The 56,778-nt window shown below is 75.9% G+C and carries 49 protein-coding genes (1 of these 49 cut by a window edge); 24 read left to right on the top strand and 25 right to left on the bottom strand.

Annotation, left to right across the window (positions count from 1 at the left end):
• The 3 genes from GYH36_RS01375 to GYH36_RS01385 all read right to left on the bottom strand — a co-directional run.
• Positions 1 to 176, bottom strand: the beginning of a protein-coding gene (locus GYH36_RS01375; RefSeq protein ID WP_162288891.1) for an NRAMP family divalent metal transporter. It extends 1,054 nt beyond the left edge of the window; the window shows 176 of its 1,230 coding nt (coding positions 1-176); the start codon lies at positions 174 to 176; the stop codon falls past the left edge of the window.
• Positions 173 to 676 carry a hypothetical protein gene (locus GYH36_RS01380; RefSeq protein ID WP_162288892.1) on the bottom strand — a complete coding sequence of 168 codons (504 nt, stop codon included), beginning with the start codon at positions 674 to 676 and terminating at the stop codon, positions 173 to 175. Before GYH36_RS01380 ends, GYH36_RS01375 begins: the two co-directional genes overlap by 4 nt.
• Before the next feature lie 100 nt (positions 677 to 776).
• Complete coding sequence (locus GYH36_RS01385; RefSeq protein WP_162288893.1) at positions 777 to 1,793, bottom strand: zinc-binding dehydrogenase; 1,017 nt, start codon at positions 1,791 to 1,793, stop codon at positions 777 to 779.
• A 188-nt stretch (positions 1,794 to 1,981) separates the two neighbouring features.
• Here GYH36_RS01385 and GYH36_RS01390 point away from each other — a divergent pair, with 188 nt between their 5' ends.
• Positions 1,982 to 2,626, top strand: a complete 645-nt coding sequence (locus tag GYH36_RS01390; protein ID WP_162288894.1) for a PAS and ANTAR domain-containing protein — start codon at positions 1,982 to 1,984, stop codon at positions 2,624 to 2,626.
• A 27-nt stretch (positions 2,627 to 2,653) separates the two neighbouring features.
• Here GYH36_RS01390 and pdxR read toward each other — a convergent pair whose 3' ends face one another.
• Positions 2,654 to 4,135 carry a MocR-like pyridoxine biosynthesis transcription factor PdxR gene (gene pdxR, locus GYH36_RS01395; protein ID WP_162288895.1) on the bottom strand — a complete coding sequence of 494 codons (1,482 nt, stop codon included), beginning with the start codon at positions 4,133 to 4,135 and terminating at the stop codon, positions 2,654 to 2,656.
• Between the two features lie 45 nt (positions 4,136 to 4,180).
• Here pdxR and GYH36_RS01400 point away from each other — a divergent pair, with 45 nt between their 5' ends.
• Positions 4,181 to 4,705 (top strand): carboxymuconolactone decarboxylase family protein, encoded by a 525-nt coding sequence (locus GYH36_RS01400; protein WP_024840927.1) that lies wholly within the window; start codon positions 4,181 to 4,183, stop codon positions 4,703 to 4,705.
• Positions 4,706 to 4,745: 40 nt separating this feature from the next.
• On the opposite strand, the gene GYH36_RS01405 is transcribed toward GYH36_RS01400, so the two are convergent.
• Positions 4,746 to 5,618 carry an alpha/beta hydrolase gene (locus GYH36_RS01405; RefSeq protein ID WP_162288896.1) on the bottom strand — a complete coding sequence of 291 codons (873 nt, stop codon included), beginning with the start codon at positions 5,616 to 5,618 and terminating at the stop codon, positions 4,746 to 4,748.
• Between the two features lie 180 nt (positions 5,619 to 5,798).
• Here GYH36_RS01405 and GYH36_RS01410 point away from each other — a divergent pair, with 180 nt between their 5' ends.
• Positions 5,799 to 7,745: an AfsR/SARP family transcriptional regulator gene (locus GYH36_RS01410; protein ID WP_312028454.1), complete on the top strand. Its 1,947-nt coding sequence runs from the start codon at positions 5,799 to 5,801 to the stop codon at positions 7,743 to 7,745.
• A 115-nt stretch (positions 7,746 to 7,860) separates the two neighbouring features.
• Entirely contained in the window at positions 7,861 to 10,542 is a 2,682-nt protein-coding gene (locus GYH36_RS01415) for a CLIPPER-2 domain-containing protein (RefSeq protein WP_162288897.1), read from the top strand.
• On the opposite strand, the gene GYH36_RS01420 is transcribed toward GYH36_RS01415, so the two are convergent.
• The 4 genes from GYH36_RS01420 to GYH36_RS01435 all read right to left on the bottom strand — a co-directional run bounded on the left by GYH36_RS01420 (position 10,539) and on the right by GYH36_RS01435 (position 13,685).
• Complete coding sequence (locus GYH36_RS01420) at positions 10,539 to 11,405, bottom strand: anti-sigma factor (RefSeq protein ID WP_312028455.1); 867 nt, start codon at positions 11,403 to 11,405, stop codon at positions 10,539 to 10,541. The two genes, GYH36_RS01415 and GYH36_RS01420, sit on opposite strands and share 4 nt — an antisense overlap.
• Positions 11,389 to 12,099, bottom strand: coding sequence for an RNA polymerase sigma factor (locus GYH36_RS01425; protein WP_155098162.1), 711 nt, complete (start codon positions 12,097 to 12,099; stop codon positions 11,389 to 11,391). The genes GYH36_RS01420 and GYH36_RS01425 overlap by 17 nt, the downstream gene beginning before the upstream one ends.
• Entirely contained in the window at positions 12,096 to 12,557 is a 462-nt protein-coding gene (locus GYH36_RS01430) for a class F sortase (protein WP_162288898.1), read from the bottom strand. The genes GYH36_RS01425 and GYH36_RS01430 overlap by 4 nt, the downstream gene beginning before the upstream one ends.
• 252 nt (positions 12,558 to 12,809) lie before the next feature.
• Complete coding sequence (locus GYH36_RS01435) at positions 12,810 to 13,685, bottom strand: DUF4397 domain-containing protein (RefSeq protein WP_115941482.1); 876 nt, start codon at positions 13,683 to 13,685, stop codon at positions 12,810 to 12,812.
• Between the two features lie 223 nt (positions 13,686 to 13,908).
• Here GYH36_RS01435 and GYH36_RS01440 point away from each other — a divergent pair, with 223 nt between their 5' ends.
• Positions 13,909 to 19,020 carry a glycoside hydrolase domain-containing protein gene (locus GYH36_RS01440; protein ID WP_162288899.1) on the top strand — a complete coding sequence of 1,704 codons (5,112 nt, stop codon included), beginning with the start codon at positions 13,909 to 13,911 and terminating at the stop codon, positions 19,018 to 19,020.
• A 69-nt stretch (positions 19,021 to 19,089) separates the two neighbouring features.
• On the opposite strand, the gene GYH36_RS01445 is transcribed toward GYH36_RS01440, so the two are convergent.
• Complete coding sequence (locus GYH36_RS01445) at positions 19,090 to 20,715, bottom strand: ATP-dependent DNA ligase (RefSeq protein WP_162288900.1); 1,626 nt, start codon at positions 20,713 to 20,715, stop codon at positions 19,090 to 19,092.
• An 89-nt stretch (positions 20,716 to 20,804) separates the two neighbouring features.
• Positions 20,805 to 21,860, bottom strand: coding sequence for an aldo/keto reductase (locus GYH36_RS01450; protein WP_115941479.1), 1,056 nt, complete (start codon positions 21,858 to 21,860; stop codon positions 20,805 to 20,807).
• Between the two features lie 82 nt (positions 21,861 to 21,942).
• On the opposite strand from GYH36_RS01450, the gene GYH36_RS01455 reads away from it, so the two are divergent.
• On the top strand, positions 21,943 to 22,914 hold the full coding sequence (locus tag GYH36_RS01455; RefSeq protein WP_203231472.1) for an AraC family transcriptional regulator: 972 nt from the start codon (positions 21,943 to 21,945) through the stop codon (positions 22,912 to 22,914).
• Positions 22,915 to 22,939: 25 nt separating this feature from the next.
• Here the strand turns inward: GYH36_RS01455 and GYH36_RS01460 are convergent, their stop codons facing one another.
• Complete coding sequence (locus GYH36_RS01460; RefSeq protein ID WP_162288901.1) at positions 22,940 to 23,647, bottom strand: SDR family NAD(P)-dependent oxidoreductase; 708 nt, start codon at positions 23,645 to 23,647, stop codon at positions 22,940 to 22,942.
• A gap of 102 nt (positions 23,648 to 23,749) precedes the next feature.
• Here GYH36_RS01460 and GYH36_RS01465 point away from each other — a divergent pair, with 102 nt between their 5' ends.
• Together GYH36_RS01465 and GYH36_RS01470 are read left to right on the top strand one after the other, a co-directional pair.
• Positions 23,750 to 24,616: a helix-turn-helix transcriptional regulator gene (locus GYH36_RS01465; RefSeq protein ID WP_024840940.1), complete on the top strand. Its 867-nt coding sequence runs from the start codon at positions 23,750 to 23,752 to the stop codon at positions 24,614 to 24,616.
• A 165-nt stretch (positions 24,617 to 24,781) separates the two neighbouring features.
• A complete protein-coding gene (locus tag GYH36_RS01470) occupies positions 24,782 to 25,960 on the top strand; it encodes an SLC13 family permease (RefSeq protein ID WP_051471700.1) in 1,179 nt (392 codons plus the stop codon).
• A 161-nt stretch (positions 25,961 to 26,121) separates the two neighbouring features.
• Here the strand turns inward: GYH36_RS01470 and GYH36_RS01475 are convergent, their stop codons facing one another.
• Positions 26,122 to 27,369 (bottom strand): MFS transporter, encoded by a 1,248-nt coding sequence (locus GYH36_RS01475; protein WP_162288902.1) that lies wholly within the window; start codon positions 27,367 to 27,369, stop codon positions 26,122 to 26,124.
• Positions 27,370 to 27,444: 75 nt separating this feature from the next.
• Here GYH36_RS01475 and GYH36_RS01480 point away from each other — a divergent pair, with 75 nt between their 5' ends.
• A complete protein-coding gene (locus GYH36_RS01480; RefSeq protein WP_024840943.1) occupies positions 27,445 to 28,092 on the top strand; it encodes a FadR/GntR family transcriptional regulator in 648 nt (215 codons plus the stop codon).
• A gap of 48 nt (positions 28,093 to 28,140) precedes the next feature.
• Here GYH36_RS01480 and GYH36_RS01485 read toward each other — a convergent pair whose 3' ends face one another.
• Genes GYH36_RS01485 through GYH36_RS01495 form a run of 3 tightly spaced genes read right to left on the bottom strand, consistent with a single transcriptional unit; the run spans position 28,141 to position 29,575 of the window.
• Entirely contained in the window at positions 28,141 to 28,575 is a 435-nt protein-coding gene (locus GYH36_RS01485) for a VOC family protein (RefSeq protein ID WP_024840944.1), read from the bottom strand.
• Positions 28,572 to 29,126, bottom strand: a complete 555-nt coding sequence (locus tag GYH36_RS01490) for a nitroreductase/quinone reductase family protein (RefSeq protein WP_051471714.1) — start codon at positions 29,124 to 29,126, stop codon at positions 28,572 to 28,574. Before GYH36_RS01490 ends, GYH36_RS01485 begins: the two co-directional genes overlap by 4 nt.
• Positions 29,123 to 29,575, bottom strand: coding sequence for a hypothetical protein (locus tag GYH36_RS01495; protein ID WP_024840946.1), 453 nt, complete (start codon positions 29,573 to 29,575; stop codon positions 29,123 to 29,125). Before GYH36_RS01495 ends, GYH36_RS01490 begins: the two co-directional genes overlap by 4 nt.
• Before the next feature lie 79 nt (positions 29,576 to 29,654).
• Between GYH36_RS01495 and GYH36_RS01500 the strand changes: the two genes are divergently transcribed.
• Complete coding sequence (locus tag GYH36_RS01500; protein ID WP_162288903.1) at positions 29,655 to 30,251, top strand: TetR/AcrR family transcriptional regulator; 597 nt, start codon at positions 29,655 to 29,657, stop codon at positions 30,249 to 30,251.
• 153 nt (positions 30,252 to 30,404) lie between these two features.
• Entirely contained in the window at positions 30,405 to 31,241 is an 837-nt protein-coding gene (locus GYH36_RS01505; protein WP_162288904.1) for an MBL fold metallo-hydrolase, read from the top strand.
• A 54-nt stretch (positions 31,242 to 31,295) separates the two neighbouring features.
• On the opposite strand, the gene GYH36_RS01510 is transcribed toward GYH36_RS01505, so the two are convergent.
• On the bottom strand, positions 31,296 to 31,766 hold the full coding sequence (locus tag GYH36_RS01510) for an arsenate reductase ArsC (protein WP_024840949.1): 471 nt from the start codon (positions 31,764 to 31,766) through the stop codon (positions 31,296 to 31,298).
• On the bottom strand, positions 31,763 to 32,137 hold the full coding sequence (locus tag GYH36_RS01515; RefSeq protein WP_024840950.1) for an ArsR/SmtB family transcription factor: 375 nt from the start codon (positions 32,135 to 32,137) through the stop codon (positions 31,763 to 31,765). Before GYH36_RS01515 ends, GYH36_RS01510 begins: the two co-directional genes overlap by 4 nt.
• 89 nt (positions 32,138 to 32,226) lie before the next feature.
• On the opposite strand from GYH36_RS01515, the gene arsM reads away from it, so the two are divergent.
• On the top strand, positions 32,227 to 33,012 hold the full coding sequence (gene arsM, locus GYH36_RS01520; protein ID WP_162288905.1) for an arsenite methyltransferase: 786 nt from the start codon (positions 32,227 to 32,229) through the stop codon (positions 33,010 to 33,012).
• A gap of 555 nt (positions 33,013 to 33,567) precedes the next feature.
• On the top strand, positions 33,568 to 34,209 hold the full coding sequence (locus GYH36_RS01525) for a nucleoside/nucleotide kinase family protein (RefSeq protein WP_162288906.1): 642 nt from the start codon (positions 33,568 to 33,570) through the stop codon (positions 34,207 to 34,209).
• Between the two features lie 8 nt (positions 34,210 to 34,217).
• Here GYH36_RS01525 and GYH36_RS01530 read toward each other — a convergent pair whose 3' ends face one another.
• Complete coding sequence (locus GYH36_RS01530) at positions 34,218 to 34,700, bottom strand: glutathione peroxidase (protein WP_162288907.1); 483 nt, start codon at positions 34,698 to 34,700, stop codon at positions 34,218 to 34,220.
• Between the two features lie 170 nt (positions 34,701 to 34,870).
• On the opposite strand from GYH36_RS01530, the gene GYH36_RS01535 reads away from it, so the two are divergent.
• From GYH36_RS01535 to GYH36_RS01550, 4 genes are all read left to right on the top strand, one after another.
• Entirely contained in the window at positions 34,871 to 35,047 is a 177-nt protein-coding gene (locus GYH36_RS01535) for a hypothetical protein (protein ID WP_155858603.1), read from the top strand.
• Between the two features lie 38 nt (positions 35,048 to 35,085).
• A complete protein-coding gene (locus GYH36_RS01540; RefSeq protein ID WP_024840954.1) occupies positions 35,086 to 35,658 on the top strand; it encodes a DUF6993 domain-containing protein in 573 nt (190 codons plus the stop codon).
• Between the two features lie 134 nt (positions 35,659 to 35,792).
• Positions 35,793 to 36,578, top strand: coding sequence for a 3-hydroxyacyl-CoA dehydrogenase (locus tag GYH36_RS01545; RefSeq protein WP_024840955.1), 786 nt, complete (start codon positions 35,793 to 35,795; stop codon positions 36,576 to 36,578).
• Positions 36,579 to 36,655: 77 nt separating this feature from the next.
• Positions 36,656 to 37,351 carry a DNA alkylation repair protein gene (locus tag GYH36_RS01550; protein WP_024840956.1) on the top strand — a complete coding sequence of 232 codons (696 nt, stop codon included), beginning with the start codon at positions 36,656 to 36,658 and terminating at the stop codon, positions 37,349 to 37,351.
• Positions 37,352 to 37,370: 19 nt separating this feature from the next.
• On the opposite strand, the gene GYH36_RS01555 is transcribed toward GYH36_RS01550, so the two are convergent.
• A complete protein-coding gene (locus GYH36_RS01555) occupies positions 37,371 to 39,098 on the bottom strand; it encodes an outer membrane protein assembly factor BamB family protein (protein ID WP_162288908.1) in 1,728 nt (575 codons plus the stop codon).
• A 146-nt stretch (positions 39,099 to 39,244) separates the two neighbouring features.
• Between GYH36_RS01555 and GYH36_RS01560 the strand changes: the two genes are divergently transcribed.
• From GYH36_RS01560 to GYH36_RS01575, 4 genes are all read left to right on the top strand, one after another.
• Positions 39,245 to 40,441, top strand: a complete 1,197-nt coding sequence (locus GYH36_RS01560; RefSeq protein ID WP_312028456.1) for an N-acetylglucosamine kinase — start codon at positions 39,245 to 39,247, stop codon at positions 40,439 to 40,441.
• Positions 40,442 to 41,329: a MurR/RpiR family transcriptional regulator gene (locus tag GYH36_RS01565; protein WP_024840959.1), complete on the top strand. Its 888-nt coding sequence runs from the start codon at positions 40,442 to 40,444 to the stop codon at positions 41,327 to 41,329.
• Complete coding sequence (locus GYH36_RS01570) at positions 41,326 to 44,268, top strand: FAD-binding and (Fe-S)-binding domain-containing protein (protein WP_312028457.1); 2,943 nt, start codon at positions 41,326 to 41,328, stop codon at positions 44,266 to 44,268. The genes GYH36_RS01565 and GYH36_RS01570 overlap by 4 nt, the downstream gene beginning before the upstream one ends.
• 336 nt (positions 44,269 to 44,604) lie before the next feature.
• The gene (locus GYH36_RS01575) at positions 44,605 to 45,594 is read left to right on the top strand and encodes a sugar phosphate isomerase/epimerase family protein (RefSeq protein ID WP_024840961.1); all 990 of its coding nucleotides are present in this window, start codon (positions 44,605 to 44,607) and stop codon (positions 45,592 to 45,594) included.
• A gap of 58 nt (positions 45,595 to 45,652) precedes the next feature.
• On the opposite strand, the gene GYH36_RS01580 is transcribed toward GYH36_RS01575, so the two are convergent.
• Genes GYH36_RS01580 through GYH36_RS01590 form a run of 3 tightly spaced genes read right to left on the bottom strand, consistent with a single transcriptional unit; the run spans position 45,653 to position 48,794 of the window.
• Positions 45,653 to 46,477 carry an alpha/beta hydrolase gene (locus GYH36_RS01580; protein WP_024840962.1) on the bottom strand — a complete coding sequence of 275 codons (825 nt, stop codon included), beginning with the start codon at positions 46,475 to 46,477 and terminating at the stop codon, positions 45,653 to 45,655.
• A 4-nt stretch (positions 46,478 to 46,481) separates the two neighbouring features.
• Positions 46,482 to 47,795 carry an MFS transporter gene (locus tag GYH36_RS01585; protein ID WP_151192031.1) on the bottom strand — a complete coding sequence of 438 codons (1,314 nt, stop codon included), beginning with the start codon at positions 47,793 to 47,795 and terminating at the stop codon, positions 46,482 to 46,484.
• 57 nt (positions 47,796 to 47,852) lie between these two features.
• Positions 47,853 to 48,794 carry a PhzF family protein gene (locus GYH36_RS01590; protein ID WP_162288909.1) on the bottom strand — a complete coding sequence of 314 codons (942 nt, stop codon included), beginning with the start codon at positions 48,792 to 48,794 and terminating at the stop codon, positions 47,853 to 47,855.
• A 187-nt stretch (positions 48,795 to 48,981) separates the two neighbouring features.
• Here GYH36_RS01590 and GYH36_RS01595 point away from each other — a divergent pair, with 187 nt between their 5' ends.
• Positions 48,982 to 52,305, top strand: a complete 3,324-nt coding sequence (locus tag GYH36_RS01595) for a 3-keto-alpha-glucoside-1,2-lyase-like domain-containing protein (protein WP_162288910.1) — start codon at positions 48,982 to 48,984, stop codon at positions 52,303 to 52,305.
• A 242-nt stretch (positions 52,306 to 52,547) separates the two neighbouring features.
• Positions 52,548 to 54,890 carry an MMPL family transporter gene (locus GYH36_RS01600; protein WP_162288911.1) on the top strand — a complete coding sequence of 781 codons (2,343 nt, stop codon included), beginning with the start codon at positions 52,548 to 52,550 and terminating at the stop codon, positions 54,888 to 54,890.
• Between the two features lie 19 nt (positions 54,891 to 54,909).
• Here the strand turns inward: GYH36_RS01600 and GYH36_RS01605 are convergent, their stop codons facing one another.
• Complete coding sequence (locus GYH36_RS01605; RefSeq protein WP_024840967.1) at positions 54,910 to 55,416, bottom strand: FBP domain-containing protein; 507 nt, start codon at positions 55,414 to 55,416, stop codon at positions 54,910 to 54,912.
• A 580-nt stretch (positions 55,417 to 55,996) separates the two neighbouring features.
• Here GYH36_RS01605 and atpC point away from each other — a divergent pair.
• Entirely contained in the window at positions 55,997 to 56,317 is a 321-nt protein-coding gene (gene atpC / locus GYH36_RS01610) for an ATP synthase F1 subunit epsilon (protein WP_051471702.1), read from the top strand.
• 4 nt (positions 56,318 to 56,321) lie between these two features.
• Here the strand turns inward: atpC and GYH36_RS01615 are convergent, their stop codons facing one another.
• Positions 56,322 to 56,717 (bottom strand): VOC family protein, encoded by a 396-nt coding sequence (locus GYH36_RS01615; RefSeq protein ID WP_024840969.1) that lies wholly within the window; start codon positions 56,715 to 56,717, stop codon positions 56,322 to 56,324.
• Positions 56,718 to 56,778 lie beyond the last annotated feature (61 nt).

Raw genomic sequence — 56,778 nt, forward strand, 5'->3', positions numbered from 1 at the left:
ACGCGCCCGGACATCGACGCGAAGAGGCAGATGCCGACCACGCCGACGACCACGACCCACACGAGCGACAGCCCGAACCGTGACCCGACGACGGCGTTGGTCACGAGGTCGCCGATGTCGACGAACCCGCCGATCGCGGTGAGGATGCCGAGCGCGACGCCGAGGAGCTTCTTCACGCGCCACCCGCCAGGGCGAGCACGGCGTCGAGGTCGTCGGCCGCGCGCGCGAGGTCGGCCTCGAGCTCGGACGCCGTGAGCGGCACGGCACCGGACGCGGACAGGTCGCCGCCGGCCTCGCGCGCGACCCAGGCGCGTGCCGTGACGACCTCGGCCGTCGCGTCGGCGACGGCCGCGAGGCCCGCGTCGCGCTGCGCCGAGGAGACGTCGTCGGGCGGGACGAGGGTGGTCAAGGCCGTCGTGGATTCCTCGAGCACGCGCACCTGGTCGAGCACGGCGGCGTCCGCGACGGGCGTCGTCACCCGGTCGGCGTCGAGCAGGCTCACCGTGAGCCGCGTCGTCGCGACCGCGGACCCGGCCCGGGCCACCGCGTCGGCGACGGCGGCGGTCGCCTGCCCTGGCTCCTGGTGGCTCGCGACGGTGCAGCCCGCCGCCGAGGCGAGCGCGACCGCGAGGCTCAGCACGGCCCCGGCGCGGGTGATGCGCGCGCGACGTCCCACGCCAGCGATCGTGCCGCGCCGGGCGGGTGCGCGCACGCGGGCGTCGTCGTAGAAGCCGGGCTCGGCCCCGTAGGGAGACGGCGCGTGCCCTCGGGCGCCGTCAGGGGCGCAGCAAGGACTTGATCGCGCGGCGCTCGTCCATCGCGGCGTAGCCCTCCGCGGCGTCGTCCAGCGAGAGCTCGAGGTCGAACACGCGCGCCGGGTCGATGCGGCGCTCGAGCACGAGGTCGACGAGCTCCGGCAGGTACTGGCGCACGGGCGCTGGGCCGCCGCTCCAGTGGACGTGGCGGTAGAACATGTCGACCGCGGGCAGGTCGACGCCGTGCGGCAGCCCGACGACGCCGACGTGCCCGCCCGGCCGGACCGCGCCGAGGGCCTGCGTCATCGAGTCCTGCGTGCCGACGGCCTCGACGACGCTGTGCGCGCCGAGCCCGTCGGTGAGCTCGCGGACGCGCTCGACGCCCTCCTCGCCGCGCTCCGCGACGACCGCCGTCGCACCGAAGGCGCGCGCGAGCTCCTGGCGCGGCGCGTGCCGGCTCATCGCGATCACCTGCCCGGCGCCGAGCTGCGCGGCCGCGAGCACGGCGAGCAGCCCGACGGCGCCGTCGCCCACGACGACGACCGCCTTGCCCGGCCCGGCCTCGGCCGCACGCGCCCCGAACCACCCGGTCCCGAGCACGTCGGACGCGGTGAGCAGACCGGGCAGCAGGTCGGCGTCGGGGCGCTCGGGCGTCGCGACGAGCGTGCCGTCGGCGAGCGGCACGCGCAGGAGCTCGGCCTGGGCGCCGCGCACGGGCTCGCGGTGCACGCACGACGTCTGATACCCGGCGCGGCAGATCGGGCACGTGTTGTCCGACGCGAAGAACGAGCCGACGACGAGCTGCCCGGGCCGCACGGTCCGGACGTCGGCGCCGACCTCCTCGACGGTGCCGACGTACTCGTGGCCCATCGCGACGGGTCGCTCGATCGGGTTGAGGCCGCGGTACGTCCACAGGTCCGACCCGCACACGCACGCGAGCTCGACGCGCACGATCGCGTCCGTCGGGGCGAGGAGGCGCGGGTCGTCGCGCTGCTCGACGCGCACGTCGTACGGGGCGTGGATGACGGTCGCGCGCACGGGGGCTCCCTCGCGGTCGGGGGGCGTCGTCGGGCCGACGACGAGGACGGTCCGTCCACGGTACGACGCACGGCGCTCCCGTCGCCCGGCGTGCCGGGGCCGTCGTCCTCGCGTCCGGTTGCAGGACGTGGGGGCCGGACTAGGCTCCCCTGAGCCACATCAGGACCTGGCACACGACCCGCTGAACGATGACGGAGACGACCATGTCCCTCGACGACCGCGTGACGCTGGACCCCCTGTCCCTGGGCGACACCACGACCCTCGGGCAGTTCCGCGTGGACCTCGCCACCGACACCTGGTGGTGGTCCCCGGAGACGTACGAGATGCACGGGTTCGAGCCCGGGGAGGTCGTTCCGACGACGTCGCTCGTGCTCGCGCACAAGCACCCGGAGGAGCGGGACCGGGTGAGCGACCTGCTGGGGAAGGCGCGCCGCGACGGCGAGCCGTTCTCGAGCATGCACCGGATCATGGACGCGCGTGGCCGTGAGCGGGTGCTCGTGATCGTCGGCCAGGGCCGGGTGGAACCCGGCACGGGCCGGGTCGTCGAGCTCCACGGCTACTTCGTGGACGTGACGCGGCCCCTGCGGGAGCAGGCCGAGCACCAGGCCCGGCAGGACATCGCGGCGGCGGCCCGCAGCCGCGGCCCGATCGAGCAGGCCAAGGGGATCGTGGGCGCGTCGCTCGGCGTGGGCACCGAGCAGGCGTTCGCGCTGCTGCGCCGCGTGTCCAACGACCGCAACGTCCGGCTCCGCGAGCTCGCGCTGCGCGTCGTCGACGAGGGGACGCGCCCGCACGCCGACCGCATCCGCCGCGTCGTCTCGCTCCTGCGGTAGGCCCGGACCTCCGCGGACCGGCGTCGGTCAGGTGCCGCGCGCCCGCGCCGCGACCGGCCGGACCGCGCGCACGAGCGCGTCGAAGGCCCGCTCGACCTGGTGGTCGCGCGGCGCGCCGTACCCGACGACGACGGCCGGGGCGCGCGCGTCCCGTGCGGTCCGGCCCGTGCTGCGTCCGGAACCCCGCGGCGACGGGTCGGCCATGGAGGCGTCGACCGCGTAGGCGCCGAGCGGCAGCAGGTCGAGCCCGTCGCGCGCCGCCCGGGCGACCACCGCGTCCTCGTCGGCACCGGCCGGGAGCTCCAGCACCGCCTGGAGCCCCGCCGGCAGGCCGCGCAGGCGGCACCCGGGCAGGTGCTCGGCGACGACGGCGGCGAGGCGCTCGCGGCGCGTGCGGTACCGGGCGCGCGCCCGGCGCACCGCGCGGTCGTACTCGTGGTCGGCGAGGAACCGGGCGAGGGTGAGCTGGCCGACGCCGTCCGGCGACCCGCCGAGCACGCGCCGCTGCGCGACCACGTCGTCGAGCAGTCCGGCCGGCACCGCGCCCCACGCGAGCCCGACGCCGGGCGCGAGCGCCTTGCTCGCCGTCCCCGCGTAGACGACGTGGTCGGGCGCGAGCGCCTGGAGCGCACCGACGGCCCGGCGGTCGTACCGCAGCTCGCCGTCGTAGTCGTCCTCGACGACGGTCGCGCCCGTGCGTGCCGCCCAGGCGACGAGCGCGCCGCGGCGCGCGGGGGACAGGGGCACCCCGGTGGGGAACTGGTGGGCGGGTGTGAGCAGCACGGCGTCGACGCGCGCGACGTCGAGCGCGGCGACGTCCGCCCCGCCGTCGTCGACGGGCAGCGCCACGACGTCGAGGCCCGCGGCCCGCAGGACGGCCCGGTGGGCCCCGTGCCCGTACTGCTCGACGGCGACGCGCCGCGCACCGCGCGCGGCGAGGGCCCGGGCGACGAGCGCGAGCAGGTCGGCGAACCCGTGCGTCACGACGGTCCGGTCCGCGTCGGTGCGCACCCCGCGGGCCCGCCCGAGGTACGCGGCGAGCGCCGCCCGCAGGGGGAGGACACCCCGCGGGTCGAGGTAGCCGAGTCCCGCGTCCGGTGCGTCCGCGAGCGCGCGGCGCGCGGCGGCGAGCCACGGCCCGCGCGGGAACCCGGTCGGGTCGGGGATGCCCGCGCGCAGGTCCAGCGGGAGGCGGCGGGGCGCGGCCGGGGCGGGGGCCGCCGTCGGCCCGACGACGCGGTGCGCGACCCAGGTCCCGGCGCCGACGCGCGACTCGAGCCAGCCCTCGGCGGCGAGCTGCGCGTACGCGTCGGCGACGGTCCCGCGCGCGACACCGAGGTCCGCGGCGAGCGCTCGCCCCGCGGGCAGGCGCGTGCCGGGGGCGAGGCGGCCGTCGAGCACGGCGTCGCGCAGCGCGTCCTGGAGCGAGCGCGCGGGCCGCGTGGGCGAGAGCGCGACGTGCAGGTCGAGGGCGCCCGCGTGCGACGGATTGGCCTGGGTTTCTCCCATGCGATTGCACTGTAGCCCTGGGCCGCTCGCTCGTAGCGTCGAGGCATGACGACCACGACCGACACCGCCCACGCCACCGCGACCGCCGCCGACGCGCCCGTCGCCGTCCCCGCCCGCTTCGACGTCGAGGCGCAAACGCCCGACCTCTACGCCGCCGTCGTGGCGGTCGACAAGGCCGCCGCCGCGGAGGCGGAGCGCGCGGGGATCTCCCCCGTCCTCGCCGACCTCGTCCGCCTGCGCGCGTCGCAGCTCAACGGCTGCGCGTACTGCGTCGACCTGCACACGCGCACGGCGCGCCGCGCGGGCGCGGACGAGCAGCTCCTCCAGGCCGTCGCCGTGTGGCGCGAGTCGGGCTTCTTCACGGCCCGCGAGCGTGCGGCGCTCGACCTCACCGAGTCCGTCACGCGCCTGTCGGAGACGCACGTGCCGGACGACGTCGCGCGCGCCGCGCTGGACGCGCTCGGCGAGCAGGGCACGGCCGCGGTGCTCGCCGTGCTGGTCTCTATCAACGCGTGGAACGCGCTCGCCGTGACCTCCCGCGCGTGGGCCCCGGAGCGCCGCCCGCGCTGACGGCGCGCCCGCCCACGGCCCGGTGCTCGCCGTCGTGCGCTCAGCGGGCGGCGAGCGCCCGGACGACCGCGGCGACGTCGTCGGGCGCCTCCTCGGCCATGAAGTGCCCGGCCGTCGTGGTGAGGTGCTCCAGGTCGGGGGCCCAGCGGCGCCAGACGCCCGCGGCGTCGTACCCGAGCTGCGCGCCCCAGTCCTGCTGCACCACGGTGACGGGCATCGCGAGCCGGTCGCCGGCGTCGAGCGACGCCTGGTCGTGCTCGACGTCGACCGTCGCGGTCGCCCGGTAGTCGGCCGCGATCGAGTCGACCGCGCCGCGGCTCGCTGCGAGGTAGTGCGCGCGGACGTCGGCGGGGATCGCGGCCGGGTCCTGGGTCCACGCGTCGAGGAAGTGCCCGAAGAACGCGTCGGCGCTCGCCCGGATCATCGTCTCCGGCAGGCCCGGGGGCTGCGCCATGAGATAGAGGTGGAACGCCACGGCCGCGTCCACGCCGTGCAGCACGCCCCACGTGTCGAGCGTGGGGACGACGTCCAGGACGCCGAGGTGGCTCACGCGGTCCGGGTGGTCGAGCGCGGCGCGGAACGCGACGAGCGCGCCGCGGTCGTGGCCGACGAGCACGAACCGGTCGATCCCCAGGGCGTCGGCGAGCGCGACGACGTCGGCGCCCATCGTGCGCTTGGCGTACACGTCGGGCGTGGTCGCGGCCGGCTTGCCGCTGTCGCCGTAGCCGCGCAGGTCCGGCACGACGACACGGTGGTCCCGCGCGAGGTCGGTCGCGACGTGCCGCCACATGTGGCGGGTCTGGGGGAACCCGTGGAGCAGGACCACGGGCGTGCCGGCGCCCGCGGTCTCGGCGTGCAGCGCGACGCCGGGGGCCACCTCGACGGTGCGGGTCTCGAAGCCGGGGATGTGCATGGGGAAGTCCTCTCTCGGGCGGTTCTCAGGCGTGCCGGGCGCGCCCGGCGGCGCGTCGCCCGGGTGTGCCCGGCCGGCGCGTCGCCATCCTCCGCGTGGCGGATCAGCGTCCGATCAGTGCCGCGGGCCGACCGGCCCGCGGTCGCGCCGTGCGGGTGCGGGTGCGGCGAGAATGGCGGGGTGGAGCTGCGCGTCGAGGTGCTCGGGCCCGTCCGCGTGCTGCGCGACGGCGCGGAGGTCGACCCGGGCGGGCCGCGCCAGCGCGAGCTCCTCGCGCGCCTGGCCGCCGCCCGAGGGCGCCCCGTGCCGTTCGACCGGCTCGCCGACGACCTGTGGGACCAGCCCGGCGCGGGGACCGGCGACCGGCGCGGCGCGCTCGCGACGTTCGTCGGCGACCTGCGTCGCCGCCTGGAGCCCGACCGCGCCCCGCGCACGCCCCCGCGGGTCCTCGTCACCGTGCACGGCGGCTACGCGCTGCGGCTCCCGGACGACGCGCTCGACGCCGCGCGCCTGGAGGAGGCCGTCGCCCGGGCGTCGTCGCCGCCCGCGGCCGACGCGGCGTCGGGCACGACGCGCGCGCTGGAGGACGCCGTCGCGGCGTGGCGCGGGGAGCCGTACGGCGACCTGCCGGACCGGGCGTGGGTGCTCGCCGAGCGTCGGCACCTCGCGCAGGTGCACGCACGCGCGGTCGAGGCGCTCGCGGAGGGCCTGCTCGCCGAGGGCCGCACGGCACGGGCCGTCGCCACGCTCGACGCGCACGCCGCCGCGCACCCGTGGCGCGAGCGGGCCTGGGCCCTGCTCGCCCTCGCCCTGTACCGCGAGGGTCGGCAGGCCGACGCGCTCGACGTGCTGCGCCGCGCGCGCCGCCGTCTCGCCGACGACCTCGGCCTCGACCCCGGGCCCGAGCTCGCGCGCCTCGAGCGCGACGTGCTCGACCACGCGCCCGCGCTCGACGGCCCGACGCCGGGGCCGCGCCTCGCCGTCACCGCGCCCACCGGGTCGCGCACCCACCTGCGCTCCACGGTCGACGTCGCGCGGACGCTCGCGATCGCCGGGGGAGACCACCTCGCGACCGCGCAGCAGCAGCGGGTCGCGGCGGCGCTCGCGGCCGAGGCGAGCGGCGACCCGGTGCTCACCGCGCGCATCGTCACCGCGTACGACGTCCCGGCGGTGTGGACCCGCAGCGACGACCCCGCCGCGGCGGACGCGCTCGTCGGCGTCGCGCGTCGGACGCTGCGCCGCCTCGGCCCGGACGCGAGCGCCGCGCTGCGCGCGCGCCTGCTCGCCGTCGTCGGGATCGAGCACCGGGGCACGCGCGACGCGTGGGCGTGGGCCGCGGCCGAGGAGGCCGTGGGCCTCGCGCGCGACCTCGGCGACCCGGGCACGCTCGCGCTCGCCCTCAACGCGCGGTTCCTCCAGTCGTTCCAGCGGCCCGGCGCGGGCGCCGAGCGCGAGCGCGTCGGGGCCGAGCTCGTCGGGCTCGCGGACGCGCACGACCTGCCGACGTTCGCGATCCTCGGGCACCTCGTCCGGATGCAGGCCGCCGCCGGGGCCGGGCGCTTCGCCGACGCCGACGCGCACGCCGCGGCCGCCGAGGACGTCGCCGCGGGCTACGAGTCGCCCGTCGTGCCCATGCTCACCGCGTGGTACCGGGCGATGCGCGACGCCGAGACCGCCCCGCCCGACGCCGCGGCGCGCGCGTACCGCGCGGCCGACGACCTCCTCGCCGGGGTGCGCATGCCGGGCGTGCGCGACGGTCTCCTGCCGCTCGCGCTGCTCACCGTCCGGCTGCGGCACGGGCGCACGCTCACGGGGATCGCCGCCGACGGCCCGTACGCGCCGTGGGTCGAGCCGCTGCTCGCGCTCGACGCGGGCGACCGCGACGCCGCCGCGGACCTCGCGCGCGCGGCGCCCGAGCCGCCCGCCGACCACCTGCGCGAGCTGCGGTGGGCGCTCGCCGCCGAGACCGCCGCGCGGCTCGGCGACGCCGACCTCGCGCGGCGCGCCCGCCGCGCCCTCGCGCGCACACCCGACGAGCTCGCCGGCGCGGGCTCCGGGCTCGTGTCCCTCGGGCCGGTCCGGCTCTGGCTCGATCGCCTCGACGGCCTCGGCAGCCGCCCGGCGTGAGCCGCCGTCGGCAGCGAGCACCTCGGCCCGCTCTTGGCGATCCGCCGCCGCTGCGCCACTCTGGTAGACGAGGGGTTCGCCGCGGGTGGCCCCCGTCGGCGAGGAGGCCGATCGGATGTTCCGCAACCGGTCGTTGCGCGGGGTCGTGCTCGGCACGGTCGCGCTCGCCCTCGCCGCCGTCCTGGTCCCGGCGCCCACCGCCGTCGCCATCCCGCCCTTCCCGATCGCCGACGACACCACCGGGACGCCGGGCGAGCTGAACGAGGCGTGGGACCGCGCGGTCAGCGGGGTCGACAACCCGGGTGGCACGTACACCGGGGACGGGTGGATGCGGCTGACCGACAACCGCGGCAACCTGGCGACGAGCCTGCTGTGGGACGTGCCGTTCCCCGCCACGACCGGCTTCACGATCGACGTCGACTACCGCCAGGCCGGCGGCAACCAGCACTGCCAGGGCGCCGCCGGGTGCCGGACCGGGGACGGGATGTCGGTGTACCTGGTCGACGGCGCGGTGGACGTCAGCCCCGGCGCGTTCGGGGGCGGGCTCGGGTACGCGGGCAACGAGGTCACGTGCGGCGTCGTGGGCGGGTACATGGGCATCGGGCTCGACGTGTACGGCAACTACGCCCGCCCCACGGCCTTCGCGGACGGCGGTCCCGGCGTGAGCCCGTCGACGCTCGGCATCCGCGGCTCCGGGACGCAGCCCTGCGACGCGGAGGCGAGCTACCCGTGGATCGACGGGGCGCCCGTGCCCGGCCTGTGGACCGGGGTCACCGGCTCGACGGCGGACCCGGCGGACGTCGACGGCTCGCACTACCGGCACCTGCGCGTCGTCGTGCTGCCGCAGGGCGACTCGCGCGTCGTCACGGTCTACCTCAGCGCCCCCACGCCCAAGGAGCAGCCCTACGGCGCGCTCACCGAGGTCCTGCAGACGGACATCGCGTCCGTCCCGGGCCAGGTCGACCCGGCACCGACGCTGAAGCTCGGCTTCGGGGCGTCGACCGGCGGGGCGACGAACTTCCACGACATCCGCGACATCCGCGTGACCGCCCTCGCCGACGCGAGCATCACCACGTCGCTCGCGCCCGGGACGCCCGGGCGCCCGGACCTGCCGCCCGGGACGTTCCTGCCCGGGGACCCGGTCTCGTTCGTCGTGACCGCGACGAACGAGGGGCCCACGGCGATCGGCGACCCGCCCGACGGCGTCGCCCGCGTGCTCGACGACCTCTCGGACCTCCCGATCGCGGACGTCGCCTGGACCTGCACCCCGGTGGGCGACGCCGAGTGCGGGACGCCGGGCGGCACGGGGCCCGTGGTGCAGGCCGACTGGGTCGCCGCGGCGGGCAGCGGCGTGCAGCTCCTCGTCACCGGCACCGTCGCCCCGGACGCCCCGCCCGCGGACTACGCCAACGAGGCCGTCGTCCCCACGGACCTCGACGCCGGGACCGTGGGGCAGGACGGCACGCCCGTCCAGCTCGACGGGGGCGCGACCGACCCGGACACGAGCAACAACACCGCGACCCTGCCGTTCGCCGTCGCCGGCCCGCTCTTCGCGCAGACGAAGACGGCCGCGCCGGCGCAGGTCGCCGTCGGCCAGCCCGTGACCTACACCGTCACGGTCCGCAACGACGGCCTCGCGCCCGGGACGGCGACCCTGCTCGACACGCCACCCGGCACCGTCGCGGTCACCGAGGCGACGTGCTCCGCGAGCGCCGACGGCGTGTGCACCGTCGCCGTCGCCGACGGCACCGTGACGGGCACGCTCGGCCTCGACCCGGGGCAGGAGGCCACGTTCGTCCTCACCGGCACCGCACAGGCCGTCGGCGACGCCACGAACGCGGCCACCGTCACGCCGACCACGCCGGGCTGTGCCACGGGATGCGGCGGGGGGACCGCGACCGCCGTCGCGGACGTGCTCCCCACGTCGCTGGCCCTGACGAAGTCGGCGACGGCCGACGGGCTGCCGGTCGTCGTCCTGGGCGCCGGGTCGCAGGTCGACTACACGTACGAGGTCGTCAACACCGGGCAGCTCCCGCTCGAGGGCCTGACGGTCGTCGAGACGGACTTCACGGGGGCGGGGACGCTCGCGCCCCCCACGTGCGCGCTGACGCGGCTCGAGCCCGGGGAGGGCACCACGTGCACGACCACCTACGTCGTGCAGCAGGAGGACGTCGACGCCGGGGGCTTCGTCAACGCCGCCGTCGCCGAGGCGACGGCGCCGGCCTCCACCGTGGTCACGCGGTCGGCCGAGGCGCGCCTGGCGCTGCCCGTACCCTCGCGGCCGGCGCTCGCCCTGACGAAGACCGCCACCGTGGTCGACGCCGACGCGGACGGCCGGGTCTCGGTGGGCGACACGGTCGAGTGGCGGTTCGTCGTGGCCAACACGGGGAACGCGACGCTCGCCGACGCCGCCGTCGCGGACGCGACGGCGGGGCCCGTCACGTGCGCGAGCACGACGCTGCTGCCCGCCGCGACCACCACCTGCACCGCACCCGGCCACGTGGTCACCGCCGCCGACGCGGCGCGCGGCCACGTCCGCAACACCGCCACCGCGAGCGCGACCGACCCCCTCGGGACGGTCGTCGAGTCCGCGCCGTCGACCGTGACCGTCCCCGTCGCGGCGCCGAGCGGCCCGCCGTCACCCGGGCCTGCCCCGGGTCCGGGATCGTCGTCGGGCCCGCTACCCAGGACGGGTGCCGACCTCGCCGCCGTGGCGGGTCTCGGCGCGGCGTTCGTCGTCGCGGGGGTCCTGCTCGTGCTCCGTCGCCGCTCCGGCGGGACGGCCGGGACGGGTTAGACGTCGAGCGGCCCCCGGACCACGGAGTCGCCCGAGTGCGACGGGTCGCCGTCGAAGTGCTCCTCGGAGACGTCGACCACGGGGAACTGCGCGAGGTCGAGGCCGTCGGGCACGTCGAAGCGGCCCTCCGTGCCGTCGAGCACGCCGAGGCTCACGAGGCCGCTGAGGTCCTCGGCGAGCAGCCACACCTCGCGGTAGGTGCCGTCGGGCGCGGGGGCGTCGAGGGTGACGACGACCTGCCGCCGACCGTCGGGCCGCTCCTCGACGCGCGCGTCGCCGCTCGCACCCTGCCAGTCGGGCAGCGCGTCGAGCGTCGCGCTCGCGACGGTCGTCTCGGGTGGCTCGGCCTCGCGACGCTCCCACAGGACGCCGCCGGCCACGCCGACGAGGAGCGCGGCGCACGCCGCGGCGGTGGCGGGCACCCAGCGGCGCCGGCGCCGCGGCTCGAACGGGACGACGACGCCCGTCGTGCCCGCGTCCGCGGTGCCCCGCCCGCGGGACTCGCCCCGTCCGGGGACGGGTCCGCCCGGCCGGTCGGGGCCGTCGCCGGGCGTGCGCCCGGGAGCGGCGAACGCCGGGGCGGCGGGCGCCGAGGCCGGAGCCGGGCCGGGCGGCGGGGCGTCGAGGTCGGCGCCCACCGCGGTCAGGCCGAGCTCGGCGTGCACGCGGGACCACACGGCGGGGGAGGGCGCGTCGAGGGCGTCGGGCGCGTCCGCGCCGTCGAACGTGCTTGCCACGCGCGTGAACCCGGCGACCGTCTCGGCGCACCGCGCGCAGGCGGACAGGTGGGCGCGCGCGTCGTCGTCGAGCACGTCCTCGCCGAGCGCGAGGAGCGCGAGGGTCTCGTCATCGATGTGCTGCACCGTCCACCTCCAATCGGTCGCGCAGCCGGATCAGGCTTCGTCGCACGTGACTCTTGACCGTACCGAGCGGGAGCCCCAGCTCCTCGGCGATCTGCACGTGGGTGAGGTCGCGGAAGAACGCCAGCTCCAGGATCGTCCGTCCCGGGTCGCCGAGCCGCCGCAGCTCGTCGGACAGCACGACCCGGTCCGCGACGCGGCCGACGTCGGTGTCCTCGGCCACGGTGGGACGCGGGTCCGTCGTCGCCGCGACGGCCTCCTGGGACCGGCGGACCCGGGTGCGGGACTCGTGCGCGTCGGCCACGGTGTGGCGCGTGATCCCGACGAGCCACGCGGGCAGTCGCGCCGTGTCCGGGTCGAACCGGGCCCGCCCGCGCCACGCCGCGACGAACACCTGCTGCGTCACGTCCTCGGCGTCGGCGCGCGAGCCGAGCGAGCGCAGGGCGATCGTGTGGACGAGCGCGGACCACCGCCGGTAGGCCTCGGCGAGCGCCTGCTCGTCGCCGTCCGCGAAGGCGCGCCCGAGGCGCCACAGGTCCGGGTCGGACGGCCCGGTGTCGGTCGGGTTCAGGACGGGTCCTCGGGGGTCGGCGCCGGCCGCCTGGGCGGGTGCGGCAAGCGGTGTCCAGCGATCGTAGCCCCGTGCTGCCCGCGCGCTCGTCGAACGCTCGGCGACGGGCAGCCGGGGCGCGGTCATTGTTCGGGCGTCGCGGTGACCACGACGTTGTCCGAGTAGGACCGGCGGTCCGGGTCCCACCGGCCCCCGCAGGTCACGAGCACGAGGCGGCGCTCGCCGTCGCGGTCGAAGAGCTCGTCGAGGGGCACCTCGGGCTTCGCGATGCTCCGCACGTCCGTCACCGTGTAGGTGAAGGAGGTGCCCGTCGCGTCCACGACCTCGACGCTCGTGCCCTCCGCGGCCTCCGCGAGCCGGGCGAACGGCCCCACGCCGTCCGGGTCGTCCACGTGGGCGGCGACGACCGTCGCGCCGGCGGGGCTCGCGGGTGCCGGGCCGAACCGGTACCAGGCCGCGACGTCGCCGCTCCCCGGGAGCGCCATCCGCCCGTCGGGGTCGACGCCCGCCGGCTCGACGGGCAGGTCGATCCCGAGGTCGGCGACGACGACGCGCGTGGGCGCGGGCGGCGCGGGCTCGGGCACGTCGCGGGCCGGTCGCACCGGGACTGACGTGGCGGGCGAGGGCGACGCGGCCCCCGCCCCGCCCCGGAGGGGGGGGCGGGGCGGGCGGGGTGGCGGCCGACGGGCTCGCTGGCGCGTCGGCCGCCTCGTCGCCGGACGGCGGGGAGCATCCGGCGACGACCGCTGCGGTGACGAGCACCGCCCCCAGGAAGGTGCGGAGGCCGGCCCGCGCACCCCGGGCGGGGTGCGCGGGACCGGCGTGCGTGCGCAGGGTCATGCGGAGCGGTTGTCGCGGCCCGCGTGCGCGTGCTGCTCGCGCCACGAGCGCGCCGCCATGACGGACGCGGCGACGACGAGGAGCGCGACGAGCGACGCGCCGACGGTGATCGCGACGCCCGTGGCGGTGCTGCTCGGCGACTCGGCCGCGAGGCCCGAGAGGCCCGCCGGGACGCCCGACGGCGCGGAGTGCAGGCCCTCGACGGTCTGCGTCGCGAGCGCGAGCGTGCCGTCCTCGAGGCTGCCCCACGCGTAGGCGATCGTGTTGACGCCCTCGGCGACCGTGACGTCGGCCGGACCGAGCACCGGCTCGGTCGTGCCCGCGGCGGCGACCGACGCGGAGACGGTCCCGGCCGGGAGGTCGAGCACGGCCTCCTTCGGGTTCTCGAGGCTCGTGACCACGGCCTCGCCGCCCGCGAGCACGTCGACCGCGGGGGCGGCCGCGACGTGGCGCACGGTCAGCCGGCCCGCGCCGGCCGCCGTCGGCTCGGTCGAGTTGGTGAAGAGCGTCGCGGTCGGCGCGCCGGCCGCGTCGAGGTGGGCGACGGCCGTGTAGCTCGTGCCGCCCTCGAGCCGGAGGTCGACCGGGCCGATGACGGGCTCGCTCGCGTCCGCGGCGTCGGGCGCCGTGATCGCGACGCTGTAGGAGCCGGCGGGCAGGTCGAGCGGGCCGGCGAGGTCGCCGGGCTGGAAGTCGTCGAGCGTGAGCTCGCCGTCCACCCACACGTCCACGGGGGTGTCGGGCACGCCGTGCAGGACGGACAGGGAGGCGCCGTCGTCGGTGGCGGCCTGGGCGGGGAGCGCGAGGGCCCCGAGTGCGACGAGGCTGGTCGCCCCTGCGATCGCGACGCTGCGTCGTGCGGTGCGGTGCATGGTGTCCTCCGGTGTGCGGGCCCGGGCCGGTGCCGGGCGGTCGAGCTGTTGACACCCCCTCTTCCGGCGGGGACGCCGGTTCGGATGCACCCGCGACGGACTTCTTTCCGGCGCTCTCGACCGGGTGAGGAACGCGGGCGCGTCTTGAGGTCGTGACGCGCGCCACGTACGGTGTGCTTTCGAGGCGAAGCAGCCTCGGCACGACCCCCCAAGGAGAGTCCACGTGGCCAGAACACCCGCCGCGCGTCTTGACAGCGCTGTCAGATCCCGTGGGGACCACCCCGCACCCCTCCGTCGTCGGCCCGGCCTGCTGAGCAGCGCCGTCGCCGGCGCGCTCGCCGCGACGCTCGCCGTCGGTGTGCTTCCCGGCACGGCCTCGGCAGCCCCCGCCACGACCGCCACGACGGACGACCTCGCGTCGCTCGTCGACGTCTTCGTCGGCACCGAGGGCGACTTCGGCAACGACATGCCCGCGGCCCAGGCGCCGAACGGCCTCGCCAAGGTCAACCCGCGCACCACGCCGGGCCGCAACAACACCGGCTACGACTACGCACAGTCGAAGATCTCCGGCTTCACGCACACCAACCTCGACGGCGTCGGCGGCTCGGGGGGCGGCGGCGACATCCTCGTGGTCCCGACCTCGGGCACGTACACCGCCCGGCCCGGCACCGGCACGTACGCGCACCCGTTCTCGCACGACGACGAGGAGGCCGGCCCGGGCTACTACTCGGTCGGGCTCGGGAACGTCGCAGGCACGGACGGCGCGATCACCACCGCGCCCGGGACCATCGAGGCCGAGGTCGCGGCGACGACGCGCTCCGGCGTCCACCGCTACGCGTTCCCCGAGGGCGTCACGCCGAGCCTCGTCGTGGACCTCGAGACCAACAACACGAGCCGCACCACGTCGTCCGTCGAGGTCGAGACGCTCGACGACGGCACCGCCGCGCTGAGCGGTCACGTCACCGGCTACTTCTACAACGCGTCGTACACGCTGTACTACTACGCGCGCACGCTCCAGCCCGTCGCGGGGGTCACGACGTGGGGCGACGACGACAAGCTGGTGGACGCGACGTCGCAGGACGGCCGCGACACCGGCGCGATCCTCACGTTCGACCCGTCCGACGCGGGCGAGGTGGGGCTCCAGGTCACGCTGTCGCCGGTGAGCGTCGAGCAGGCGCGGACCGACCAGCAGGTCGAGCTCGGCGACCTGTCGTTCGACGAGGTCCGTGACCGCACGCGCGCCGAGTGGAACGCGACGCTGGGGCGCGTCGCGATCGACGCGTCGACCGCGACCGACCCGACGGGCGAGCTGCAGAAGCTCTTCTACACGCACCTGTACCGGATGTTCGCGATGCCGATGAACGCGACGAGCACGTCCGGCACGTACCGCGGCGTGGACGGCGCGGTGCACACCGCGCAGGGCTTCACGTACTACGACTCGTGGGCCACGTGGGACGACTTCCGCAAGTTCTCCGTCATCGCCTACATCGACCCGGCGCTGTACCGCGACATGGTGCAGTCGCTCGTCTACCTGTTCGCCGACGCCGAGGCGACCGGCACGGGCAGCGGCCTCGGCGGGTTCGTGCACTCGGTGCCGACGGTGCGCTGGGAGCGCTCGTCCGTCGTCGTCGCCGACGCGATCGCGAAGGGCTTCGAGGGCTTCGACCGCCTCGACGAGGCGTACCCGGCGCTCAAGCGGCTCGTCGGGCAGTACAGCGAGGCGGAGCTCGAGCGCGGCTACGTCGCCGGCAACCCCGGCGCGTCGGTGCAGCGCGGCTACGACCAGTACGGCCTGTCGGTCGTCGCGGACGCGATCGGCCTGACGGACGAGGCGGAGACGATGCGCGAGCAGGCGTCGTGGCCGATCGAGAAGCTCACGAAGCCGGGTGCGTGGACCGCCCCCGACGGCACGCCCGTCGGGCTCCTCACCCCGCGGGCCGCGGACGGCTCGTGGCAGAGCGCGGACTACGAGAAGTTCGAGGCGGCGAGCCTGTACCAGGGCACGCTGTGGCAGTACCACTGGTACGACGCGTACGACATGGACGCGCTCGTCGAGGCGATGGGCGGCCCCGAGGCCGCGCGGCTCGCGATGCGCCACATGTTCGGCGAGCACGCGCCGGACGACGGCAAGGCCATGCTGCACTCGAACGCGAACGAGATCGACCTGCAGGCGCCGTACCTCTTCAACTACACGGGCGAGCCGAGCCTGACGCAGAAGTGGACGCGCGCGATCTACACGAAGGAGACCTGGAACCGGTACATCGCGACCGGCTCCTCCAGCGCGGTCCCGAGCGGCGGGGGCGAGTTCACGCCGCCCGTGAAGACGAAGGTCTACCGCCTCGACCCGCGCGGCATGCTCCCCACGATGGACAACGACGCCGGCACCATGTCGACGATGTTCGTCGCCGCGGCCGTCGGGCTCTTCCCGGTGACCGCCGGCTCGTCGCAGTTCCAGATCGGCTCGCCGTTCTTCGACGCCACGACGATCACCTACGACGACGGCAACGCCTTCACGGTGACGGCCGACGGCGTCTCCGAGGACGCGTTCTACGTCCAGTCCGCGACGCTCGACGGCGCGGACTTCGGCAACACGTGGGTCGACTACCGGACCGTGATCGGGGGCGCCGACCTCGCGTTCCGGATGGGCACCGAGCCCAGCGACTGGGGCACGGGCACCGAGCCCGCGTTCTCGATGAGCACCGCGTCCGACGAGCCGGCGCAGGGCCCGCGCGTGAGCGCCGACCCGAGCACGGTCGAGACGGGCGAGGGCGGCGCGCTCGACGCGGCGGTCACGCTCACGCTCGACGGCGCGCGGTTCGCCGCGGACGCCGGCACGGACCTCGTCGCGAGCGGCGCGGCGAGCGTCGTCGGGCTGCCCGACGGCGTCACCGCGGCCGTGACGGTCGCGTCGCCGACCGCGCTGACCGTCACGCTCACAGGGACGGCGTCCGCCGACGCGCGGTTCTTCGTCCACCTGCGTGACGAGGCCCTCGCCGACGGCGTCGCCGCGGCGTCCCTGCGCGGGCAGGGTGTGTCGGTGCTCTCGCCGCTGCGCCTGTCCGTCGCGGCCGCCGAGCGCGACGCGCTGGCCGAGCTCGTCGACGACGCGGTGCTCGTGCGCCACGGGAACTACTCGTCCGTGACGTTCGACCGGTTCTCCACCGCGCTGTCCACCGCGCAGGAGCTCCTCGCGGACGAGGCGGCGACGAGCGTCGCGCTGCGGTACGCCGCGGACCGGCTCGGTGCCGCGATCGACGCGCTCGACCTCACGGGCGGCGGGTTCCGCACGCTCGAGGCCGAGAAGTCGGAGGCGTGGTCCGGCGGCGAGCTGAAGAACGAGGCGAACAACTCGTCCGGGAACCTCGGCGGCGTCCGCTCCGGGTCGTGGGTCCAGTACCGCGACATGACGTTCGAGACCGCCGCGGGACCGGCGCAGCCGCGCTTCCTCACCGTCCGGTACGACACGAGCTTCGCCCCGACGGACACGCCCAGCACCGTGCGCGTGCACGCGGGCGAGATCGACGGCCCCGTGGTCGCGACCGTCGACCTGACGGGTACGAGCGGCTGGGGCAAGTACACCGAGGTGACGGTCCCGCTCGGAGACGTCCAGGCGCTCGTCGACGCGAAGGTCGTGACGTTCGAGCTCCTCGCGCCGTCCGGGCGCAGCTGGGTCGGCAACTTCGACTGGTTCCGGTTCGACGCCGAGGACCCGGCGACGACCCCCGGCGCACCGCAGTCGGTGACGATCGAGGCCGAGGACTGGACCGAGAACTCGGGCGGCGGGCTCAAGAACGAGTCCTCCACGTGGTCGACCGGTCCGGTGAAGAACGTCGGTGGCACCGCGGACGGCGACTGGCTCGCGTACGGCGAGGTGGACCTCGGCGACGTGCCGCTCGGCGAGCTCTCCGTGCACTACGTGCACAACTCGGGCCGGTCCGGGAACAACTCGGCGCTGTCGGTGTACCTCGACGAGTTCGACCCGGCGAACCCGGGCGAGCCGTTCGCGACCGTGCCGCTGCCCACGACGGGCCCGAACTGGACCGAGGACGGCGTCGCCACGATCGTCCTGCCGGAGACGGTGCAGGGCACGCACGAGGTGTTCGTCCGGCTGTCCACCGAGGCGTACGCCAACCACCCGTACGTCGCGAACCTCGACAGCATGACGTTCGCGCCGGGCGGACCGAGCAGGGTCGTCGTCGAGTCGGAGGCCTGGACCGAGAACTCGGGCGGCGGGCTGAAGAACGAGTCGTCGACGTGGTCGACCGGTCCGGTGACGAACGTCGGCGGCACCGCGGACGGGGACTGGCTCGCGTACGGCGAGATCGACCTCGGCTCGGGCTCGCTCGACCAGCTCTCGGTCCACTACGTGCACAACTCGAACCGGTCCGGGAACAACTCGGCGCTGTCGGTGTACCTCGACGAGTTCGACCCGGCCGACCCGGGCGAGCCGTTCGTCACGGTGCCGCTGCCGACGACGGGCCCGAACTGGACCGAGGACGGCGTCGCCACGGTCGACCTGCCGACCCCGGTGCGCGGCACGCACGAGGTGTTCGTGCGCCTGTCCACCGAGGCGTACGCCAACCACCCGTACGTCGCGAACCTCGACAGCATGACCTTCTTCACGGACGCCTACGAGACGGAGGTCCCGCCCGCGGACACCGCCGCGCTCGCGGGCCTCGTGGACGAGGCCGCCGCGTTCGAGGCCGAGGTCGAGCGGTACGTGTGGATCGACGCGCGCGTGTTCTCGCGCGAGCTCGCCGCGGCGCGCTCGCTGCTCGCCGCCACCGGCGCCGGCCAGGCGCAGGTCGACGAGCGGGCGCGACGCCTCGCGCTCGCGACCGACCAGCTCGTGCCCGCCGAGCGGCGTCGTCTCGAGAACCTCGTGACGAGCGCCGAGGCCCTGACCGACGAGGGGTACAGCCCCGAGTCGTGGCAGGCGTTCCGCGACGCGCTCGCGGCGGCGACCGCGACGCGCGACGACGCGTCGGCGTCCGACGAGGCGCTGCGCGACGCACGCCTCGCGCTCCAGGGCGCGATCGACGCACTGGAGGCGCCGGCCGACGTCGAGCTCGTCACGGTCGAGGTCAGCCCGCGCTGCCTCGCCGGGAAGCCGTACGTCGCGGTCCGGGCGACCAACACGTCCGACGGGCCGGTGGACGTGCAGCTCGCGAGCGCGCTCGGGTCGAAGTCGTTCGCCGCGGTCGCGCCGGGTGCGAACGCGTACCAGTCGTTCGCGGCCAGGACGGCGACGGGCGACCTCGTGGTCACCGTGACCGCGACGGGCGAGGACGGCGAGCAGACGGTCGAGCAGACGGTGACGATCCCGACCTGCTGACCCGACCGGACGCGTGCCCGCGTCGTGGCCTCGTGCCGCGACGCGGGCACGCGCGCGTCCGGGCCCTCGTCAGGTGGCGAGCGCCCGGACGGTCTCGATCGTGTCGGCCTCGGCGGCGGTCTTGTCGTCGCGGTAGCGGACGACGCGCGCGAACCGCAGCGCGAGGCCGCCCGGGTAGCGTGTGGAGCGCTGGAGGCCGTCGAACGCGATCTCGACGACCTGCTCGGGGCGCACGTGCACGACGTACCCGTCGTCCGACGTCTGCAGCTCGCGGAACCGGCGGGTCTGCCACTGGAGCATCTCGTCCGTCATGCCCTTGAACGTCTTGCCGAGCATGACGAACCCGCCGTCGGGGTCGCGCGCGCCGAGCCAGATGTTCGACAGCCACCCGCTGCGCCGGCCCGAGCCCTTCTCGACGGCGAGCACCACGAGGTCGAGCGTGTGCCGCGGCTTGACCTTCACCCAGCCCGCGCCGCGCCGCCCGGCCGCGTAGGGCGCGTCGAGCGACTTCACGACCACACCCTCCTGGCCCTCCGCGACCGCGCTCTCGAAGAACGTCGTCGCGGCGTCCGGGTCGCCCGTGACGAGGCGGCGGACGGCGTGGCGCCCGGTGACGTCGTCGAGCACGGCGAGCCGGTCGCGCAGGGGCTCGTCGAGCAGGTCGCGGCCGTCCACGTGCAGCACGTCGAAGAAGAACGGGGACAGCTCGAGCGCCGCCGCGAGCTCCGCCTCCTGCGCGGCGCTGCGCTCGCCCTGGGTCGCCGAGCGCGCGGCGGTCTCCTGGAAGGGGCGCGGGACGCCGTCGGGTCCGACGACGAGCGCCTCGCCGTCGAGCACGAGCGTGCGGGGCCCGAGGTCGCGCACGGCGGCGACGATCTCCGGGACGCGCTCGGTGACGTCGTCGAGCGAGCGCGTGAAGACGCGCACGTCGTCGCCGTCGCGGTGCACCTGGACGCGGATGCCGTCGAGCTTGACGTCGACCGCCACCGGGGTGCCCGACGGCGCGTCCCCGGTCCCGGCGGCCTCGTCACCGCCGGGCGGGGGAGCGGCGCCGAGCTTGTCGAGCGCGGCGGCGACGTCCGGCGCGGACTGCGCGAGCATCGGCCGCACGGGGCGGCCGACGGTGAGGCGGAACGTCGCGAGCGCGTCGAGCGCGGCCTCGGGGCTCGCGGCGGTGAGCGCGGCGCGTGCGACCGGTCCCGTCGCACCCGCGAGCATGACGGCGCGGCGCACCGCGTCCGCGGGGACCCCCGCGGCCTCGGCGACGGCGTCGACCACGACGGAGTCGAGGGCGCCCTGGCGCAGCTCGCCCGAGACGAGTCCCGCGAGGAGGGCCTGCTCGCGCGCGGTCGCGGCGCCGAACAGCGTCGCGGCCTCCGCCTGGCGGGCCGTCGCCGAGCCGGGACCCGAGAGCCCGGCCATGCGCGCGAACGCGGCGTCGACGTCGGTCAGCGTGAGGCTCGGAGCCTGCGCAGGGGAGGGCAGGTCGCGCAGCGAGCGCCACCCGAGCCCCGTGCGCCGCTGGCGCAGCTCGCCCGCGAGGTACGCGACGGCGATCTCGATCTCGTCGCGCGCGGCGTCCCGCGCGTCGTCCGCGACGCGGCGCAGCAGGTCGGCGATGGCCGCGCGCTTCGCGAGGCGTGAGCGCGTGGCGGCGACGGCGTCGGACGTGGCGGCGACCTCGGCGAGCAGCATGCTCCATCCTCGCGCCGACCACCCACGCCTCGCCCGCCGGCCGCGGTGCCCCGCCCGGGGGCGGCGAGCGCACCGCCCCCCGAGCGGGGTCAGGCCGCCCGGCGCTCCGCCACCGGCCGGCGGCGCAGCGCCGGCGCGGTGAGGGCCGGGGTCCGGTAGGCCTGGTCGAGCGTCCCGACGTCCGTCCCGGGCGGCACGATCGCGTCGATCCGGTCGAGGACGTCGTCGCTCAGCGCGGTCTCGGCGCCGGCGAGCAGGTCGTCGAGCTGCTCCATGGTGCGCGGGCCGATCAGCGCCGCCGACACGCCCGGGTGCGCGACGACGAACGCGAGCGCCAGGTGCCGCAGCGCGATCCCGGCCTCGTCGGCGACGCCCACGAGGGACTCGACCGCGGCGAGGCGGGCCTCGTCGGACAGGTGCCGGAACCCGAACCGGGACCGGTGCGTGCCGGCGGCCTGCCCCTTGCGGTAGCGGCCCGTGAGGAGCCCGCCCGCCATCGGCGACCACACGAGCGCACCCATCCCGTACTCCTGCAGGGCCGGGAGGACCTCGCGCTCGATCCCGCGGTCGAGGATGCTGTACGGCGGCTGCTCGGTGCGCGGGCGCCCGAGCCCGCGGCGCTCGGCGACCCACTGCGCGCGGACGATGTCGGACGCGGGCATCGACGAGGTGCCGAACGCGCGGATCTTGCCCTCGCGCTGGAGGTCGGTGAGCACCGCGAGGGTCTCCTCGAGGTCGGTCCCCGGGTCCGGCCGGTGGACCTGGAAGACGTCCACGTAGTCGGTGCGCAGCCGGCGCAGCGAGGCCTCGAGCGCCCGGGTCAGGTAGCGCCGGGACGCGCCCGAGGTGTTGGGGCGCGGGCGCGCCTGCGGGTCCCGCGGGTCGTGCCCGACGGGGAGGCCGGCCTTGGTGGCGAGCACGACGTCGTCGCGGCGGCCCTGGAGGGCCTTGCCGACGATCTCCTCCGACTCGCCGCCGGAGTAGACGTCGGCGGTGTCGACGAGGTTGATCCCGGCGTCGAGCGCCCGGTGGACGATCTTGACCGAGTCCTCGTGGTCGGGGTTGCCGAGCGCGCCGAACATCATGGCGCCGAGCGCGAACGGGCTGACCTGGATCCCGGTGCGGCCGAGGGGGCGGTATTCCATCGCGGTCCTCCTGGTGTGGTGATGAACGACTCCAGCCTCACGCCCCGAGGCCGTACGCTGAATACGTGACGGACCGCATTTCTTGAGCGAGAGTACGGAGAGCACCATCGACCACCTCACCGAGCTGTGCGACCTCGTCGAGGTCGACAGCCTCCTGACCGGCGGCGTCGTCGCGCGCGGCGCCTGGCGGTCGCGGGGCCGGATCAGCGACCCGATCAAGTTCTTCGCGCTCCTCGACGGCGCGGCGACCCTGCGCACCGACGGCGTCGAGGCACCGGTCGCGCTCGCCCCGGGCGACGTCGCGATCCTCGTGGGCCGGTCCTGGGTCGAGCTCGAGACCGGCGAGGAGCCGCGCACCGAGGTGGGCCCCGAGTCGGACTTCGCGTCGCCCCCGTTCACGACCCGCGCCCCGGGCGACGACGTGCTGCTCGGCGGGTGCGTCCGCCTCAACGAGGCGGGCCGGACCCTCCTCACGGGGTCGTTCCCGCCCGTCGCGGTGGTCCGTGCGCACGACGCCGACGCGTACGGGCTGCGCGAGACGCTGCTCCGGCTGCTCGACGAGGCCGGCGGGGCGCGGCCGGGCGCGGCGTTCGCGATCCGCCAGCACGCGCGGCTCCTGCTGCTCGGGCTCCTGCGGGCCTACGCCGGGCGGCCCGACCTCTCCGCGGGCCTCCTGCGCCTGCTCACCGACGACCGGCTGCGCCCGGCGCTCGACCGGATGCACGCCGAGCCGGCGCGGGCGTGGCGGCTCGACGAGCTGTCCCGTGCGGTCGCGATGTCCCGCACCTCGTTCGCGGAGCGGTTCCGGGACGTCGCGGGGATGCCTCCCCTCGCGTACCTCACGCAGTGGCGCATGCTCCTCGCCCGGCGGGCGCTGCGCGAGGACGACGCACGCGTGGGTGAGCTCGCGCAGCGGCTCGGCTACGGCTCGGAGAGTGCGTTCAGCACCGCGTTCAAACGGGTCGTGGGCGAGTCCCCGCTGCGCTATCGCGCCCGCCTGCGCGAGCGTGCGGCGGACGCCGCCCCGACGGCCCTCGCCCCCGCGACGCCCTGACCGCCGCGGCCCGGCCCGACCGCCCCTACCAGGGCAGCGGGCCGTGCACCGAGGTGAAGGTGCCGGTCGGGCCGTCGGGACCGACCTGCGCCATGCGGACGATGATCTCCGCGCCCTCCTCGACCGTCTGGGTGCCGGTGCGGCCGTTGAGGTCGGTCCGGGTGTAGCCGGGCTCGACCGCGTTGACCCGCATCGCGGGGAACGCCTTGGCGAGCTGGATCGTGACGACGTTGACCGCCGCCTTCGAGGCCGGGTACGCGACGCCGGGGTAGAAGTGCGTGTGGCTCTCCGGGTCGCTCAGCCACGTCAGCGACGCGAGGCCGCTCGACACGTTGACGACCACGGGCGCCGCGGACCGCCGCAGCAGCGGCAGGAACGCGTGCGTGACGCGCACGACGCCGAGCACGTTCGTCTCGAAGACCTCGCGCACGACGTCCGCCGTGGTGTCCTCCGCGGGCACGATGCCGTTGTCCGGCAGGCGGCCCTCCACGCCGGCGTTGTTCACGAGCACGTCGAGCCCGCCGTCCGCCTCGATCCGGCGGACCGCCGCGTCGACCGAGGCCTGGTCGGTCACGTCGAGCAGGACGAAGCGCCCGCCGACCTCGTCGGCGGCCGCGCGGCCGCGCGCCTCGTCCCGCGCGCCCACGTAGACGGTGTGGCCCGCGGCGACGAGGCGGCGGGCGGTCTCCTTGCCGAGACCCTTGTTCGCTCCGGTGATGAGTGTCGTGGTCATGCCACGAGGCTCGCGCGCCCTCCGGCCGTGATGAAGTCGTCCGTCCGTCGTAGGACCGGCAGTACCACGACACGAGCCCCGCGGGCGGCGCACACTGGCCGGGTGGACGAGTGGGACCTGGGCCGGGCGGTACGGCAGTGGCGCGACCGCGTCGCTCCGGAGGCCGTCGGGCTGCCGCGCGGCCCGCACCGTCGCGCGGCAGGGCTGCGCCGGGAGGAGCTCGCGGGGCTCGCGGGCATCTCGGTCGACTACCTGACGCGGCTCGAGCAGGGCCGGTCGACGGCGCCGTCCGTCCAGGTGGTCGAGGCCCTCGCCCGCGCGCTCCGGCTGACCGACGGCGAGCGCGAGCTCCTGTTCCGGCTCGCGGGCCACGCCGCCCCGGGCGGCCACCTCGTGCCCGCGCGGATCACGCCGAGCGTGCAACGGCTCCTCGACCGGCTCGACCACACGCCCGTCGCGGTCTGGGACGCGACGTGGACGCTGCTCGTCGCGAACGCCTCCTACGACGCGCTCATGGGGGCGACGACCACCTGGCGCGGGATCGAGCGCAACGCCCTGTGGCGCCACCTCGTCGGCCCGGGTACGCGCGCCGTCTCGACCCCGCAGGAGCGTGCCGACCTCGAGGCCCGCCTCGTCGCCGACCTGCGCCTGACCGCCGCGCGGTACCCCGCCGACCCGCGGCCCCGGCGGATCGCGCGCGCCCTCGCCGCCCGGAGCGACCGGTTCGCCGGGCTGTGGGACACCGTCGGGCTCCACCCCGGCGGCGAGCAGCCGCGCCGCAAGGAGATCGAGCACCCCGACGTCGGCCGCATCACGCTCGACTGCGACACCCTGGTCGTCGAGGGCGACGACCTGCGCGTCATGGTCTACACCGCGGAGCCCGGCACGGTCGACGCCGACCGCCTCGCCCTGACGCGCGTGCTCGGCACGCAGGACCTCGCGCCCGAACGCGCCCTCCGGGACCGCTGACCGTCCCCCGGCACCCGGACGCGGTCCCGCTCGGCGCGTGCGCGGGGCGGCCGTCACGACGTCGCCGGCGCCCTACGATCACGACGTGATCCCGCTCCGCCCCCGCCGTCCCGACGCGCGAGGTCTCCACCCCGCTCGCCTCGCCGTCCCGCGCGGCGGCGCGGCGTGAGCGCGCCCGGCGCCCGTCGCCGGGTGCCGCCGTGGCTCGTCGCCGCGGTCGTCGTCGTCGCGCTCCCCGCGACGGGACTGCTCCCCGCCGCCGACGCGCGCGACCTGCTCGCCCGCACCGGCCCGGTGCTCGTGTTCCTCCTGGCCATCACCGTGGTCGCCGAGCTGTGCGCCGGGGCGGGCCTGTTCGACGCCGTCGCGGAGCGCGCGGCGCGCCTCGCCCGGGGGCGGCGGATCGCGCTGTGGGCGCTCGTCGTCGTCCTCGCGACCGCGAGCACCGTCGTGCTCTCGCTCGACACGACGGCGGTGCTCGTGACGCCCGTCGTGCTCGCCCTCGCGCGGCGCACGGGCACGCGGCCCCTGCCCCTGGCGCTCACCGTCCTCGCGCTCGCCAACACGGCCTCGCTGCTCCTGCCCGTCTCGAACCTCACCAACCTGCTCGCCGCGCACCGGTTCGGCGCCGGGTACGTCGGGGCGATGGGGGCGCCGGCGCTCGCGGTCCTCGGCGTGACGGTCGTCGTGCTCCTCGCGCTGCACGGGCGCCACCTGCGCGGGCGCTTCGTGCTCACCGGCACCGGACCGACGCCGCCCGACCGGGTCCTGCTGGTCGTCACCGCGGCCGTCGTGGCGCTGCTCGCCGTCGCGTTCGCGGTCGAGCTCCCGGTCGCGCCGACCGCGCTCGCCGGCGCCGCGGTGCTCGGCCTCGCGACGTGGTGGCGCCGCGTGCGGCCTCTCGTGCCGGTTCGGGACATGCTGCCGTGGCGGTCGGCGATCGTCGTCGCCGCGCTCTTCGTGCTCGTCGAGACGTGGCACGCGCACGGTCTCGGCGACCTCCTCGCGGCCGTCGCGGGCACCGGCGACGGGCCCGGCGACCTCGCGCGACTCGCCGCGACCGGCGTCGTCGCGGCGAACCTCGTCAACAACCTGCCCGCGTTCCTCGCGCTGCTCCCCGCCGCGGGCGAGAGCGTCGACCGGCTCGCGACGCTCCTCGTCGCCGTGGACGCCGGGCCGCTCGTCACGCCGTGGGCGTCGCTCGCGACCGTGCTGTGGTGGCAGCAGTACCGCCGGCACGCGTTCGAGCACGGGCCGCCGCCGCCCTGGCACGTGGTGCGCCAGGGCCTCGTCCTCGCGCCGCTGGCCGTCGCGGCGGGCGTCGCCGCCGTCGTGCTCACCTAGGCATCCCGCCGAACATGGGGTTGGTGTCGTTATCCGCCCGATAACGACACCAACCCCGTTCTCGGCGGCGAGGAAGCTCGTGTTCGACGGCGTTGCGTCGGCAGGTGCTGCGGCGTCACGGGGTCAGGGGGCACGGGGCAGGCGCACGGGGCCCCACGGGATCATGGGGTGGCGGTGCGGGGCTCGGGCGCCGGTGGCGCGGCGTCCTCCACGAAGCGGGGGCGGCACGCGAACCAGCCGCCGATCACTCCCGGGACGGCGGTGGCGGCGAGCGCGAGGAGCGGGACCGTCCACGAGCCGGTCGCCTCGCGCAGCAGGCCCAGGCCGATCGGGCCGAGGCACGCGAGCCCGTAGCCGATCCCCTGGACGAAGCCCGACACGGCGGACGCGGACTGCGGCGTCCTGGTCCGCCGGTTGATGAGGGTCATGCAGAGCGGGAAGGTGCTCACCCCGACGCCGAGCGCGCACATCCACAGCACCGTCCCGCCGAGCGGGGACACGAGCAGCCCCACGTAGCCGGCGACGAGGACGACCGCGCACACGACCACCACGACGAACGGGTTCCGCAGGCGGGTGGCCAGGTGCGGCACGACGAGGGCGGCCGCCATGCCCCAGGCCGAGTAGAGCGCGACCATCGTGCCGCCCAGGGCCGTGCTGCCCCCGGCGTCGGTGAGCACGGCGGGGACCCACGTGATGATCCCGTAGTTGGACAGCGAGATCGCCGCGAACAGGACCACGAGACCCCACGCCGTGGACGACCGGCCGACCCGCAGGCGCGCGACGGCGGCGGTCGGGGTCGCGGGGGCGTGGTGGTCGGCGCGCAGCCGGGCGGCCAGCACGAGCCAGACGGCGGCCGCCACCGCGGCGGGCAGTGCCCAGACCCCGACCGAGACCCGCCAGGTCGTCGCGTCGGCGACGGGCACCGCCAGGAGCGGGGCGACGAACTGGCCCGTCTGCATGAGGATCAGGTAGAGCGACGTCCACAGGGCGATCCGGTCGGGGAACCACGCCTTGACCAGGGGCACGATGACGACGTTCGCCGCCCCGATCCCGGCGAGCGCGACCACGGTCGACGCGACGAGCGCCGTCGTGGTGGGGGAGAGCGCGCGCAGCACGAGCGAGAGCGCGGTCAGGCCGAGCGCGACGGCGGCGGTGCGCTCGAGGCCGAACCGTCGCGTGACGAGCGGGGCGAGGAACCCGAACGCGCCGAACGACACCGCGGGCACGGTGCCGAGCAGGCCCGCGACCGTCACCCCGTACCCGAGGTCGGCCCCGATGGTCTCCAGGAGCGGGGTGAAGCCGGTGACGGCCGTGCGCAGGTTGAGCGCCGTGAGGGCGACCGCGAGCCCGGCCCACGCGAGCTGGTGACCGCGCCGTGCGGGGGTGCGCGAGGGGGTGAGGGTCGCCACGCTAGACTCCGATGTCCGGTCGGCCGATCATGGGATCATGGGATGAATCGCGAGGAGTCTGTCACACGGCAGCCCATGCGTCGAGTAGGGCTCATCGACCAGGCGGCGGCGCGCTTCCGCGAGGAGGTGGTGTCCGGGCGCTGGCCGGTCGGCGAGCGCATCCCGACCGAGCCCGCGCTCGTCGCGGAGTTCGGCATCGGGCGCAACACCGTCCGTGAGGCGCTCCAGTCGCTCGTGCACGCCGGCCTGCTGCGCCGCGAGCAGGGGCGCGGCACGTTCGTCATCTCCCGCTCCGAGCTCACGGGCACGCTCGAGCGCCAGCTCGCCGGCGGCAGCCGTCGGCACTACCTCGAGCTGCGCCTCGCCCTCGACAGCACCGCGGCGTCGTTGGCCGCCGCGAGCCGGTCGGACGACGACGTCACCGCGCTCCGGGACCTGCGCGACCGGCGGGAGGCGACGTGGCCGACCGGCGACCTCGACGCGCGCGCCGCCGCCGACCTCGACCTGCACCGCGCGATCGTCGTGGCGACGCACAACCCGCTGTACGTGACGCTCTACTCGAGCATGCTCGACGTGTTCGCGGTCCACATGCGCGACGACGAGACCGGCGACGAGGCCGCGGCGCACCGCCGCCACCACGAGCTGGTCGAGGCGATCGCGGAGAAGGACTCCGAGCGAGCCGCGGCGGCGGTGGCCGCGATCTTCGAGCCCTTCATGCGCTGAGCCGCGGCGGGGTGTCGTCGTCGAGGGCTGACCGTGGCGTGGCGACGGTCAGTCGAGGCAGAACTCGTTGCCCTCGACGTCCTGCATGACGATGCACGACTCGTTCTCCTCGTCGGCGAGCATGACGCGCACGCACGTCGCGCCGAGCGCCAGGAGCCGGTCGCGCTCCGCCTCGAGCGCCGCGAGGCGCTCGGCACCCGCGAGGCCCGTGCCCACCCGGACGTCGAGGTGCACGCGGTTCTTCACGACCTTGCCCTCGGGGACGCGCTGGAAGAACAGCCGCGGGCCGACGCCCGTGGGGTCGCTGCACGCGAACCACGCGTCCCGCTGCTCGGGCGGCAGCGCGGCGTTCGCGTCGTCCCACGTGGCGAACCCCTCGGGCGGCGAGGGCGGGACGTAGCCCAGCACCTCGCACCAGAACCGGGCGACGCGCTCGGGCTGCGCGCAGTCGAACGTGACCTGGACCTGCCTGACCGTCGTCATCGGCCCACCCTGCCACGCGCGACGCCGGTGGTGGGCCCCTTTTCCGGGTCCGGCACGACGCGGAACACGGGGTGGTCGGGCGCGATGCGCGCCAGCTCGGCGGGCGTGGGCGACTTCCCGACGCCGAGGTGCGGGCGCGCACCGGGCGCGACGGCCGCGTAGCGGCGGAGCACGGGAGGTCGTGCGGCGACGGGGACGGGCTCCAGGCGCACGGGGGTCGCGCGGCCGCGTCGGTGCAGCACGGCCCGGCCGCCGGACGCCTCGACGTTGCGGACCCAGCCCGCGCGCGGGCCGAGCATCGAGACGAGGTGGTCGACGCCGTCGACGTCCGCGACGGCGACGGGCGTGGTGACGGGGCGGCCGGAGACCCGGCCCACGACCTCGAGCGTCGCCGCCTGGCGAGGGACCCCGACGCCTGCGGCGTACAGGGCGGCGTCGACGCGGTTCCACAGGCGGGCGACCCGCCCGGGCCGCCCGTCGCGGTACAGCGCGCGCTTGAGCGCGCCGAGCGCGGCGGGGACCCGGGCCGGGCCGCGGCGGGCCGGCGTCACGACGGTCGCCTCCACAGGAGGGCGACGACGGCGAGGCCGGGCAGGCACGGGAGCACGAGGAGCCAGGCGAGCGCGGGCGCGAGGCCGACGTCCCCGGACGTGTCGACGACCGTGAGCCCGGCGAGCGCGACCCCTGCTCCCGCGACGAGGAGCCCGGCCGCGAGCCAGCGGCCCCAGCGGGCGTCGGTGCGTGCCGCACGCAGCGTCAGGAGCCAGCCGACCACCCCGAGGACGCCGACGACGGCCAGGATCGCGACGTACGCGGTGACCGCGGCGTCCACCTCCGCGGTCCCGTACGCGGGGTAGCCGGCACGGACGTGGTCCGCGAGCAGGCCGGTGGTCGCGCGGTCGACGACCGGGTACGCCGCCGCGAGGACGGTGAGCGCGAGCCCGGCCCAGGCGAGGGCGGCGGTGCGACGGTCGATCGTTTCTGAAAGTGACTGTCTCATAGCACGGGACTGTACGCAGACGAGCGCGCGAGTCAACCCCTTTCTGACAGTGACTGTCAGGAGCGGTAGGGTCGGGCGTATGCCAGGCCTCCGTGAGCAGTGGCGTCGCACCGCCATGACGACGATCCAGGAACGTGCGCTCGACCTCTTCGACGAGCGCGGGTTCGCCGCGGTGACGATCGAGGAGATCGCGGCGGCCGCCGAGGTCTCGCCGTCGTCCGTCTACCGCTACTTCGGCACCAAGGAGGGGCTGCTCGTCGCCGACGAGTTCGACAGCATGACTCCCGCCCAGCTGGAGGAGCTCGTCGACCCCACCGACCCCGTGGGCAGCATGCTCGGGGTGGTCCGTGCGTACGAGGCGGCAGGCGGCGCCGGGCCGGACGACGCGCCGCTCGCCGAGCGCAGCCCGTGGCGCCGCGTGCGGTACTTCTTCCTCGAGCCGTCCGTGCGCGCGGCAGCCCTCGCGACCCTCGACCGGGCCGCGCAGCGCGTCGCGCCGCTCCTGGCCGCGCGGGGCGCCATGAGCCCCGTCCAGGCGGCGGTCGCCGCGCACGCGGTCGTGTTCGGCTACTTCGCGGCACTCGAGAGCTGGTACTCCGACGGCGGCACGCGGCCCATCGCGGCCTACGTCGAGGAAGGGCTGGCGCCCCTGCGCGGAGCGTGGCCCGCGCGCTGAGCGTCGCGACGCGGCGGCGTGGACCGTCGTGGACGGGCCGGACGGTCACGGTCGCCCTGCCTCTCCCGTGCGTGGCGAGGTTCTGCGCCCGGCGATGAGTCCTGCCCCGCACCACGGTCGGACATCAGGTCGGACGAGCGGGAGGAGGCACCGATGCTGACACAGGTGGCGCCGGGGGTCCTGGTCCATCAGAGCGAGCTGCTGCAGAACAACACGGTCGTCGTCGAGGGGCGGACCGGCGTCCTGCTCGTGGACCCGGGGCTGACGGTCTCCGAGATGACCTGCCTCGCCGACGACCTGCGCGAGCTCGGCCGGCCGGTCGTGGCGGGCTTCTCGACGCACCCGGACTGGGACCACGTGCTGTGGCACCCCGTGCTGGGGGACGTCCCCCGGTACGGGACGGCCCGCTGCGCGGCCGCGATGCGCGACCTGCGGTCGCAGCCGGGCTGGAGGGAGCGCGTCGTCGAGGCCCTGCCGCCGGAGATCGCCGACGAGACACCGCTGGACGGGTTCGGCCTCGTGACCGCCCTGCCCGCCGGGAGCGCGCGGGTCCCGTGGGACGGCCCGGACGTGCGCGTCGTCGAGCACCCGGCGCACTCGCCCGGCCATGCCGCCCTGCTCGTCGAGGGGTGCGGCGTCCTCGCCGCCGGCGACATGCTCTCCGACCTCTTCGTCCCCATGCTCGACGACCTGGAGAAGGCCGACGACCCGGTCGAGGAGTACCTCGTGGGCCTCGGGGTGCTCGACGACCTGTCAGGCGACGTCACCGTCCTCGTCCCGGGCCACGGGTCCGTCTGCGGGGCCGACCAGGTCCGTGGCCGGATCGACCTGGACCGCGCCTACGTGCACGCCCTGCGCGACGGGACCACGCCCGACGACCCGCGGGTCGGCCCGTCGGCCCGGCCCGGCTGGGAGTGGGTGAGCGACATCCACGAGGGGCAGGCCCGGGGCGTCGCGCGACGCCGAGAGCGCGGCGGGCGGCCCGACTGAGGGTCCTCCGGGGCGGGCGAGCCCGACGGCCACGGGGCCGTGCTCGTGGGGGGATCAGCCGGCGCGGCCCTCCACCGGGCCGCCGCTCGCCTCCGACCCTCCGACGTCCGCGGGCGCGACGCCCAGGGACTCCAGGAGGGCGACCACGCGGGCGTGGATCTCGTCGCGGATGGTCCGGACGGCGTCGAGGTCCCGTCCGGCGGGGTCGTCGAGCTCCCAGTCCTCGTAGCGCGTGCCGGGGTAGTACGGGCACGCGTCGCCGCACCCCATGGTGACGACGACGTCGGACGCCTCCACCGCCGCGGGAGCGAGCACCCGGGGCTGCTGGTCGGCGATGTCGATCCCGACCTCGCGCATCGCCTCGACCGCGACGGGGTTGATCCGGTCGCCGGGCATCGACCCGGCCGAGCGGACCTCGACCGCACCGCCGCCGAGCTCGCGAAGGAACCCGGCGGCCATCTGGGAGCGGCCGGCGTTGTGCACGCACACGAACAGCACGCTCGGTCGCGGCGTCGCGTCGGTCACCGGACGGCCGCCGGCTCGTCGGCGAGCACCGCGCGCACGGCGCCCGTCACGAGGTCTCGTGCCCCGGGGGCGATCGCGAAGTAGGCCCACCTGCCGCGCTGCTCGCGCGTGACGAGGCCGGCGCGGGCGAGCGTGGTCATGTGGTGCGACACCGTCGGCTGGGACAGGCCGAGCGGGTCGGTGAGGTCGCACACGCACGCCTCGCCGTCGGGTCGCGCGGCGATGATCGACAGCAGGCGCACGCGCGCGGGGTCGCCCAGCGCCTTGAACGTGGCGGCGACGTCCCGCGCCGCCTCGACGGTCAGCCCGCCGCCGTCGGCCGGGGCGCAGCACCCGTCGCTCGTCGCGGCGATGGGCAGAAGGGTGGTCATGGCCCCATCGTCCCACACGTATTGACAACCGTCGATGCGTGCTCCACGGTTCTCGTATCGAAGTTCGTCTATACGAGAGGGGTTCCGTCATGGCCGTCGACCACGAGGTGCGCGAGCAGGTCCGGGCGAGGTACGCCGAGGCGGCGGGGGTCGCCGCGGCAGGGGCACCGGCGGAGGACGGGTGCTGCGCGACCTCGTCGTCGTGCTGCGGTCCCGCCCCGCAGGTGCCGGTGTTCGGGTCCGGCCTGTACGACGCGCGGCAGGTCACGGACCTGCCGCAGACCGCGGTGCTGGCGAGCATGGGGTGCGGCAACCCGACCGCCGTCGCCGAGCTGCGCGAGGGCGAGCGCGTGCTCGACCTCGGCTCCGGCGGCGGGATCGACGTCCTGCTCTCCGCCCGCCGCGTGGGCCCGACCGGGTTCGCCTACGGCGTCGACATGACCGACGAGATGCTCGACCTCGCGCGGCGCAACGCCGACGAGGCGGGCGCGACCAACGTCGAGTTCCGCAAGGGCACCATCGAGGACCTGCCGCTCGACGACGCGAGCGTCGACGTCGTCATCTCGAACTGCGTCGTCAACCTCTCCACGGACAAGGAGGCCGTGCTAGCCGAGATGTTCCGGGTCCTGGCCCCGGGCGGGCGCGTCGGCGTCTCCGACGTCGTCGCGGAGGACCACCTCACCCCGGCCGAGCGCGCCGAGCGCGGCAGCCACGTCGGCTGCGTCGCCGGCGCGCTCTCGCGGTCCGAGTACCTCGACGGCCTCGCGGCCGCCGGGTTCGTCGACGCCGAGGTCACCTTCACCCACGAGGTCGTGGACGCCATGCACGGCGCGATCGTCCGCGCCACCAAGCCGGGAGGCTCGACGTACCGCTAGAGCGGGTCCCCGTAGGGGTCGTCGTGGGCGGCGAGGCGCACGAGGACCCCGTCCTCCCGGTCGGCGGGGCGCTCGTCGCGCCTCCGCGTCGTTGGCGCGTGCCCAGGTGTGGCCACAGCAGTCATCTCCGCCAGCCTTTCCGTGCCCCGGCGCGGTGACAGGGTTCGCCGGGGTCCACGACAGCGTGCGCGCTCCGGCGTCCGGGGAGCCAGGTCTTTTCGAGGGTCCGTGCCGTCGCGGCGGTACCGGCCGTGTGCTGGGCATCGGGCCGCGGCCCGGACGACGCTCGAGCGCGGGAGGGCGCGTCGTCGCGCCCTCGTCGTCGGCGGGGCAGGCGCCCGCCGGGTGCGGGGGATCAGGGCGGAGGCAGCGCTCCCGCTCCCCGCGTCGTCCCGCCGATCGTGCCTGAGCCGGCCACGGTCCCTCCCGGTCATTCGGACGTGCCGCATTCCGGTGTAGCGGACGGCGGCGCGCCGAGCCCTACCCGCCGCGGGTGAGATCGCGCCGGCGGCACGCTCGGGCAGGGGGCGTCCGGCGCCGTGGCATCCTGGCGCGGTGCGCGTGGAACCCGTGACCGAGGACGTCCTCGTGGACCGGTTGGTCGCGCGCGTCCTGCGCCACCCGCCGAGCGACGGGGCACCGGGCGGCGCGACCCGGCTCCTCGTCGACGGGCACCCGTCCACGCACCCCGACGCGCTCGCCGACCGGCTCGTCGCCCCGCTGCGCGCCGCGGGTCGCCCCGTCGCGCGCGTGCGGGTCCAGGACTTCTGGCGCCCCGCGTCGCTGCGGCTCGAGCACGGCCGCGAGGACCCGGACGCGCTCCTCGACGCGTGGATCGACGTGGCGGGCCTCAACCGGGAGGTGCTCGACGCCGTCGGTCCCGGCGGCCCGGGCCGCTACCTGCCGAGCCTGCGCGACCCCGCGACGAGCCGCTCCACGCGCGCCGCGTACGTCGACGCGGAGCCGGGCCTCGTCGTCGTGCTCGACGGGTCGCTCTCGCTCGGCCGCGGTCTCGCCGTGGACCTCACGGCGCACCTCGCGGTGCGCGCCGCGACGCTCGCGCGCCGCACGACGCCCGAGGACGCGTGGACCCTCGCGGCGTACGCGCGCTACGACGACGAGGTCCGGCCCGGCGAGACGGCGGACGTCGTCGTGCGGGTCGACGACGCGCGGCACCCCGCGCTCGTCGTGCCGTGAGTACCGGGTCAGCGGGGCAGGTGGGCCTCGACGAGGTCGATGATCGCCGGGTCGTCGGGCAGCGTGCGGGGCCGGAAGCGGTGCACCTCGCCGCCGGGCAGGACGACGAACTTCTCGAAGTTCCACGACACCCGCCCCGCCTTGCCGTCGGCGTCCGGGGTCCTCGTCAGCTCCTGGTATAGCGGGTGGGCGTGGCGCCCGTTGACGCGTACGCGGTCGACCACGGGGAACGTCACGCCGTAGGTGAGCGAGCAGAACTCCTGGATCGCCTCGTTGCTGCCGAGCTCCTGGAGGAACTGGTTGCTCGGGAACCCGATCACGGTGAACCCGCGGTCGCGGTACTTCTCCTGCATCGCCTCGAGCGTGGCGTACTGCGGCGCGAGCCCGCACCGCGACGCCACGTTCACCACGAGCACGACCTCGTCCGCGTGCTCGCGCAGCGTGTGCGTCGTCCCGTCCATCGCGTCGAACGGGATGTCGTACAGGCTCATGGGGTCTCCTCGCCGCGGGTGACCGGCGCGTGCGCGCCGGCGTCCATCCTCGCACCGCGGGTGTGACGTCCGTCCGACGGCGACCCGCTGGCCCGCGAGCGCGGGCGAGCGACGCGACGACGTGCTGGAGTATGTGCGCGCTTCCCGCAGGACGAGAGAAGGGACGCCCGATGCGCCCGTGGACCCCGAAGACCGACATGGTGCGTCGGCTGTACGTCGCCGGCCGGGAGGCGACGAGCCCGGCCGAGGCGCTGCGCATGTCGCAGCAGGAGCTCGCCGAGGAGTTCGACCGGTGGCTCGACGGCGTCCGGGCGGCGACCCGCGACAGCGGGGCCCGGGGGGAATAGCGCTGGTCACCCGCGGCGCCCCGGTCCAGACTCGGGGCATGACGTCCCCGGACCCCGACACCCCGGGCGCCGAGACCTCGCGCGTGACGCGCGCCGTGGTCGGCGTCGTCGTCGGCATCGCCATCTTCGCGTGCGTGGGCGTCGTCGGGTACGTCGCGGTCGTGGCGGTCGGCGTGCAGGGGTGGGCGGACGCGTACGACCCCGCCGACCCCGGCACGACGGCGGCGGAACCGACCGAGGAGTCGACCGCCGTCGGGCGGGAGACCGGTCTCGACGCGTCCGACGAGGCGTACCGGCAGCGCTCCGGCACCCCCGAGAGCGACGCCGAGGCGGCGCGCTCCGTCCCGGCGGTGCAGGCAGCGCTCGACCCGGTCGCCGACGGGTCCGCCGTCGACGGCGCGGAGGTCGTCGCGGCGCTCGCGGACGCGGGCTTCGAGGACGTGCAGGTCACCGGGCCCACGACGCCGCTCGGCGACCCCGCGACGACCGTCGGCGTGGGCGTCGCGGTCCCCGGCGGGTGCGTGTACGGGGCGGTCACGCCTGATGCGGTCACGCTCGACGCGGGCGGCCCGATCGCCGACGGCGGGTGCCTGGAGATGCCCACGCACTGACGGGTGGGCGGGGACGGGCCTCGGCGCGGTCCGGAGCAGGGCCGACGGTGGGCCGGCCTCGCGACCAGCGGCTCCACCTGGGTACGGTCAGCGGGGCGGGCGACGACGCTCGCGTGGCTGACGGAGGGCGAGAGATGCGGATCGAGGGCACGACGGCCCTGGTGACCGGTGGGGCCTCGGGCCTCGGGCGCGCGACGGCGGAGGCTCTGGTCGCGGCGGGGGCGCGGGTGGTCCTCGCGGACCTCGCGTCGTCGGACGGCGCGGCGGTGGCCGGTGCGCTGGGCGACGCGGCGCGGTTCGTCCCCACCGACGTGACGGACGAGGACGACGTCGCCCGCGCGCTCGACGCGGCGGACGACCTGGGCGGTGCGCGCGTCGTCGTGAGCTGCGCCGGGATCGTGCTCGCGCAGCGCGTGATCGGGAAGTCGGGGCTCCACGCGCTCGACGCGTTCCGCCGCGTCGTCGACGTCAACCTCGTGGGCACGTTCAACGTGGTGCGGCTCGCGGCCGAGCGCATGCTCGCGCTCGACCCCCTCGGCCCCGACGGGCCGGACCCGGACGGCGAGGAGCGCGGCGTCGTCGTGCAGACCGCGTCCGTCGCGGCGTTCGACGGGCAGGTCGGGCAGGCCGCGTACGCGGCGTCGAAGGCCGGCGTCGCGGGGCTGACGCTGCCGCTCGCGCGCGACCTCGCGCAGCACCGCATCCGCGTCATGACGATCGCGCCGGGGATCTTCCGCACGCCCATGATGTCGTCGCTGCCCGAGGCGGCGCAGGAGTCGCTGGGCGCCCAGGTGCCGCACCCCAGCCGCCTCGGTCGGCCGGAGGAGTACGCGCACCTCGTGCGCGCGATCGTGGAGAACCCGATGCTCAACGGCGAGGTCGTCCGCCTCGACGGCGCGATCCGCATGGCACCGCGCTGAGCGGCGCGGTCGCGCGCCGACCGCACCGCCGACACGCCGAACCGCGGGCCGGGCGCCCGCACGAGAGGAGAAGGACGATGCCGCCGTACACGACGGCGACCGACTTCCGCGCCGACCTGCTCGCGCGCGCGACAGCGGCCCAGCGTCGCGCCTACACGCGGCACTTCCCGGGCGACGACTCGCTCGCGGGCGTCCGCATGGGCGACGTGTTCACGCTCGCGAGGAGCGCGCTGGACATGCCGGTCGACCAGATCGAGCTCCTGCTCGAGGACCGCGTGCACGAGGTGCGCGCGGGCGGGTGCTCGATCATGGGCAAGGCGGCCACCGCCCGCCGCGTGACGGTCGAGCGGCACGCCGAGCTCGTCCAGCTCTTCCTGCGCCGCCACGACCGCATCGACACGTGGGACCTCGTGGACCTCACCGCGTACCAGGTGCTCGGCTCGTGGCTGCTCGACCGGCCGCGCGACGTCCTCGACGACCTCGCGCGCGCCCCCGACTGGCCCCGGCGCCGCTCGGCGATCGTCGCGACCGCCGCGTTCCTGCGGCGCGGGCAGGTGGACGACACGTTCCGGCTGTCCGAGGCGCTCGTCGACGACCCGGAGCCCTACGTGCAGAAGGGCGTCGGCTGGATGCTGCGCCACGCGGGCGACGTGGAGCCCGACCGGCTGCGCGCGTTCCTCGAGGAGCACGTCACGACCATGTCGCGCGACGTGCTGCGCGCCGCGGTCGAGAAGCTCCCGCCCGCCGAGCGCAAGGAGTGGCTCGCGCGCTGAGCGTCCGGGGCGGTGTGCCTCAGCCCAGGCGGGTCACCGTCGGGTCGTCACCCAGGCGGAGCTGCAGCAGGCGGCCCTGCACCGCGGCGTACCGCGTGCTGGTCGCCGTGTCGGTGCTCCACGCGACCGCGCCGTCCCGGAGGTCGAGCGCGACGAGCCGCGTCGTGCTGTGCTCGTCGTCCTCCCACGCCGAGACGGCGAGGAGCGCGCGGGCGCCGTCCGTGAACGCCTGCCCGACGTGCAGCATCCCGGGGGCCACGGTGGGCCCCGCGCCGTCGTCGACCAGCTCGTCGATCGCGCGGGTCCACAGGGTGCGCCCGGTCTCCACGTCGACCCCGACGAGGACCGAGCCCATGCCCTGGAGGACGACCGCGACGCCGTCCGCGACGACGTACGCGATCTCGGGGGAGTTCACCTCCCCGGTCTCCCAGCGCGTGCGCCCGGCCGCGTCGTGCGCGACGAGGTCCGTGACCTGCCGCGTGAGCACGAGGTCCCGCGCGGTCCCGTCCGTCGCGATCGGGACGAGCACCTCGCCCGGCGGCTCCCACCGGAGGGCGCCGTCCGGCTCGAGCACGGCTGCGGCACCCGTGCCGTCCGCCCCTGCCGACTCGCGGGCGTCCACGCGCAGGAGCGCGTCGTCCGGGAGTCGCCCGACCGCGTCCGCGGGAGCCTCCGGGTCGTCGACCCGCGTGCCCTCGGGGGTGAACCTCGCGTCGACGCCGCAGCCCCGCACGGCCACGAGCCCGGCGGAGCGGCTGACCGTCCCGCTGTCGAGGTCGGCATAGGTGGTGTCCTCGGTGGGGGAGTACGGGCGGCAGTCGCCCTCCCCGGCGACGAAGGGCAGCTCGTGCTCCCAGCGGACGGTCCCGGTCCGGGCGTCCTCCAGCGTGACGACGACGGCGCGCCCCGCCGACACGTCGGTGGGCTGGCCCGTCGTGGGGTCGGTGGGCACGGGCGCGGCGGGCGTGCCGCCGACGCGGCGGAAGCGGGCGACCGTGCCGTCCGGCCCGGGTGCCGACCAGCCGCGTGCCGCGTCCAGCGTGCGGGTCGTGGCGGTGCCGTCGGCGTCGAGCACGGTGACCTGCGGGGCCGGCGAGGCGGCTGTCGTGTCGACCGCCTCGCCGGGCGTCGTCGTGAGCAGCGTCCGGCTCGCGAGCGGCGAGGGGACGTCGTCGGTCACGCACACGAGCGTCTCGTCCGGCACCGGGGCCGTCAGCGCGAGCTCGAGCTCGCCGCCGCAGCGGGACGTGGGCGGCAGGGGCACGGCCCACCGGACGGTGCCGGTGTCGAGGTCGTGGGCGACGGCCTCGTCGTCGCGCACGACGACGAGGAGGCCGGGCAGCGTCGCGAGGGCGCCCGCCTGCGGGCCGGGGGCCGACCAGACCTCGACCGGCGCGCTCGCGAGCGCGTCCACGCCCCCGGTGGACCGGCGCTGCGTCTCGGTCGACGACCGCGACGAGGCGGCGTCCACGGCCGCCATCCCGCCGAGCGTGAGGACCGCGGCGAGGACCGCGCCGACCGCGGCGCGTCGGCGGCGTCGTGCCGTCCGGGCCGCCGCGGGGGCCGGGCCGGCAGCGGGTCCCGCGGGGTCGGTGCTCGCCGGGCCGGTGCTCGCCGGGTCGGCGTCGGCGCGCGCGTCCGGTGTGCCGCCCTCGGCCGCGTCGTCGTGTCGCGCGTCGTCCGCCGGCGTCGCCTCGTCGAGCGTGAAGGCGATCGTCACGGGGTCGGGCCGTCGTCGTCGGGACACCCCGCGAGGGTAGCCGCACGGCGGCGTGGCGAGGTTCCCTCGCGCGCGGAGCGGCGTACCGTGGGGCGAACCGGACGGTACCGGACGCTTGGCAAGAATCTCCACCCTTGACCACTAGCGTGAAACTTTGTGCCAGACTGTCCCTCGTGAGCAGGAGCACGGCCGACGGCGCGTGGGTCGTCGGGCTCGACGTCGGCGGCTCGGGGAGCCGCCTCGCTGCACGACGCCCCGGGGCCCCCTCGTCGTCCGTGGCCGCACCCGACGTCACCCTCACCGGCCGACCCGTCGCCATCGGTCCCGCGGGGAGCGACGCGGTCGACGTGGTCCGCGACCTCCTCGCCCGGTTCCGCGCGCACGTCCCGTCCCTCGACGCCGACGGCGTCGCCGCGGCCGCCGTCGGGGCCACGGGCCTCGCCTCGCTCGTCCGCGACCCCGCCGAGCTCCACGCCGTCCTCCGCGCGGCCCTCCCCCCGACCGCCGAGAACGGGGTCGGTGCCGTGACGGGGCCCATGACGACACCAACCTCGTCCTCGACGCCGCGCGACCCCGTGCTCGACGTGCGGCCGGGCAGCGGGCCGCCGACGGCGGTCGCGGCCGACGCGGTCACCGCGCACCTCGGCGCGCTGGGCGGGCGGCCGGGGGCGGTCGTCGCGGTCGGGACGGGTGCGATCGCGCTCGGCACGGACCTGCGCGACGTGTGGCACCGCGTCGACGGGTGGGGGCACCTGCTCGGCGACCTCGGCTCGGGCTCGTGGATCGGCGCGCAGGGGCTGCGCGCAGCGGTCGCCGCGCACGACGGCCGGGACAACGGCGGCTCGACGGCGCTGCTCGCCGCCGCGACGGAGCGCTTCGGCCCCGTCCCGGCGTGGCCGGGCCGGCTCTACACGCGCGCCGACCGTGCCCAGGTGCTCGCGTCGTTCACGCCCGACGTCGCCGCGGCCGCGCACGACGGCGACACCGTGGCCCGCCAGGTCCTCGCCGGCGCGGGCACGCACCTCGCGACGACGCTCGCGGCCGCGCTGGTCGACGGCGTCCCACCGCTCGCCGCGGCGACGGGCGGCGTGCTCGCGATCGGGCCGCTGCTCACGGGCGCGTTCCGGGCGCGCCTCGCGGTGCTGCGGCCCGACGTCGAGCTCGTGGACGCCGCCGGGACGCCGCTCGACGGCGCCCTGCACCTCGCCGCGCGGCTCGCGACCGAGCCGGGGGCCGTCGTCGGGCACGCCCCGTGGCTCACGCTCGGCACCCCGCACGCCCCGCCGACAGACCCGACCGACCCGTCCGACCCGACCGACCGCGCGCCGGACCCGGCGCCCGCCGACCCGCACCCCACCGAGGAGGACTGAATGGCCGCCGACGGTCTCGTCCGCATCCGTCAGTCGCTGCCGAACCTGCGACCCGCCGAGGCGCGCATCGCCGAGGCCGTGCTCGCCGACCCGGCGGCCGTCGTCGGGAAGACGATCACCGAGCTCGCGACGCTCGTCGGGACGTCGCAGGCGACGGTCGTCCGGTTCTGCCGCGCGGTCGGGTACGCGGGCTACCCCGAGTTCCGGATCGACCTCGCGCAGGCGACGAGCCGGCGCGCCGTGGAGCAGGAGCGCGCGAACGTCGCGCACGGCGAGATCGACCCGGAGGACACGCTCCAGGACGTCGTCACGAAGATCGCGTTCCACGAGGCCCGCACGATCGAGGAGACGGCGCGCATGCTCGACCTCGACGCGCTGGAGCAGGTCGCGGAGGCGGTCGCGCAGGCGACGCGCATCGACCTGTTCGGCGTCGGGTCGAGCGGGCTCACGGCGCAGGACCTCGCGCAGAAGCTCCAGCGCATCGGCCTCGTGTGCTTCGCGTCGCCCGACCCGCACGTCCAGCTCCAGTCCGCCGCGCTGCTCGGCCCCGGCGCGGTCGCCGTCGGCGTCTCGCACAGCGGCCTCACGGTCGAGACGAACGACGCCCTGCGGATCGCGCGCGAGCGCGGCGCCACGACCGTCGCGGTGACGAACTTCCCGGAGTCCCCGCTCGTCGCGCACGCCGACGTGGTGCTCACGACGACGGCGCGCGAGACCCAGTTCCGGTCCGGCGCGCTGTCGAGCCGCATCGCGCAGCTCGCGCTCGTCGACTTCCTGTTCGTACGCGTCGCCCAGCGCCTGTTCGACCGCACGACGGCGAACCTGCGCGCGACGTACGAGGCCGTGCAGCCGCACCGCCTCGGCTACGACCGCAAGGCGCGCGCGTGAGGGTGCGGGAGCACGCGGCCGGGTTCGAGCTGCGCACGGACCTGCTGACGCGCGTCGCGCAGGCGCACGACGCGTCGCACTACCTGCTGCGGCCGGAGGTCGTCGTGCGCGCGCACGACCGCGACGGCGTCGTCGCCGCGATGCGCGAGGCGACGCGGCGCGGGCTGCCGGTGACGTTCCGCTCGGGCGGCACGAGCCTGTCCGGTCAGGCGTCGGGCGGCGGGGTGCTCGTGGACACGCGCACGCGCTTCACGCGCGTCGAGGTGCTCGACGGCGGCGAGCGCGTCCGGTGCGAGCCCGGCGCGACGCTGCGGCTCGTCAACGCGCACCTGCTGCGGCACGGGCGCCGGCTCGGGCCCGACCCGGCGAGCGAGATCGCGTGCACGATCGGCGGGGTCGTGGCGAACAACTCGTCGGGCATGTCCTCGGGCACCGCGCGCACGGCGTACCGGACGGTCGAGGCGATGACGGTCGTGCTCGCGAGCGGGACGGTCGTCGACACGGGTGCGCCCGACGCCGACGCGCGTCTGCGCGCGGCCGAGCCCGCGCTGCACCGCGGGCTCGCGGAGCTGCGCGACCGCGTGCGGGGCAGCGCGGCGATGCGCGCGGAGGTCGAGCGCCAGTTCTCGATGAAGAACACGATGGGCTACTCGGTCAACGCGTTCGTCGACCACGACGAGCCGGTGAAGATCCTCGAGCACCTGATCGTCGGCAGCGAGGGGACGCTCGGCTGGGTCGCGGACGTGACGTTCCGGACGGTGCCGCTGCTCGCGCACGCCGCGACGACCCTCCTCGTGCTCGACTCGCTGGAGCACGCGACGGACGCGCTCGTGCCGCTCGTCGCGTCGGGCGCGGAGGCGATCGAGCTGCTCGACGCGGCCTCGCTGCGCGTCGCCGCGGCCGACCCGGCCGCCGACCCGTCGATGCGGTCGCTGGCCTCCGGGGCGGGCATCCAGCACCAGACCGCGCTCCTCGTCGAGTACCGCGCCGCGACCCCGGACGGTCTCGCGCCCTTCCAGGAGGCGGCGCGCGACGTCGTCGGCTCGCTCGCCGGGTCCCTCGCCGTGCCCGCGACCGTGACGACCGACGCCGCGACGCGCGAGCGGCTCTGGCGCGTGCGCAAGGGCCTGTACACGGCCGTCGCGGGCGCGCGGCCCCCGGGCAGCACCGCGCTGCTCGAGGACGTGGCCGTGCCCGTCGCGGACCTCACCGCGACCGTGCGCGACCTCGGCGCGCTCTTCGAGCGCCGGGGCTACGGCGACGCCGTGACGTTCGGGCACGCGAAGGACGGCAACCTGCACTTCATGATCACGCCGCGCCTCGGCGACCGCGCCGAGCTCGACCGGTACGCCGCGTTCAGCGACGACCTCGTGGACCTCGTGCTCGGCCACGGCGGCACGCTCAAGGCCGAGCACGGCACGGGCCGCATCATGGCGCCGTTCGTGCGGCGGCAGTTCGGCGACGACCTCTACGCCGTCATGCGCGAGGTCAAGCGCCTGTTCGACCCGGCGGGCCTGCTCAACCCCGGCGTCCTCATCACCGACGACGACCACGAGCACCTGCGGCACCTCAAGGTCGAGTCGTCCGCGGGCGGCGACGACGCGCCGCTCGTCGACCGGTGCGTCGAGTGCGGGTACTGCGAGCCGGGCTGCCCGTCGCGGACGGTCACCACGACCCCGCGCCAGCGCATCGCGCTGCTCAAGGAGATGGCCGCCGCGCCACCCGCCGAGCGGCGCGAGCTCGAGCGGCAGTACGCCTACCAGGGCGTCGAGACGTGCGCCGCGGACTCGCTGTGCGTCCAGGCGTGCCCCGTGGGGATCGACACGGGCGTCGTCATGAAGGGCCACCGCGCGCGCTCGCAGCCGCGCGTCGTGCAGCGTGGGGGAGCGGCCGCCGCCGAGCACTGGGGGTCCGTGGTCACGGGCCTGCGGGGCGCGCTCGGCGTGGTCGAGGCGCTCCCGACGCCGCTCGTCCGCGTCGCGTCCGAGGTCGCGCGCTCGGTCGTCGGGGCGGACGTCGTGCCGCGCGTCGACGCCGACCTGCCCGGCCCGGGGCCGCGCCGCGGGACCACGGCCGTCGTGCCCGACGGCGGCGCCACCCCCGCGCGCGCGGTGCTGTTCGCGTCGTGCACGGGCGAGCTCTTCGCACCCGCGGACGGCGGCCTCCCGGCGGGCGCGGGCGGTGGCGACGGCGCGAGCCGCCCGGTCGGGGCCGAGGCGGCGCTCCGGGCGCTGTGCGAGCGTGCGGGCGTCGGGCTCGTGGTTCCCGACGGGATCGGCGGGCTGTGCTGCGGCACCCCGTGGTCGTCCAAGGGCCTGCCCGACGGCGCGGCGGCCATGGCCCGCAAGGTCGTGGACGCGCTGTGGGTCGCCACGCGCGAGGGCGCGCTGGCCGTCGTGAGCGACGCGTCGAGCTGCACGCACGGGCTCGCCGAGACGGCGCGCCACCTCACCGGGACGGACCCGCGCGACGAGCGGGCGCGCGAGCGCTTCGCCCGGCTGCGCGTCGTCGACGCCGTGACGTTCGTGCGCAGCGACGTGCTGCCGGCGCTCGCGGCGCGGGGGGTCGACGTCGCGAGGGTCGGGGACGTCGTCGTGCACCCCACGTGCGCGACGGTGCACCTGGGCGCCGTGGACGACCTGCGGGCCGTGGCCGAGGCGGTCGCGGACCGCGCGACCGTGCCCGCCGCGTGGGGGTGCTGCGGGTTCGCGGGCGACCGCGGCATGCTGCACCCCGAGCTCACGGCGGGCGCGACGCGCGCCGAGGCGGACGAGGTCTCGGCGCGCGCGGCCACGCTCCCGGGCGGCGCGTTCGACGCGCACGTGTCGAGCAACCGCACGTGCGAGATGGGCATGACGCGCGCGACCGGCCAGGACTACGTGCACGTCCTCGAGCTGCTCGAGGTCGCGACCCGGACGTCCCCCGCGGCGCCGCGCTGACGCCACGCCGACGATCTGCCAACTTTTGATTGACACGCGACAAAAGCCTCGTAGGATGACGACCGGGTGGTAGGTGAACCACCCGACACACCGTGGGACGCGTTCCCCCGCACGAGGACGTGCGAGAGGACCCGCTCGACGACGAGACGAGGAGGAGCCGACGCCGGGCGCCGTTCGAGGCCCGAACCAGGACAGACGAGGACGCAGGGGGCGCGCGCGGCCCCGACGACGGGGTCACGGGGGCGGCGAGCGCTGGCTGTCGCCGACTCGCTGCCGACTGCACCACCGCGGTGCGGCTCACCGGAGCCGTCCCGCCCATCCCTCGAAGGAGAGACGATGAGCAAGTCCACCATGACGCGTCGGAGCCTGATCCGGGCGCTCGCGACGTCGACCGTGGCCGTGGGCCTCGGAGCCGCCGTCGCGCCGACGGCCTCGGCCGCACCGAACCCGAACGCGGCCGCCGCCGCCGGGAGCAGCAACGGCAACGGCCGGCTCCTGCCCCCGAACAAGATCGGCATCCAGCTCTACTCGATCCGCGACAAGGTCTCGAGCCTCGGGTTCCGGGCCGTCTTCGAGGAGCTCGCCGACATCGGCTACTCCGAGATCGAGTTCGCCGGGTACACGCAGGGCCAGGTCGGGCCGATCACCCCCGAGGAGATCCGCCAGCTCCTCGACGACAACGGGCTCAAGGCCGTGGGCTCGCACGTGAGCCTCACCGCGCTGCGCAACGACCTCCCGCGCCAGCTCGAGATCGCGAACATCCTCGGCATGCCGCACGTGGGCACCGCGAACGCCCCGTCGAACATCAACACCGTCGCGGGCTACCGCGCCGCCGCGGACGAGTTCAACGCGTGGGGCGCCCAGGCGAAGGCCGCGGGCCTCAAGCTCTACCAGCACAACCACGCGGGCGAGTTCGCGTTCGCCACCGACCAGCCGAACGTGCGTCTGTACGACGTGTTCTTCGAGAACACGGACCCGGACACGGTGTTCCTCGAGATGGACGTGTACTGGGCCTTCGTGGGCCAGCACCTCTACCCGGGCTTCGAGCCGATCGACTACGTGCGCGAGAACCCGCACCGGTTCCCGCTCCTGCACCTCAAGGACGGGGCGCGCAACGCGGCGAACCCGAACGGGTTCGACATCATCGAGTTCGACGCCGGCGACCTCCCGTACCGCGAGTTCCTGCGCGCCACCAAGGCCCGCGGCACCCGCTACGGCATCTGGGAGCAGGACAACGCCGCCACGACCGCGGTCCCGCCGAACCCGCTCGACTCGTTCGGCAACGCGCGCCGCAGCTACACGGCGATGTTCGGCCTGCGCGGCTGAGCCGTCCCGGCCGGGGCCCCGTCCGCACCCGCGGGCGGGGCCCTCGTGCGTCCGGGGCCTACGGTCGGGGCGCTCGCGTGTCCGCGGCCGCGGAGTCGCGCACGAACGCACGCAGGCGCGCGAGCACCGCGGGCGCGTCGTCGCCGCCGAGGAAGCCGTGGCTCGCTCCCGGCAGCTCGAGGAGCTCGCACCGGACGCCGTCGCGGGCGCAGGCCTCGGCGAGGGCGCGCGCCTCGGGGAGCAGGGCGTCCTGGTCGCCGACGGCGAGGAACGTCGGCGGAAGAGCCGAGGCGTCGAGGTCGAACCGCGGCGCGTCCGCGAGGTCCTCGACCCGCGTCCACGCGCGGAACGACGCCGCGGAGAGCGCGGGATCGGGGCCGCCGGGCCGGGCCGCGTCGAACGAGCCGAGCGTGAGGTCGAGGTTGGGGTTCGTCAGCGCGAGCCACGCCGGGGCGAGCGGCGTGCCGTGGGCGCGTCGTGCGGCGGCGACCGCGACGGTCCCGCCCGCGGAGTCCCCGACCAGCGCGAGGCGGCCCACGCCCTCGGCGGCGAGGAGCGCGAGCGCGGTGAGCGCGTCCTCGGCGGACTCGGCGAGCGACGCCTCCGGCGCGAGCCGGTAGTCGACCGCCACGACGGGTGCCGTCAGCGCGGTCGCGAGGCGTCGGCACGGGCCGTCCTGGAGCTCCAGGTCCCCGAGCAGCCCGTACCCGCCGTGCAGGAACACGACGGCCGTGCCGGCGTCCGACGCCTCGGGCACGTAGCGCCGCAGCCCGACGCCGTCCCGCGCCTCGTCGTGCACGGTCCCCGCGAACGGGAGCCGGGGGCGGCGCAGCGCCCGCTCGTGCGCGTCGCGGCGCAGCCGTGCGACCTGGGCGTCGTCCACGCGTCTATCCTCGCGCCCGGACCGCTGCGGCGGCAGGGGTCGGGCGCGGCAGCGGGCGCACCTGGCCCGCGACCGCGAGCGACAGGACCGTCGCGGCGCAGATGACGAGGAGCGCGTGGCGGGCGCCCACGCCGTCGACGAGCAGCCCGAGCAGCGGCGGCGCGGTGAGCATCGCGACGGTGGAGAACGACGTCGCGACGGCCACGCGCGGCGCCGCGTGGGCGGGGTCGTCGGAGGCCGCGGCGATCGCGACGGGGTTCGCGAGGGCGGCGCCGCACCCCCACAGTACGATGCCGGCCCAGGCGAGGGGCAGCGTGGGGGCGAGGCCGAACACGAGGAGCCCCACGAGCGCGGACGCGCCCGACGCGCGCAGCACCGCGACGCGGCCGAACCGGTCGATGAGGCCGGTCCCGGCGAACCGGAACACCGTCATCGCGCCGACGAACGTCCCGTAGGCGACGGCGCCGAGCGCCTCGCGCACGTCGAACCCGTCGACGACCGCGATGGAGAGCCAGTTGCCCGCCGACCCCTCGGACAGCGACGACGCGAGGAGCACGAGGCCGATGAGCAGCGTTCGCGGCTCGCGCCACGCGGCGAGCGCCGCGCGGAACCCGGCACCGCGCCGCGGCGCGACCACGGGCACGTCGTCGTCGGTCGCGTCCGCGGTGGCCGGTGCGTCCGCGCGGGCGGCCGCGGCCCGCTCGGGGGCGAGGGCGGTCGCGGGCGCGATGAGCAGGGCGCGCACGGCGGTGACGACGAGCGTCACCACGACGACCTGCACGGCGATGCCGACGTGCACCCAGGAGAACGCGGCCGCGACGAGCGCCCCGCACGCCGCGCCGATCGAGAACGCGGCGTGGAAGTGGGGGAGGATCGCGCGCCCCACGTGCTGCTCGACGGACGCCGCGCAGATGTTGATGGGCACGTTGGTCAGCGCGCCGCACATCCCGTTGAGGAACGCCCCGACGGCGAAGACCCCCACGCTTCCCGTCGCCGTGCCGAGCGCGACGAGCCCGAACCCGACGACGTTGGCCGTCGTCGCGACCACGAGCGTCGTGCGGCTGCCGAACCGTGCGACGACCGCGCCCGTGGCGACCACCGCGGTGAGCGTCCCGACGCCGCCGACGACGAGCAGCGCGCCGAGCTGGCCGGAGCTCAGCCCGAGCGCCTCGCGGACGGACGGGAGCCGGCTCATCCACGAGGTGCCGATGACGCCGAACAGCGCGAACTGCACCATGAGCGCCCAGCGGGCGCGCACGAGAACCGCACCCGGCGTCAGGGCAGGGTCGGGCGCGGAAACCGATGGGTTTGTTGACACTTGCCGCAGTCTACGGATGCGCGCCCCTGCGGCGCCGCCGGATTCCGCGGCCGCCGGTCAGAGACGGACGGTCCCCGCGACGCACGTCACGCTCGCGCCGCCGACCCAGACCGTGCCGGCGTCGTCGCGCGTGACGTGCACGCGGCCGGCGCGTCCGAGGGCGGCTCCCTGCGCGGCGACGTACCGCTCCGGGAGGCGCCCGTCACGGCCGAGCCACTGGCCGACGACGGCGTTGAGGCTGCCCGTGACCGGGTCCTCGGGGATGCCCATGCCGAGCGCGAACCCGCGCACCTCGACCGCCGCGCCGTCCGGGCCGCCGTCGTCGCCGTAGAGGCCGGCCACGCCGACGGACAGGTCCGGGCGCTCGGCGCGCAGCCGGGACCAGTCGGGCGCGAGCCGGGCGACGCGCTCCGCGGAGTCGAGCAGCACGACGCGCCACCCCGGCCCGTTGTCGAGCACGCGGTGGTCGAGCACCGCGTCCTCCGGGACGCCGAGGGCTGCGACGACCGCCGCGAGCTCGTCCGCGGGCAGCGGCTCGTCCGACAGCAGCGCCGGCGCGGCGAACGCGAGCCGGGACGGCCGGTCGGAGCCGGCGCCGGAGTCGGTCTCGGCGCCTTCGCGCCGGATCGTCACGAGGCCGACGCCGCACTCCTGCACGACGACGTCGCGCGCCCGCGCCTGGCCGCCCGCCTCAAGCCACGCGTGGCACGAGCCGAGCGTCGGGTGGCCGGCGAAGGGCAGCTCGCCGCCGGGGGTGAAGATCCGCAGCCGGTAGTCGGCGCCGCCGGCAGCGCCCTCGGGGCTGGGTGGGAGCAGGAAGGTCGTCTCGGAGAGGTTGGTCCAGCGCGCGAACGCGGCCATCTGCTCGTCCGTCAGGCCCTCGCCGTCGAGCACGACGGCGACCGGGTTGCCGCGCGTGGGCACGTCCGTGAACACGTCGACCTGCGCGAACGGCCGGGACGCGGTGCGGTCGGCGATGTCGCCGTGGCGTGCGCTCATGGGCCGAGCGTACGACGGCGGCTCTGGCTCCACTTTTGCCGACCAGGCGACGGAAGTTGTAGACATGCCGATGAAACGCGGGCTAGATTGTCCACCGTTGTCATCGACGGGGACGGCAGGGTGCGGCGAGGGGGGCGGCTAGGGCTACGCTCCGTCGAACTCGATGTGTTACCGAGAAGGAGCAACGATGCTCGAACGCACCAGCCTGCCGGCGTCCCGCCGGATCAGGTACCGACGCGGCGCGGCCGCCCTGACCCTCGGCGCGGTCGTCGTCGCGGGCTGGGCCGTCCCCGCCGCGGCCGATCTTCCGGAGCAGGAGCCCGGCGTCACGCTGCGGACCTTCCAGCTCGCGCAGGACCCCGGAGCGGTCTGCACCCTGAAGTCCGGCCAGACCCCGAACGTCGACAAGCTCATGCCGACCATCGACTGGTCGACGGCCGAGCAGTTCGGCGCGGAGGACAACTTCATCTCGCAGGTGAGCGCCAACCTGCACGTCCCCGCCGACGGCCAGTACCAGTTCCGCGTGACCAACGACGACGGCGCGCTCGTCTACATCGACGGCCAGCTCGTCCTCGAGAACGACGGGCCCAACGACTCGACCTCCGTCGAGGGCAGCGTCGCGCTCACCGCGGGCGTGCACGACCTGCGGGTCGACTACTACGAGGGTGGCTACAACCAGCGCCTCACGCTCGCGTGGAAGACGCCGGGCAGCTCCACCTTCCAGGTGATCCCGACCTCGGCGCTCAGCACCGAGGCCGGCGTCGTGCGCGTGACCGCGCCCGGCTACAAGTACTGCGAGGGCGCGACCGACACCGCGGGCGACGGCCTGCGCCTCGACTCGGTCAACCCCAACTACGAGCTCGTGAACCTGCGGCCCGAGGGCTTCGAGCCCAAGGTCTCGGGTCTCGCGTTCACCCCGGACGACCAGCTCGCCGTCGTGACGACGGGCGAGGTCAGCTCCGGCGGCTGGCGCCCCGACCCGGTCTCCGGCGAGGTGTACTTCCTCGACGGCGTGCTCGACGCGCAGGGCCCCGAGGACGTCACGGCGACGCTCGTCGCGGACGAGCTGCTCAACCCCATGGGCATCGAGGTCGTCGAGGACTCGATCTTCGTCTCGGAGCGGTACCAGCTCACGCAGCTCACCGACCCCGACGGCGACGGCTTCTACGACCAGCACACGAAGATCGCGGAGTGGCCCGACGGCGGCAACTTCCACGAGTTCGCGTTCGGCCTGATCCACGACGAGGACTACTTCTACGTCAACCTCTCCGTGGCCATCGACAACGGCGGCGCGACGACCAACCCGCAGCCCGCGGCCAACCGCGGCACGTCGATCAAGATCGACCGCGAGACGGGTGAGGTCACGTACGTCGCGGGCGGCCTGCGCACGCCGAACGGCATCGGCTTCGGACCCGAGGGCGGGATCTTCGCGACCGACAACCAGGGCGCGTGGCTGCCGGCCAACAAGCTCATCCACATCCAGCCGGACCGGTTCTACAACCACTACACGAACCCGGCCGGGCCGTTCGACGCGAACCCCGTCTCCCCGCCGGCCGTGTGGCTCCCGCAGAACGAGATCGCCAACTCCCCGGGCAACCCGATCCTCGTGCAGGACGGCGAGTTCGCGGGGCAGATGCTCCTCGGCGACGTCACCTACGGCGGCATCCAGCGCGCGTTCCTCGAGAAGGTCGACGGCGAGTTCCAGGGTGCGGTCTTCCGCCACACCGCGGGCCTCGAGGTCGGCGTGAACCGCGTCATCTACGGTCCCGACGGCGCGCTGTACGCCGGCGGCACCGGTGAGGGCGGCAACTGGGGCGAGTCCGGCAAGCTCCGGTACGGCCTCCAGAAGCTCGTCCCCGTCAACGAGGACTCCTTCGACATCAAGGAGATGCGCGTCGTCGAGGGCGGCTTCGAGATCGAGTACACCGACCCCGTCTCGGACGAGGTCGTGGACAAGCTCGCCGAGGCCTACCAGGTCAAGCAGTGGCGCTACGTGCCCACGCAGCAGTACGGCGGGCCCAAGGTCGACGAGCAGCCGCTGTACGTCTCCGACGCCCAGGTCTCCGAGGACCGCACGACCGTCACGCTGACGATCGACGGCCTCAAGCCGGGTCACGTGGTGTACGTCCGCTCGCCGCGCCCGTTCGCGTCCGCGAGCGGTGCCGAGCTCCTCAGCACCGAGGCCTGGTACACGCTCAACTCGCTCCCGGGCTACGTCGCGCCGGCCGAGCGCGGCTGGTACGAGGCCGAGCTCGCCCAGCCTCTCGGCGGGTCGAGCATCGCGTCCGACCACAGCAACTACTCCGGCTCGGGCTTCGCGGCCGGCATGACGAACGTCGGCTCCGGCCGCACGTTCACGGTCACCGTCCCGGAGGCGGGCACCTACCCGGTGCACGTGCGCTACGCGAACGGCATCCACCCGTACAACGAGCTGCGCGCCAAGAACGTGTCCCTGCACGTCAACGGGCAGGACCTCGGGCAGTGGAACTTCCCGACGACCGGGAGCTGGAAGGACTGGGGCGTGCAGACGCGCGACCTCGAGCTCCAGGCCGGCGCGAACAGCATCACGCTCGTGTACGAGAACGGCGACGAGGGCAACATCAACATCGACGTGCTCTCCGTCGGCGACACCGTCGACATCTGCTCGCCGGGCGACGTCGAGGACGGCTACACCGCCCTCTTCGACGGCACCCTCCAGAGCCTGCAGGACGGCTGGCGCATGGCCGGTCCGGGTGGCTTCGGCCGCCAGGACGACTGCTCCATCCGCGGCGAGGGCGGCATGGGCCTGCTCTGGTACGACGAGGAGCTCGGCGACAGCTACAGCCTCAAGCTGGACTGGAAGCTCGTGAAGGACGACAACGGCGGCGTGTTCGTCGGGTTCCCGCACCCGGGCGACGACCCGTGGGTGGCCGTCAACCAGGGCTACGAGATCCAGATCGACGCGACCGACGCCGACGACCGCACCACCGGCGCCATCTACACGTTCCAGGGCGCCGACCTGGAGGCCGTCGCGGGCGCGCTGAACCCGGTCGGCCAGTGGAACGCGTACGACATCCGCGTCGAGGGCGACCGCATCCGCGTCTACCTCAACGACGTGCTCGTCAACGACTTCACGAGCACCGACCCGGCACGGCTGGTCAACAGCTTCGTCGGCATCCAGAACCACGGCGGCGGCGAGATGGTCAGCTACCGCAACATCCGGTTCAAGGCGCTGACGGACGAGCCGGTCGAGGAGCTCGCGATCTCGACGACCGTCCAGACCCGCTGCCTCGCGGGCAAGGTCTACGTCGCGGTCCGCGCCACGAACGACGACACGGTGCCGGCGGACGTCACGCTCACGACGCCGTTCGGGACGAAGACGGTGACCGGCGTCGAGCCGGGCGCCTCGGCGTACCAGTCGTTCGCGACGCGTGCGACCTCGGTCGAGGCGGGCTCCGCGCAGGTGTCCGCGTCGGGCGACGGGCGGACGTTCGAGACGGACGCCGCGTACGACGCCGTGAGCTGCGGCTGACCGGCCCGTCCCGGGGCGGGTGGCTGAGCCGTCCGCCCCGGGACGCACCACGGGGGACGTGAAGGGCGGGGGCGGCGGCACGAGCCGCCCCCGCCCGACGCGTCCGCAGACCCTTTTCAGCACCCGGCGACGCGAGGCCGGAGCGTGGTCCGACGGCGCTCCGACCTCGCGTAGGGTGCTCACCTCACGTCGGCGCCCCGCGCGCCACCGACCCACCGACGTTCTCGACGAGGAGGACAGCCATGGCGCTCGGACGCCTGCTCCACCGCACCGGCCGGCTCGCCGCGCGCCGTCGCGCCGTCGTCCTCGCGGTCTGGGCGGTCCTCCTCGTCGTGGGCGCCGTGCTCGGCGGCGCCGTCTTCGACCGGACGAGCGACATCGAGCCCGCACCCGCCGGGAGCGAGTCCGCGCTCGCGGCCGAGCGGCTCGACGCGCTCGCTCCCGAGGGCGAGACCGTCGTCGCCGTGCTCTCCGGGCGCGACTACTTCTCCACCGACCTCGTCGCCCAGGCGAGCGAGGTCCTCCACGGCGTCCGCTCGACGCCCGGCGTCGTCGACGTCTTCGACGCCTACACCGGCGGCGGCCTCATCGCCGACGACGGTCGGGGCTCGCTCGTCGTCGTCGAGCTGGACCCGGCGCTGTCCGACGACGACGCGCTCGCCCTCGCGCACGACGTCGCCGACTCGCTGCGCACCATCGACACGCCCGAGGTCCTCGTGGGCGGCCCGCTGCTCGCCGAGGAGGCGTTCGTCGAGCAGGCGATCACCGACGCCGCGATCGGGGAGGGCGTGGCCGTCGTGGTCCTGCTCGTCCTCCTCGTCGTCGTGCTCGGCGGCCTGCGCGCCGGCCTCGTGCCCCTCCTCACCGCCCTCGCGGCGATCGCCGTCGCGCTGCTCGTGCTCAGCGGACTGCTCGGGATCGTCCCCGTCAACGAGTTCGCCGTGAACGTCGTGACGCTCCTCGGTCTCGGCCTCACGGTCGACTACAGCCTCCTCGTGCTCGCGCGCTTCCGCGAGGAGCGCGTTGCGGCCCCCGACGTCGCGACCGACGAGCTCGTCGGCCGCACGCTCGCCACCGCCGGCCGGGCCGTCCTCGCGTCCGGCCTCGCCGTCGCGATCGCCCTCACCGGACTGCTCCTGCTCGGCGACCCCCTCCTGTCCGGCATGGCCGTCGGCGGCGCCGTCGTCGTGCTCGTCGCGACCGCCGCCGGGCTCACGCTCGTGCCCGCGCTCGTCGCCACGTGGCACCGCGCCATCCCTGCGCCCGGCGCCCGCACCTGGTCGCACCCGTGGACCGGCCGTGGCGGCGCCGGGACCCTCGGCCGCCTCGCCCGCACCGCCCAGCGCCACGCCGTGCTCGTCACGCTCGGCGCCACCGCGCTCCTCCTCACGCTCGCCGCCCCGCTCGGGTCGCTCACGCTCGGCAGCTCCGAGGTCCACTCGCTGCCCGCCGACGCCGAGGCGCGCCTCGCCGCCGACGCCTCCACGACCCGCTTCGCCGACCTCGGCGTCGCGCCCGTCACCGTGCTCGTCGACGCACCGCTCGACGACGACGTCGCCACCTACCTCGACCGGGTCTCCACCCTGCCCGGCGTCGACGACGCCCTCCAGGACAGCGGCTACCCGCCCGAGGTCACCGTCGTCGACCTCACGCCCGACGTCGGCCCCGGCGGAGACGCGACCGCCCAGGAGGCGCAGGACCTCGTCCGCGCCGTGCGTGCCGTCGACACCGACCTCGACGTCCGCGTCGCCGGACCCGCCGCCGAGGTCGTCGACACGCAGGCGCACCTCGCGCAGCGCCTCCCGGTCGCCGCCGGCGTCGTCGTCCTCGCGACCTTCCTCCTGCTGTTCCTGCTCACCGGCTCCCTCGTCGTGCCGCTCAAGGCGCTCGTGCTCAACCTGCTCACGCTCGCCGCGACGCTCGGCGTGCTCGTCTCCGTGTTCCAGCACGGCGTCGGTGCCTCGCTCCTCGGGTTCGAGCCGTGGGGCGCCCTCGACGTCACGACACCCCTGCTCATCGGCATGCTCGTGTTCGGCCTGTCCACCGACTACGAGGTGTTCCTCCTCGCGCGCACGGCCGAGGAGTGGCGCGCGCGCACGCCCGGCGAGGATCCTCGCTCCGCGAACGACCGGGCGGTGCTCCGCGGCATCACCGCGTCCGGCCCCGTCGTCACGACGGCCGCCGTCGCCATCGGCATCGTGTTCCTCGGCTTCGCGGCGGGCGAGCTCGTCGCGATGAAGGAGGTCGGCGTCGGGATGGCCGTCGCCGTGCTGCTCGACGTCACCGTGGTGCGCGGGCTCCTGCTCCCCGCGACGATGACGCTCCTCGGGCGCTGGAACTGGTGGCCGTCGTGGCGCGACGGTGGGAGTTCGGGGCCGGGGCGGGCGAGGGCTCCGCGGGGGCGCGACGGGTCTCCCATCCGCCGCTCGTCCCTCGCGGCTCCCGTCAGACCCGCCACGACCCGCCCCGCCCCCGCTCCGCCGTCGCCCTCGGCGTCCGGGTCGCCGTCGTCGGGTGCGGCGTCCGGTCCGGCATCGTCGGGTGCGTCGTCCGGCTCGGCGGCCGCTCCCGCGGCGCCGAGGTAGGCGCCGCGGGAGGGGTGCGTCAGACGTCGCGCAGGACCTCGGTGACGAAGCGCGCGGAGCGCTCGCGGAGGCCGTCGACGCGGAGCTCGACGAACAGCTCGCGCATGGACTCGTCGTCGCCCATCTCGGTGCGCGTGGGGGCGCGGCGCACGTTCTGCGAGCAGAGGAACTCGGTGCAGATGAGCGTGCCGACGGTGTTGCCGCGGCGGCCGGCGGCGCCCGCGCGTCGCGCGACGTAGAGGCTGACGTCGTCGGTCACGACGACGTCCTCGCACCACGCGCACACGGCGCGCTTGCGCATGCCGCCCGTCTTGGCGTCGGTCGAGCGCAGTAGGACGCCGCGCGGCTCGCCGTCGACCTCGACCACGGCGTACGCGAGCAGGGGCGCCTTGCGGTCGCGCCACCCGAGGTAGTCGAGGCGGTCCCAGTCGAGCGCATCGAGGTCGGGGAGGGTCGCCTGCGCGGCCTCGCGCTTGGAGGCGTTGACGAAGGACGCGCGGATCTGCTTCTCGGTCAGGGGGTTCATGGGTTCACGGCTTCCGTGTCGGTACGGGTCCCGCCCCGGTCCGGTGGCGCCGCGGCGCTCGGCCGGGCGCACGACGGCGAGAGGCCGCCGGGCGCGCGAGAGCGCCGCCGGAGGGGCGGGGATGACGGCGTGCCCGCAGCCGTCGGAGCCGAGACGGTGAGCGTTCCGGTGGTCGCCGCGCACGAGGGCGGCGACGCGCCCGGGTGTGCGGACGCCAGGTCGGCGTCGGGTGCTGGTCTCAGCGGCTGACGGTGCGGGAGGGGAGGGTGCCCGAGCAGGCCGTCATGGCCACCTCGCAGCCTGCGGCGCCGTGCATCCGCGTCTCCTCGTCCCGTGCGGCGCGCCGTCCGGCGCGAACCTGAACCGTGGTCGTGCCGTCCGGCACGACGGACGGCTGCCCTCGGCAACCGTCACTCTCGATGGTGCGCCTCCGGGGCGTCCCGCGTCAACGTGTTTGGCGCCGCGCCGGGCCCCGCCGGATGACCTTCGGCCCCGCGCGGGTGACGAACGCCCAGGTCGCGCGCAGGGCCGGCGCGGCCAGACTCGGAGGCTCCGAGCCCTGCCACCCGGAGGACCTTCCGTGCCCGTCGTGCCCCCGCCGCCGTCCGAGACCGTCGCCGCCCCGGGGGGCGAGCGCCTGGTGTCCGTGGAGGTGGTGGTGCCGTCCGGCGTCTTCTGGGCGGGCGACGCCCGCAGCGTGACCGTGCCGTCGGTGCAGGGCACGCTCGGGATCCTCGCGCGCCACGAGCCGGTCGCCGCGTCGCTCGCGGCCGGGCGCGTGCGGCTGCGGACGCCCGACCGTCCGACGGCCGAGCTGCGCATCGGCGGCGGGTTCGTCGTCGTCGACCACGACGCGGTGACGATCCTCGCCGACGACGCGACCTGGGTCCCCGCCCGGTAGCCCGCTACGCGGGCTCGACCGTCCCGAGCTGCACGACGACGACGCGGTGCCCGTCGGGGTCGTTGACGTGCGCGTAGCGGTCGCCGGTCTCGCCGTCGGCGTCGGGCCCGACGAACGGCGTCACCCCGGCGGCGGCGAGCCGGTCGAGGGTCGCGTCGAGGTCGTCGACGTAGAGCACGAGGTTCGGCAGGCCGTGCCGCACGAGCGGGGTGCCGCCCTCAGGGAGCGGCACGAGCCACAGGCCCGGCTCGTCGACCCGTCCGGGACCGACGTGGAGGAGCGGGAACCCGTCCGTCTCGCCCCGGAACAGCGTGCCGAACCCGAACCCGTCGGCCCAGAACGCGGCGCTCGCGTCGAGGTCGCGGCAGAGCAGGACGGTCCGGCCGATCGTCGTCGTCATGGCCCGAGCCTAGGGCGTCGCCGCCGAGCGCCGGCGACCCCCGAGCGCGGGTCGCCGGAAC

The organism is Cellulosimicrobium composti (assembly GCF_010287905.1).
GTDB lineage: Bacteria > Actinomycetota > Actinomycetes > Actinomycetales > Cellulomonadaceae > Cellulosimicrobium > Cellulosimicrobium composti.

Bases quoted from the DNA above. Each gene is read 5' to 3' on its own strand.
- GYH36_RS01545 (WP_024840955.1), top strand. From the start codon at position 35,793: ATGCGGATCGAGGGCACGACGGCCCTGGTGACCGGTGGGGCCTCGGGC.
- GYH36_RS01605 (WP_024840967.1), bottom strand. From the start codon at position 55,416: ATGAACCCCCTGACCGAGAAGCAGATCCGCGCGTCCTTCGTCAACGCC.
- GYH36_RS01615 (WP_024840969.1), bottom strand. From the start codon at position 56,717: ATGACGACGACGATCGGCCGGACCGTCCTGCTCTGCCGCGACCTCGAC.
- GYH36_RS01445 (WP_162288900.1), bottom strand. From the start codon at position 20,715: ATGCTGCTCGCCGAGGTCGCCGCCACGTCCGACGCCGTCGCCGCCACG.
- GYH36_RS01450 (WP_115941479.1), bottom strand. From the start codon at position 21,860: ATGGAATACCGCCCCCTCGGCCGCACCGGGATCCAGGTCAGCCCGTTC.
- GYH36_RS01515 (WP_024840950.1), bottom strand. From the start codon at position 32,137: ATGACCACCCTTCTGCCCATCGCCGCGACGAGCGACGGGTGCTGCGCC.
- GYH36_RS01540 (WP_024840954.1), top strand. From the start codon at position 35,086: ATGACGTCCCCGGACCCCGACACCCCGGGCGCCGAGACCTCGCGCGTG.
- GYH36_RS01500 (WP_162288903.1), top strand. From the start codon at position 29,655: ATGCCAGGCCTCCGTGAGCAGTGGCGTCGCACCGCCATGACGACGATC.
- GYH36_RS01390 (WP_162288894.1), top strand. From the start codon at position 1,982: ATGACGGAGACGACCATGTCCCTCGACGACCGCGTGACGCTGGACCCC.
- GYH36_RS01415 (WP_162288897.1), top strand. From the start codon at position 7,861: ATGTTCCGCAACCGGTCGTTGCGCGGGGTCGTGCTCGGCACGGTCGCG.
- GYH36_RS01590 (WP_162288909.1), bottom strand. From the start codon at position 48,794: ATGAGCGCACGCCACGGCGACATCGCCGACCGCACCGCGTCCCGGCCG.
- arsM (WP_162288905.1), top strand. From the start codon at position 32,227: ATGGCCGTCGACCACGAGGTGCGCGAGCAGGTCCGGGCGAGGTACGCC.
- GYH36_RS01535 (WP_155858603.1), top strand. From the start codon at position 34,871: ATGCGCCCGTGGACCCCGAAGACCGACATGGTGCGTCGGCTGTACGTC.
- GYH36_RS01435 (WP_115941482.1), bottom strand. From the start codon at position 13,685: ATGCACCGCACCGCACGACGCAGCGTCGCGATCGCAGGGGCGACCAGC.
- GYH36_RS01550 (WP_024840956.1), top strand. From the start codon at position 36,656: ATGCCGCCGTACACGACGGCGACCGACTTCCGCGCCGACCTGCTCGCG.
- GYH36_RS01405 (WP_162288896.1), bottom strand. From the start codon at position 5,618: ATGCACATCCCCGGCTTCGAGACCCGCACCGTCGAGGTGGCCCCCGGC.
- GYH36_RS01575 (WP_024840961.1), top strand. From the start codon at position 44,605: ATGAGCAAGTCCACCATGACGCGTCGGAGCCTGATCCGGGCGCTCGCG.
- GYH36_RS01480 (WP_024840943.1), top strand. From the start codon at position 27,445: ATGCGTCGAGTAGGGCTCATCGACCAGGCGGCGGCGCGCTTCCGCGAG.
- GYH36_RS01600 (WP_162288911.1), top strand. From the start codon at position 52,548: ATGGCGCTCGGACGCCTGCTCCACCGCACCGGCCGGCTCGCCGCGCGC.
- GYH36_RS01530 (WP_162288907.1), bottom strand. From the start codon at position 34,700: ATGAGCCTGTACGACATCCCGTTCGACGCGATGGACGGGACGACGCAC.
- GYH36_RS01485 (WP_024840944.1), bottom strand. From the start codon at position 28,575: ATGACGACGGTCAGGCAGGTCCAGGTCACGTTCGACTGCGCGCAGCCC.
- GYH36_RS01505 (WP_162288904.1), top strand. From the start codon at position 30,405: ATGCTGACACAGGTGGCGCCGGGGGTCCTGGTCCATCAGAGCGAGCTG.
- GYH36_RS01565 (WP_024840959.1), top strand. From the start codon at position 40,442: ATGGCCGCCGACGGTCTCGTCCGCATCCGTCAGTCGCTGCCGAACCTG.
- pdxR (WP_162288895.1), bottom strand. From the start codon at position 4,135: ATGGGAGAAACCCAGGCCAATCCGTCGCACGCGGGCGCCCTCGACCTG.
- GYH36_RS01400 (WP_024840927.1), top strand. From the start codon at position 4,181: ATGACGACCACGACCGACACCGCCCACGCCACCGCGACCGCCGCCGAC.
- GYH36_RS01425 (WP_155098162.1), bottom strand. From the start codon at position 12,099: ATGACCGCGCCCCGGCTGCCCGTCGCCGAGCGTTCGACGAGCGCGCGG.
- GYH36_RS01595 (WP_162288910.1), top strand. From the start codon at position 48,982: ATGCTCGAACGCACCAGCCTGCCGGCGTCCCGCCGGATCAGGTACCGA.
- GYH36_RS01460 (WP_162288901.1), bottom strand. From the start codon at position 23,647: ATGACCACGACACTCATCACCGGAGCGAACAAGGGTCTCGGCAAGGAG.
- GYH36_RS01495 (WP_024840946.1), bottom strand. From the start codon at position 29,575: ATGAGACAGTCACTTTCAGAAACGATCGACCGTCGCACCGCCGCCCTC.